The sequence below is a fragment of the Streptomyces sp. SDr-06 genome (assembly GCF_003324565.1).
GTDB lineage: Bacteria > Actinomycetota > Actinomycetes > Streptomycetales > Streptomycetaceae > Streptomyces.
The window spans coordinates 113,224-162,806 of the sequence record NZ_QOLA01000019.1; the positions used below are offsets into that span (position 1 = coordinate 113,224).

49 protein-coding genes, 1 tRNA gene and 1 pseudogene (1 of these 51 running past the window's edge) are annotated in these 49,583 nt (G+C 71.5%); 28 read left to right on the forward strand and 23 right to left on the reverse strand.

The features are described 5' to 3' along the window. Both DT019_RS29880 and DT019_RS29885 read left to right on the forward strand, forming a co-directional pair. Window positions 1–93, forward strand: the 3' portion of a protein-coding gene (locus tag DT019_RS29880; RefSeq protein ID WP_114040069.1) for an aldehyde dehydrogenase family protein. The gene continues 1,302 nt to the left of window position 1, outside the view; 93 of the gene's 1,395 nt are visible here — the last part of the coding sequence; its start codon lies off the left edge, out of view; it ends in the stop codon at window positions 91–93. A gap of 44 nt (window positions 94–137) precedes the next feature. Then, a complete protein-coding gene (locus DT019_RS29885) occupies window positions 138–1,217 on the forward strand; it encodes a Zn-dependent alcohol dehydrogenase (RefSeq protein ID WP_114040070.1) in 1,080 nt (359 codons plus the stop codon). Between the two features lie 11 nt (window positions 1,218–1,228). Here DT019_RS29885 and DT019_RS29890 read toward each other — a convergent pair whose 3' ends face one another. Together DT019_RS29890 and DT019_RS29895 are read right to left on the reverse strand one after the other, a co-directional pair. Then, window positions 1,229–2,227 carry a DMT family transporter gene (locus DT019_RS29890; protein WP_114040071.1) on the reverse strand — a complete coding sequence of 333 codons (999 nt, stop codon included), beginning with the start codon at window positions 2,225–2,227 and terminating at the stop codon, window positions 1,229–1,231. Window positions 2,228–2,267: 40 nt separating this feature from the next. Further along, on the reverse strand, window positions 2,268–2,951 hold the full coding sequence (locus DT019_RS29895) for a TetR/AcrR family transcriptional regulator (protein ID WP_223279833.1): 684 nt from the start codon (window positions 2,949–2,951) through the stop codon (window positions 2,268–2,270). 57 nt (window positions 2,952–3,008) lie between these two features. Between DT019_RS29895 and DT019_RS29900 the strand changes: the two genes are divergently transcribed. From DT019_RS29900 to DT019_RS29910, 3 genes are all read left to right on the forward strand, one after another. Then, the gene (locus DT019_RS29900) at window positions 3,009–4,166 is read left to right on the forward strand and encodes an acyl-CoA dehydrogenase family protein (RefSeq protein ID WP_114040073.1); all 1,158 of its coding nucleotides are present in this window, start codon (window positions 3,009–3,011) and stop codon (window positions 4,164–4,166) included. Between the two features lie 77 nt (window positions 4,167–4,243). After that, entirely contained in the window at window positions 4,244–4,531 is a 288-nt protein-coding gene (locus DT019_RS29905) for a YiaA/YiaB family inner membrane protein (RefSeq protein ID WP_114040119.1), read from the forward strand. A gap of 78 nt (window positions 4,532–4,609) precedes the next feature. Then, on the forward strand, window positions 4,610–5,239 hold the full coding sequence (locus DT019_RS29910) for a TetR/AcrR family transcriptional regulator (RefSeq protein WP_388983111.1): 630 nt from the start codon (window positions 4,610–4,612) through the stop codon (window positions 5,237–5,239). 59 nt (window positions 5,240–5,298) lie between these two features. Here the strand turns inward: DT019_RS29910 and DT019_RS29915 are convergent, their stop codons facing one another. Then, window positions 5,299–5,760 carry a MaoC family dehydratase gene (locus DT019_RS29915; protein WP_114040075.1) on the reverse strand — a complete coding sequence of 154 codons (462 nt, stop codon included), beginning with the start codon at window positions 5,758–5,760 and terminating at the stop codon, window positions 5,299–5,301. Between the two features lie 193 nt (window positions 5,761–5,953). Between DT019_RS29915 and soxR the strand changes: the two genes are divergently transcribed. After that, complete coding sequence (gene soxR / locus DT019_RS29920) at window positions 5,954–6,415, forward strand: redox-sensitive transcriptional activator SoxR (RefSeq protein ID WP_114040076.1); 462 nt, start codon at window positions 5,954–5,956, stop codon at window positions 6,413–6,415. Between the two features lie 15 nt (window positions 6,416–6,430). On the opposite strand, the gene DT019_RS29925 is transcribed toward soxR, so the two are convergent. Both DT019_RS29925 and DT019_RS29930 read right to left on the reverse strand, forming a co-directional pair. Further along, on the reverse strand, window positions 6,431–7,138 hold the full coding sequence (locus tag DT019_RS29925) for a 3-keto-5-aminohexanoate cleavage protein (RefSeq protein WP_114040077.1): 708 nt from the start codon (window positions 7,136–7,138) through the stop codon (window positions 6,431–6,433). Window positions 7,139–7,235: 97 nt separating this feature from the next. Further along, window positions 7,236–7,850, reverse strand: coding sequence for a hypothetical protein (locus DT019_RS29930; protein ID WP_114040078.1), 615 nt, complete (start codon window positions 7,848–7,850; stop codon window positions 7,236–7,238). Between the two features lie 541 nt (window positions 7,851–8,391). Between DT019_RS29930 and DT019_RS29935 the strand changes: the two genes are divergently transcribed. Then, a complete protein-coding gene (locus DT019_RS29935) occupies window positions 8,392–11,226 on the forward strand; it encodes a penicillin acylase family protein (protein ID WP_114040079.1) in 2,835 nt (944 codons plus the stop codon). Between the two features lie 18 nt (window positions 11,227–11,244). Here DT019_RS29935 and DT019_RS29940 read toward each other — a convergent pair whose 3' ends face one another. Then, complete coding sequence (locus DT019_RS29940; RefSeq protein WP_189390054.1) at window positions 11,245–12,549, reverse strand: serine-threonine protein kinase; 1,305 nt, start codon at window positions 12,547–12,549, stop codon at window positions 11,245–11,247. Between the two features lie 107 nt (window positions 12,550–12,656). Then, the gene (locus DT019_RS29945) at window positions 12,657–13,901 is read right to left on the reverse strand and encodes an exo-beta-N-acetylmuramidase NamZ domain-containing protein (RefSeq protein WP_114040080.1); all 1,245 of its coding nucleotides are present in this window, start codon (window positions 13,899–13,901) and stop codon (window positions 12,657–12,659) included. 443 nt (window positions 13,902–14,344) lie between these two features. Between DT019_RS29945 and DT019_RS29950 the strand changes: the two genes are divergently transcribed. From DT019_RS29950 to DT019_RS29960, 3 genes are all read left to right on the forward strand, one after another. Further along, the gene (locus DT019_RS29950; protein WP_114040081.1) at window positions 14,345–15,115 is read left to right on the forward strand and encodes an SDR family oxidoreductase; all 771 of its coding nucleotides are present in this window, start codon (window positions 14,345–14,347) and stop codon (window positions 15,113–15,115) included. Next, window positions 15,112–16,764: a class I adenylate-forming enzyme family protein gene (locus tag DT019_RS29955; RefSeq protein ID WP_114040082.1), complete on the forward strand. Its 1,653-nt coding sequence runs from the start codon at window positions 15,112–15,114 to the stop codon at window positions 16,762–16,764. The genes DT019_RS29950 and DT019_RS29955 overlap by 4 nt, the downstream gene beginning before the upstream one ends. An 87-nt stretch (window positions 16,765–16,851) precedes the next feature. Next, entirely contained in the window at window positions 16,852–17,448 is a 597-nt protein-coding gene (locus DT019_RS29960) for a TetR/AcrR family transcriptional regulator (protein ID WP_114040083.1), read from the forward strand. Window positions 17,449–17,460: 12 nt separating this feature from the next. On the opposite strand, the gene DT019_RS29965 is transcribed toward DT019_RS29960, so the two are convergent. From DT019_RS29965 to DT019_RS29990, 6 genes are all read right to left on the reverse strand, one after another. Beyond that, window positions 17,461–18,675, reverse strand: coding sequence for an acyl-CoA dehydrogenase family protein (locus DT019_RS29965; protein ID WP_114040084.1), 1,215 nt, complete (start codon window positions 18,673–18,675; stop codon window positions 17,461–17,463). 9 nt (window positions 18,676–18,684) lie between these two features. Then, window positions 18,685–19,707 (reverse strand): phosphotransferase family protein, encoded by a 1,023-nt coding sequence (locus tag DT019_RS29970; RefSeq protein ID WP_114040085.1) that lies wholly within the window; start codon window positions 19,705–19,707, stop codon window positions 18,685–18,687. 121 nt (window positions 19,708–19,828) lie between these two features. Then, window positions 19,829–20,149, reverse strand: a complete 321-nt coding sequence (locus DT019_RS29975) for a DUF202 domain-containing protein (RefSeq protein WP_114040086.1) — start codon at window positions 20,147–20,149, stop codon at window positions 19,829–19,831. After that, complete coding sequence (locus DT019_RS29980; protein ID WP_114040121.1) at window positions 20,149–20,541, reverse strand: YidH family protein; 393 nt, start codon at window positions 20,539–20,541, stop codon at window positions 20,149–20,151. The genes DT019_RS29975 and DT019_RS29980 overlap by 1 nt, the downstream gene beginning before the upstream one ends. Window positions 20,542–20,566: 25 nt before the next feature. Further along, the gene (locus DT019_RS29985; protein ID WP_114040087.1) at window positions 20,567–21,082 is read right to left on the reverse strand and encodes an NUDIX hydrolase; all 516 of its coding nucleotides are present in this window, start codon (window positions 21,080–21,082) and stop codon (window positions 20,567–20,569) included. 43 nt (window positions 21,083–21,125) lie between these two features. After that, window positions 21,126–22,022 (reverse strand): DMT family transporter, encoded by an 897-nt coding sequence (locus tag DT019_RS29990; protein WP_114040122.1) that lies wholly within the window; start codon window positions 22,020–22,022, stop codon window positions 21,126–21,128. Window positions 22,023–22,188: 166 nt separating this feature from the next. On the opposite strand from DT019_RS29990, the gene DT019_RS29995 reads away from it, so the two are divergent. Beyond that, window positions 22,189–23,844 carry an FAD-binding dehydrogenase gene (locus tag DT019_RS29995; RefSeq protein ID WP_114040088.1) on the forward strand — a complete coding sequence of 552 codons (1,656 nt, stop codon included), beginning with the start codon at window positions 22,189–22,191 and terminating at the stop codon, window positions 23,842–23,844. A gap of 25 nt (window positions 23,845–23,869) precedes the next feature. Here the strand turns inward: DT019_RS29995 and DT019_RS30000 are convergent, their stop codons facing one another. Further along, window positions 23,870–24,301 carry an ASCH domain-containing protein gene (locus tag DT019_RS30000; protein WP_114040089.1) on the reverse strand — a complete coding sequence of 144 codons (432 nt, stop codon included), beginning with the start codon at window positions 24,299–24,301 and terminating at the stop codon, window positions 23,870–23,872. A 321-nt stretch (window positions 24,302–24,622) separates the two neighbouring features. Here DT019_RS30000 and DT019_RS30005 point away from each other — a divergent pair, with 321 nt between their 5' ends. From DT019_RS30005 to DT019_RS30015, 3 genes are all read left to right on the forward strand, one after another. After that, a complete protein-coding gene (locus DT019_RS30005; RefSeq protein ID WP_114040123.1) occupies window positions 24,623–26,218 on the forward strand; it encodes an APC family permease in 1,596 nt (531 codons plus the stop codon). 83 nt (window positions 26,219–26,301) lie between these two features. Next, window positions 26,302–27,033 carry a molybdopterin-dependent oxidoreductase gene (locus tag DT019_RS30010; RefSeq protein WP_223279827.1) on the forward strand — a complete coding sequence of 244 codons (732 nt, stop codon included), beginning with the start codon at window positions 26,302–26,304 and terminating at the stop codon, window positions 27,031–27,033. After that, on the forward strand, window positions 26,975–27,640 hold the full coding sequence (locus tag DT019_RS30015) for a cytochrome b/b6 domain-containing protein (RefSeq protein WP_114040090.1): 666 nt from the start codon (window positions 26,975–26,977) through the stop codon (window positions 27,638–27,640). The genes DT019_RS30010 and DT019_RS30015 overlap by 59 nt, the downstream gene beginning before the upstream one ends. Here DT019_RS30015 and DT019_RS30020 read toward each other — a convergent pair. Both DT019_RS30020 and DT019_RS30025 read right to left on the reverse strand, forming a co-directional pair. Beyond that, a complete protein-coding gene (locus DT019_RS30020) occupies window positions 27,626–29,032 on the reverse strand; it encodes a gluconate:H+ symporter (RefSeq protein ID WP_114040091.1) in 1,407 nt (468 codons plus the stop codon). The two genes, DT019_RS30015 and DT019_RS30020, sit on opposite strands and share 15 nt — an antisense overlap. A gap of 12 nt (window positions 29,033–29,044) precedes the next feature. Next, on the reverse strand, window positions 29,045–29,554 hold the full coding sequence (locus DT019_RS30025) for a gluconokinase (RefSeq protein WP_114040092.1): 510 nt from the start codon (window positions 29,552–29,554) through the stop codon (window positions 29,045–29,047). A 138-nt stretch (window positions 29,555–29,692) separates the two neighbouring features. Between DT019_RS30025 and DT019_RS30030 the strand changes: the two genes are divergently transcribed. Both DT019_RS30030 and DT019_RS30035 read left to right on the forward strand, forming a co-directional pair. Next, window positions 29,693–30,394, forward strand: a complete 702-nt coding sequence (locus DT019_RS30030; RefSeq protein WP_114040093.1) for a FadR/GntR family transcriptional regulator — start codon at window positions 29,693–29,695, stop codon at window positions 30,392–30,394. A gap of 230 nt (window positions 30,395–30,624) precedes the next feature. Then, complete coding sequence (locus DT019_RS30035) at window positions 30,625–32,088, forward strand: amino acid permease (RefSeq protein WP_114040094.1); 1,464 nt, start codon at window positions 30,625–30,627, stop codon at window positions 32,086–32,088. A 77-nt stretch (window positions 32,089–32,165) separates the two neighbouring features. On the opposite strand, the gene DT019_RS30040 is transcribed toward DT019_RS30035, so the two are convergent. After that, window positions 32,166–32,873 carry a TetR/AcrR family transcriptional regulator gene (locus tag DT019_RS30040; protein ID WP_114040095.1) on the reverse strand — a complete coding sequence of 236 codons (708 nt, stop codon included), beginning with the start codon at window positions 32,871–32,873 and terminating at the stop codon, window positions 32,166–32,168. Between the two features lie 69 nt (window positions 32,874–32,942). Here DT019_RS30040 and DT019_RS30045 point away from each other — a divergent pair, with 69 nt between their 5' ends. Genes DT019_RS30045 through DT019_RS30060 form a run of 4 tightly spaced genes read left to right on the forward strand, consistent with a single transcriptional unit; the run spans window position 32,943 to window position 37,936 of the window. Further along, window positions 32,943–34,490: an APC family permease gene (locus DT019_RS30045; RefSeq protein WP_114040096.1), complete on the forward strand. Its 1,548-nt coding sequence runs from the start codon at window positions 32,943–32,945 to the stop codon at window positions 34,488–34,490. A 37-nt stretch (window positions 34,491–34,527) separates the two neighbouring features. Then, window positions 34,528–36,171 carry an amidohydrolase gene (locus DT019_RS30050; RefSeq protein WP_114040097.1) on the forward strand — a complete coding sequence of 548 codons (1,644 nt, stop codon included), beginning with the start codon at window positions 34,528–34,530 and terminating at the stop codon, window positions 36,169–36,171. A gap of 44 nt (window positions 36,172–36,215) precedes the next feature. Continuing rightward, entirely contained in the window at window positions 36,216–37,301 is a 1,086-nt protein-coding gene (locus DT019_RS30055) for an S-(hydroxymethyl)mycothiol dehydrogenase (protein ID WP_114040098.1), read from the forward strand. Next, window positions 37,301–37,936: an MBL fold metallo-hydrolase gene (locus tag DT019_RS30060; protein WP_114040099.1), complete on the forward strand. Its 636-nt coding sequence runs from the start codon at window positions 37,301–37,303 to the stop codon at window positions 37,934–37,936. The genes DT019_RS30055 and DT019_RS30060 overlap by 1 nt, the downstream gene beginning before the upstream one ends. A gap of 525 nt (window positions 37,937–38,461) precedes the next feature. Here the strand turns inward: DT019_RS30060 and DT019_RS30065 are convergent. From DT019_RS30065 to DT019_RS30080, 4 genes are all read right to left on the reverse strand, one after another. Then, on the reverse strand, window positions 38,462–39,325 hold the full coding sequence (locus DT019_RS30065) for an amidohydrolase family protein (protein ID WP_114040100.1): 864 nt from the start codon (window positions 39,323–39,325) through the stop codon (window positions 38,462–38,464). After that, window positions 39,322–39,633 carry an L-rhamnose mutarotase gene (locus DT019_RS30070; RefSeq protein WP_114040101.1) on the reverse strand — a complete coding sequence of 104 codons (312 nt, stop codon included), beginning with the start codon at window positions 39,631–39,633 and terminating at the stop codon, window positions 39,322–39,324. Before DT019_RS30070 ends, DT019_RS30065 begins: the two co-directional genes overlap by 4 nt. Further along, window positions 39,630–40,574, reverse strand: coding sequence for an aldo/keto reductase (locus tag DT019_RS30075; protein ID WP_114040102.1), 945 nt, complete (start codon window positions 40,572–40,574; stop codon window positions 39,630–39,632). The genes DT019_RS30070 and DT019_RS30075 overlap by 4 nt, the downstream gene beginning before the upstream one ends. 70 nt (window positions 40,575–40,644) lie before the next feature. Next, window positions 40,645–41,595, reverse strand: coding sequence for an RluA family pseudouridine synthase (locus DT019_RS30080; protein ID WP_114040103.1), 951 nt, complete (start codon window positions 41,593–41,595; stop codon window positions 40,645–40,647). A gap of 196 nt (window positions 41,596–41,791) precedes the next feature. On the opposite strand from DT019_RS30080, the gene DT019_RS30085 reads away from it, so the two are divergent. The 6 genes and pseudogenes from DT019_RS30085 to DT019_RS39850 all read left to right on the forward strand — a co-directional run bounded on the left by DT019_RS30085 (window position 41,792) and on the right by DT019_RS39850 (window position 46,155). Beyond that, entirely contained in the window at window positions 41,792–43,318 is a 1,527-nt protein-coding gene (locus DT019_RS30085; protein WP_223279829.1) for a beta-ketoacyl-[acyl-carrier-protein] synthase family protein, read from the forward strand. A gap of 572 nt (window positions 43,319–43,890) precedes the next feature. Further along, window positions 43,891–44,390: pseudogene (locus DT019_RS30090) on the forward strand (DUF6879 family protein). Continuing rightward, the gene (locus tag DT019_RS30095) at window positions 44,387–45,229 is read left to right on the forward strand and encodes a helix-turn-helix domain-containing protein (RefSeq protein ID WP_114040104.1); all 843 of its coding nucleotides are present in this window, start codon (window positions 44,387–44,389) and stop codon (window positions 45,227–45,229) included. The pseudogene DT019_RS30090 and the gene DT019_RS30095 overlap by 4 nt, the downstream one beginning before the upstream one ends. A gap of 305 nt (window positions 45,230–45,534) precedes the next feature. Beyond that, window positions 45,535–45,768, forward strand: coding sequence for a hypothetical protein (locus DT019_RS30105; protein ID WP_147267362.1), 234 nt, complete (start codon window positions 45,535–45,537; stop codon window positions 45,766–45,768). Next, complete coding sequence (locus tag DT019_RS30110) at window positions 45,765–45,980, forward strand: hypothetical protein (protein ID WP_114040107.1); 216 nt, start codon at window positions 45,765–45,767, stop codon at window positions 45,978–45,980. The genes DT019_RS30105 and DT019_RS30110 overlap by 4 nt, the downstream gene beginning before the upstream one ends. Window positions 45,981–45,999: 19 nt before the next feature. Beyond that, window positions 46,000–46,155, forward strand: a complete 156-nt coding sequence (locus tag DT019_RS39850; protein WP_189390057.1) for a hypothetical protein — start codon at window positions 46,000–46,002, stop codon at window positions 46,153–46,155. Window positions 46,156–46,533: 378 nt separating this feature from the next. Here DT019_RS39850 and DT019_RS40440 read toward each other — a convergent pair whose 3' ends face one another. Together DT019_RS40440 and DT019_RS30125 are read right to left on the reverse strand one after the other, a co-directional pair. Further along, window positions 46,534–47,049, reverse strand: coding sequence for a DUF3987 domain-containing protein (locus tag DT019_RS40440; protein ID WP_223279830.1), 516 nt, complete (start codon window positions 47,047–47,049; stop codon window positions 46,534–46,536). 286 nt (window positions 47,050–47,335) lie between these two features. Further along, window positions 47,336–47,423 (reverse strand) — tRNA-Leu (locus DT019_RS30125). 187 nt (window positions 47,424–47,610) lie between these two features. Between DT019_RS30125 and DT019_RS30130 the strand changes: the two genes are divergently transcribed. Together DT019_RS30130 and chpH are read left to right on the forward strand one after the other, a co-directional pair. After that, on the forward strand, window positions 47,611–48,942 hold the full coding sequence (locus DT019_RS30130; protein WP_114040109.1) for a M20/M25/M40 family metallo-hydrolase: 1,332 nt from the start codon (window positions 47,611–47,613) through the stop codon (window positions 48,940–48,942). Window positions 48,943–49,139: 197 nt separating this feature from the next. After that, window positions 49,140–49,373 carry a chaplin ChpH gene (chpH, locus tag DT019_RS30135; RefSeq protein ID WP_114040110.1) on the forward strand — a complete coding sequence of 78 codons (234 nt, stop codon included), beginning with the start codon at window positions 49,140–49,142 and terminating at the stop codon, window positions 49,371–49,373. Window positions 49,374–49,583 lie beyond the last annotated feature (210 nt).

Here is a 49,583-nt window from a genome sequence, read left to right on the forward strand (position 1 = left end):
CCGTTCGGCGGTTATAAGCAGTCGGGCGTCGGGCGCGAGCTCGGCGTCCACGGTCTGGCCGAATACCTCCAGACCAAGTCGCTCCAGTTCTGAGACCGTCCGCCTCCCCTTCCCACCGCTCAGGAGTAACGCCCGTCATGGTTCGCGCCGCCGTACTGACCGCCGTCGGCTCTCCGCTGGAGATCACCGACATCGACCTCCCCGAGCCGGGACCCGGCCAGGTGCGGGTCCGCCTGGCCGCCGCCGGGGTCTGCCACTCCGACCTCTCGCTCACCAACGGCACCATGCGGGTCCCGGTGCCCGCCGTGCTCGGCCACGAGGGCGCGGGGACCGTCGTCTCGGTCGGCGAGGGGGTCACCTCGGTCGCCCCCGGCGCCGAGGTCGTCCTCAACTGGGCGCCGTCCTGCGGGAGTTGCCACCCCTGCTCGCTCGGCGAGGTGTGGCTGTGCGTCAACGCGCTGAACGGCGCGGCCTCGGTGTACGCGCGCACCGCCGACGGCGCAGAGCTCCACCCGGGGCTCAACGTGGCCGCGTTCGCGGAGGAGACCGTCGTCGCGGAGAACTGCCTGATCCCGCTCCCCGACGGCGTGCCGCTCATCGAGGCCGCACTGCTCGGCTGCGCGGTCCTGACGGGGTACGGGGCGATCCACCACTCGGCGCGGGTGCGTGCGGGCGAGACGGTCGCGGTCTTCGGCGCGGGTGGGGTGGGCCTTGCCACCCTCCAGTCGGCCCGGATCGCGGGCGCCGCGCGGATCATCGCCGTCGACGTGTCCCCCGCCAAGGAGGAACTGGCCCGCGCCGCGGGCGCGACCGACTTCGTCGTCGCGTCCGAGACGACGGCCAAGGACATCCGGAGGCTCACCGGCGGTCAGGGCACCGACGTGGCCGTCGAGTGCGTGGGGCGCGCCGTGACCATCCGTACCGCCTGGGAGTCGACCCGGCGCGGCGGGCGCACCACGGTCGTCGGCATCGGCGGCAAGGACCAGCAAGTGACCTTCAACGCGCTGGAGATCTTCCACTGGGGCCGCACGCTTGCGGGCTGCGTGTACGGAAACTCCGACCCGGCGGCCGACCTTCCGGTCCTTGCCGGGCACATCCGGGCCGGGCGTCTCGACCTCGGCTCGATGGTGTCCGAGCGCATCGCCCTGGACGGCATCCCGGCCGCCTTCGACACCATGCTCGCGGGCAAGGGCGGCCGGGCTCTGGTGGTGTTCTAGCCGGAGTGGGCTCAGCCGATCCGCTCCCCGGGGCTCGGCTCGCCCGCGTCCTCGGGGGCGGGGGGCACGGCCCCGGCGGCGGGCCCGGCCGCCACGGTGACCCCGCCCGGGGAGCTCCGCCGCGGCCGGGACCGCGAAACCGCCACGCCCGCCAGGCAGATGGCGCCGCCGAGCAGCGTGAGCGCCGCCGGGACCTCGTCGAGCACCGCCCAGGACATCAGCACCACCAGGGCGGGCACCACGTAGGTCGTGGCGCCCATGCGGCTCGCCGAGGTGCGGGCCAGCGCGTAGGCCCAGGTCGTGAAGGCGAGGGCGGTCGGGAACACGCCCAGGTACACCATGTTCAGGGTCGCGGAGGCGGGCGCGTGCGAGGCGTCCGAGATCAGCCGGCCGCTGAACGGCAGGCAGGCCAGCGCTCCCACCAGGCAGCTGAAGAAGGTGACTTGGAGCGGGCTGCCGTGCCGCAGCGCGGGCTTCTGCAGGACGACTCCCGCCGCGTAGGTGGCCGCGGCGGCCAGGCACAGCAGCACGCCGAGCACCGAGGCGTGCCCGTCGCCCGACATCGAGAGCCCCACCGCGACCGCGCCCGCGAACGAGACGGCCATGCCCGCGATCAGGCGCGGCGGCAGCGCCTCGCCGAGGAAGCGGGAGGCGAGCAGCGCCATGAGGATGGGGCCGACGTTCACGATCATCGCGGCGGTGCCCGCGTCGACCTGCCGCTCGCCCCAGTTGAGGACGACCATGTAGCAGGCGAACCACAGCACGCCGGAGGCCACGATGCCCGGCCAGGCGGCCCTCGGCGGCAGTCCTTCGCGGCGTATCAGCAGCAGGAGGCCGAGCACGAGCGCCCCGGAGAGCAGGCGGCCGAGGGCGAGGGCGCCGGGGGAGTAGGCGTCGCCCGCGCTGCGGATCGCCACGAAGGCCGAGGCCCACAGCACGACGGAGACCGCCGCGGCGGCGAGGGCGAGCCGGGCGGAACGGCGCTCGGGCGAGAAGTTCGTCAGGGTCATGCGAGGACAGTAGGCGCCCGGAGGCCCGGATCCGGCCGAATTATCGAGCGGGGTCCGCCAACTCGGGGGCGGCCTGGTCGCCCAGCGCGCCGTACTGGATCGCGAGCCCGTCGAGCAGGGCCTGGAGCCCGGTCTCGAAGGCGCCCTCGTCGATCCGTTCCTGCCGCTCGGCGAGGAGGTGGGCCTGGCCCAGGTGCGGATAGTCGGCCGGGTCGTAGGCGCTCTCGTCGTCCACGAAGCCGCGCGCGAAGGAGCCGAGCGCCGAGCCCATGATGAAGTACCGCATCAGCGCGCCGATGCGGGTCGCCTGCGCGGGGGGCCACCCCGCCGCCACCATCGCGCCGAACACCGCGTCCGCGAGCCGCAGACCGGCCGGGCGCCGTCCCGGGCCCTGGGCGAGGACCGGGACGATGTTGGGGTGGCGGGTGAGGACCGCGCGGTAGGCGCGGGCCCAGTCGTGCAGCGACGTACGCCAGTCGCGGTCGTCGTCCGCGTCGAACATCGACAGGTCGACCTGCGCCGAGGTGGCGTCGGCGACGGCCTCCAGGATCTCGTCCTTGGTGCGGAAGTGGTTGTACAGCGAGGGCCCGCTGACCCCCAGCTCGGCCGCGAGGCGCCGGGTCGACACCGCGGCGAGGCCCTCCGCGTCCACGAGCGCGCTCGCCGCCGCGACGATGCGGTCGGTGCTCAGGAGGGGCTTGCGCGGTCGGGCCATGCGGCACATAGTAGGGCCTGCCAACCAAAAACTAGCAGTGGTAATTAAATCTGGGGTGCAGGGAACATGAACCTGGAGCTGAGCGAGGAGCAGGCGGCCGTCCGGCAGCTCGCCGAGGAGTTCGTCGGCCGCGAGATCACCCCGCATGTCGTCGAGTGGGACCGCTCCGAGAACGTCGACAGGTCGATCGTCAAGAAGCTGGGTTCGCTCGGCTTCCTCGGCCTCACCATCGACGAGGAGTACGGCGGCTCCGGCGGTGACCACCTCGCCTACTGCCTGGTCACCGAGGAGCTCGGCCGCGGCGACTCCTCGGTCCGCGGCATCGTGTCGGTCTCCCTCGGCCTGGTCACCAAGACGATCGCGTCCTGGGGTGACGAGGAGCAGAAGCGAGCCTGGCTGCCCCGGCTCACCTCCGGCGACGCCCTCGGCTGCTTCGGCCTCACCGAGCCGGGCACGGGCTCGGACGCCGGCAACCTCTCCACGCGGGCCGTCCGGGACGGCGCCTCGGGGGACTGGGTGATCAACGGCGCCAAGATGTTCATCACCAACGGCACCTGGGCCGATGTGGTGCTGCTCTTCGCCCGCACCAACGACACCCCGGGCCACCGGGGCGTCTCGGCGTTCCTCGTCCCCACCGACACCCCGGGGCTGACCCGCCGCACCATCCACGGCAAGCTCGGCCTGCGGGGCCAGGCGACCGCCGAGCTCGTGCTCGACGACGTGCGGGTCCCGGCGGGCGCGCTGCTCGGCCCCGAGGGCAAGGGCTTCTCCATAGCCATGTCGGCGCTCGCCAAGGGGCGGATGTCGGTCGCGGCCGGCTGCGTGGGCATCGCGCAGGCCGCCCTCGACGCGGCCGTCCGCTACGCCGGTGAGCGCGAGCAGTTCGGCAAGCCGATCGCCCACTACCAGCTCGTCCAGGAGCTGATCAGCGACATCTCGGTGGACGTGGACGCGGCCCGGCTGCTGACCTGGCGGGTGGCCGATCTCATCGACCGGGGTCAGGAGTTCGCGACCGCCGCGTCCAAGGCCAAGCTGTTCGCCTCCGAGGCCGCGGTGCGCTCGGCCAACAACGCCCTCCAGGTCTTCGGCGGCTACGGCTACATCGACGAGTACCCGGTCGGGAAGCTGCTGCGCGACGCCCGCGTGATGACCCTCTACGAGGGCACCAGTCAGATCCAGAAGCTCATCATCGGCCGTGCGGAGACCGGGGTTTCGGCGTTCTGACCCCGGCGGGCGGCTGAGTACGCCCTGAGTACGAGAGCGGATGTGGCACGCGCCACATCCGCTCCATGCTGTCCGTCATGAGTGAGACACCGGTCAAGCAGCAGAACACCGCGGCCTACTACGGACAGGCCGTCGCCGCCTTCGCGGTCGCGCTCGTCGCCACCGCCATCGGCATCCTCCGCCTCCAGGCGGACGCCTGGGTCCGCGCCTTCCTCGGCATCGCGGTCCTCTACCTCGTCACCTCCGCCTTCACGCTGGCCAAGGTGGTCCGGGACCGCCAGGAGGCCGGGCAGATCGTCAGCCGCGTCGACCAGGCCCGACTGGAAAAGCTCCTCGCCGAACACGACCCGTTCCAGAAGCTCTAAGCGCTTGCTCACCCTCGGGGTATGGTGTTCGTCCACCTGAACGCGGACGCTGACGGACGAGAGGGGCGAGCGATGGGCATGGCTGACGTGACCGAGGAGACGGCCGGCGGCGAGGAGAAGCCGTGGGGCGAGGTCACGCCCGAGGCCGCCAGGAGGCTGCTCGTCGCCGCCGTCGAGGCCTTCGCCGAGCGCGGCTACCACGCCACCACGACCCGGGACATCGCGGGCCGGGCCGGTATGAGCCCGGCCGCGCTCTACATCCACTACAAGACCAAGGAAGAGCTGCTCCACCGGATCAGCCGGATCGGCCACGACAAGGCCCTGGAGATCCTCCAGTCCGCGGCCGACGGCGAGGGGAGCGCCGCCGAGCGGCTCTCCGCCGCGGTGCGCTCCTTCGTCCGCTGGCACGCGGGGCACCACATGACGGCCCGCGTCGTCCAGTACGAACTCGACGCGCTCGGTGCGGAGCACCGCACCGAGATCGTGGAACTGCGCAGGCGCAGCGATGCCGCGGTGCGCCGCATCCTGAACGACGGTGTGGCGGCGGGCGAGTTCGACGTGCCCGACGTGCCGGGCACCACGCTCGCCGTGCTCTCGCTCTGCATCGACGTGGCCCGCTGGTTCAACACCGAGGGCCGCCGCACGCCCGACGAGGTCGGCGCGCTCTACGCCGACCTCGTGCTGCGCATGGTGGGGGTCCAGAAGTAGCGGACCCGGCCGCGCCGCGGAGGCGGGGCCGGGAGCGTGCGGAGGAGACCGGGGCGCGCTCAGAAGAAGTAGCGCGAGACCGACTCCGCCACGCACACCGGCTTCTCGCCGCCCTCGCGCTCCACGGTGACCTTCGCGGTGACCTGCACGCCGCCGCCCGCCTCCACGACGTCCGTGAGCACGGCGGTCGCGCGCAGCCGCGAGCCGACCGGCACGGGGGAGGGGAAGCGGACCTTGTCGGTGCCGTAGTTGATGCCCATCTTCATGCCCTCGACCCGCAGGACCTGCGGCACCAGGGTCGGCAGCAGCGACAGGGTGAGGTAGCCGTGCGCGATGGTCGTCCCGAAGGGTCCGGCCGCCGCCCGCTCGGGGTCGACGTGGATCCACTGGTGGTCGCCGGTGGCGTCGGCGAACAGGTCGATCCGCTTCTGGTCGATCTCCAGCCAGTCGCTGTGCCCGAGCTGCTCGCCCACCCCGGCCTTCAGCTCCTCGGCGGACGTGAAGATCCTCGGCTCTGCCATGTCCTTGGTCCCTGCCTCTCGCGACGCTCTCGCCGTCCTGGAAAAGCTCATCCGCAAGCACCTGTCCAAGCGCTTGCTCAGCTAGCTCAGCATGGTTCGGGCCGCCGGTCCTGTCAACGACGTACGGGCGGGGAGCGGACGGCCCGACGGGGGCCGGACGACGGCGCGGAGCAGGCGCACTAGGGTTCGAGGAGTGCCGCAGATTCCAGAGAAGATCCACGAGCTCACGGTCGGGCAGCTGTCCGCGCGCAGCGGGGCCGCCGTGTCCGCCCTGCACTTCTACGAGTCCAAGGGCCTGATCACCAGTCGCCGGACCTCGGGCAACCAGCGCCGCTACAGCCGGGACACCCTGCGCCGCGTGGCCTTCGTACGGGCCGCCCAGCGCGTCGGCATCCCGCTGGCCACGATCCGGGACGCCCTCGCGGAGCTGCCCGAGGAGCGCACGCCCACCAAGGAGGACTGGGCCCGGCTGTCGGAGAACTGGCGTGCCGAACTCGACCGCCGCATCGCCCAGTTGGGCAGGCTGCGCGACCACCTCTCGGACTGCATCGGCTGCGGCTGCCTGTCCCTGGACAACTGCGTCCTGTCCAACCCCGACGACGTCTTCGGCAACAGCCTGACCGGATCCCGGCTGCTCGCCGAGCGCAAGGCCTGAGCGGCCCTGCCGCGCCTACGCGCTACCCAGCGCCGCCTTCACCAACTGGGCGTTGGACGCGGCGCGTTCGCCGTCCGGCAGCACCAGCACGTCCTCCAGGCCTATGCGGGTGTCGAGCCCCAGCCGGCGCGCCAGGCGCAGCACGGGCCAGGTGCCCTCGTCCTGGCTGTGCAGGAGCACGGGCCTGCCGTGCGCGGTGCCCAGCTCGGTGAGGAGGGCGCGGGCGGCCGGCTCGGCGGCCTCGGCGGGTGCGCCCATCACCTCGGCGAGGACGCGCAACACCCGGGGCGCGTAAGGGGACGCGAGGAAGCGGCCGACGGCGGGGGTGCCGGACCAGATGCCCGCCTCGATGCCCACGCCCCGCCCCAACAGGGCGGCCGCCACCTCGTCGGCGCCCTCCTCGTGCCAGTTGACCGAGGCGTAGTCGGGCAGCACCGTCCAGGACCTTACGTGCTCCGCGCGGCGCGCCGGATCGGGCTCGGCCCAGGCGCCCGTGGTCACCCCGACCGGCACCGACACCGCGGCCCGTATCGCCTCAAGGGCCGGGCCCACCACGCGCGCTGAGAGCGAGTCGCTTCCGCAGGGGGTCTTGGGGTGGACATGGACCTCCGCCGCACCCGCGGCCACGGCCGCTGCCGCGGACCGGGCGAGGGCGGCCGGGGACAGCGGTACCGCCGCGCCGTCCTGAGCACTTCGTACACCGTTCAGGCAGACCTGGATCATGCGTCGATGGTGCCAGAGCCCACTGACACCCAGGGGACGGATGCCTGCGCGAGGGCCACCGACAACGCGGGGGAGAGTCGGCTCGCCCCCGCGCCGCTCACGCCACCGATGCCAGTTCTCCGCGCCGTGCCGCCGCCTTGGCCCGCGTCAGTGCCTCGGAGGTCAGCACCGGCCGCGGCACCAGAATCCCGCAGCCCGAGCAGACCGGCCCGAACCACGGCTCGTGGGACAGATCCTGGTTCCACACCAGCCGGCTTCCCCCGCACACCGGGCACACCGTGCCGGGTGCGGCCCGCAGCGCCGCGATCATGCGGCGGAGCACCTCGGCCAGCGGCTCGGTGGGATGCGTACGGGGATCGTCGCACCACGCCACCCCGAAACCGCCCCAGGTGCGCCGGTGCCAGTCGTCGAAGGAGCCCGGGCGGCGCAGCCCCGCGTGCTTCTCACGCTTGCGGCGCGCCGCGAACTCCACTTCATAGGCGAGCCAGACGGCCCTGGCCGCCTCCAGCTCCTCCAGTGCGGCCACCAGCCGCCCCGGATCGGGGGCCCGGTCCTCGGGCCCGATGCGGTGCCTGCCGCACAGGTGGTCCCAGGTCGCCCGATGCCCGTACGGGGCGAACCTCTCCAGACACTTGCGCAGCGAATAGCGCCGCAACGCGAGATCGTTCCTCGGGTCGCGCACCTGTCTCGCCAGACTGCGGAATCCAGCCATGGGTCTGCCACCTCCGTCGCTCGTACTTCGGCGTCGAGGAATGGACGTACCGGAAGGCGATCCGGCTCCATCGAATTTCCGATGGCGTCCATTACGGGGGATTCGCCTACCCTGTCCCAACCGTTGGAATCCGATTCTCATGAACTCCTCAGAACGTGGCGCGTATGGCCCGGTCACCCCGCCGACCTGCTGGAACGGCCGAAGTGACCCGTGACGGCCAGGTCAGGGAGCGTGCCCGGGGCAGCAGGGGAGAGGCGCGTCGGGCTCATCCGGAATCCCTTCAACCGGTATGGCCCCCATGGCCACTTGGGGCGCAGCCTCACGATCCGTATTCGCCCGCCCCACATAACCCTGCGAAGGCCGGAAGGAATACGCGTGCCGACGGAGGCCGAAAGGGCACAGCTGCCGGTGGCGTTCCGCCGTGATCGCGGAGCAGGCCGGGCGGGTGTGTGGGGATTCGGAGAAGGTGACGGCTGTTCACCTTACGGCAGGGCGTACCCCCCAGTAGCCTCCCGCGCATCGGCCCCCACTAGGAGCGCGCATGCGACGACGCACCGCAAGGCTCACAACCTCCGCCACCACCAGCAGACTTCGACGCGTGACGGGCATCGGCCGCCGCAGAGCCGCCGCCTGCGCCGCCACCGTGATCGCCCTTTCCGCGGCCCTGCTCGGCCCCGCCGTCCCGGCCGGCGCCGCCGAGCCCGCGGACGGAGACCACTGCCAGGGGCAGTGCTCCGACATCCTGCCGCCCGGCGCGAACGGCAACGCCACCCTCGTCGAGATCCTCGGCAACAAGATGTTCGGGACCCACCCCGCGCACAGCGACGACGAACTCGGCAAGTACGACGCCCTGGTGGCGGGCCAGGCCTCGCTCACCGACGACAAGCTCAACTCCTTCTTCAACGACGCCTCCTTCGGCGTGCCCGACGGTCAGGCGGAGTCGACGACCTCGCCCCGCCCCGACGTCACCATCACCCGCGACAAGGCGACCGGCGTGCCGCACATCAAGGGCAGCACCCGCTACGGCACCGAGTACGGCGCCGGGTACGCGGCCGGGCAGGACCGGCTCTGGCTGATGGACCTCTTCCGGCACATCGGACGTGGCGAGCTCACCTCCTTCGCGGGCGGCGCCCTCGCCAACCAGGGCCTGGAACAGGAGTTCTGGCCGCAGGCCCCGTACACCGAGGCCGACCTCCAGGCGCAGGTCGACCGCATCCGCACGGCCAACGGCGCCCGCGGCGAACAGGCCATGGCCGACGCCCAGGCCTACGTCGACGGCATCAACGCCTATGCCAAGCAGGCCAAGGACGGCCGCTACTTCCCCGGCGAGTACGTCCTGACCGGCAAGATCGACGCCATCACCAACGTGGGGGAGATCCAGCCCTTCAAGCTCACCGACCTGATCGCGCTCGCCTCCGTGGTGGGCGGGCTCTTCGGCGGTGGCGGGGGCGGCGAGGTGCAGGCCGCGCTCTCGCTCCAGGCCGCCCAGGCCAAGTACGGCGTCGCCGAGGGCACCAAGGTCTGGGAGTCCTTCCGCGAGCGCAACGACCCCGAGGCCGTGCTCACCGTGCACGACGGCACCAGCTTCCCGTACGCGGGCAAGCCCGCGAATCCCCAGGGCGCCGCGCTGCCCGACCCCGGCTCGGTCGTGCCCGAACAGCTCGTCTACGACCGCACCGGCTCGGCGAACACGAACGCGAAGGCCGACGTGTCGGTGCCCCCGAAGCTCGCGCCGCTGAAGGGCAGGTACGACAGCGGCGCGCTGCCCGGCATCGATCTCGGCAAGCCGCGCGGCATGTCCAACGCCCTCGTGGTGTCCGGCTCGCACACCGCGAGCGGCAACCCCGTGGCGGTGTTCGGCCCCCAGACCGGCTACTTCGCGCCGCAGCTGCTCATGCTCCAGGAGATCCAGGGCCCCGGCATCAGCGCCCGGGGCGCCTCCTTCGCCGGGGTGGGCATGTACGTCCAGCTCGGCCGCGGCCAGGACTACGCCTGGTCGGCCACCTCCGCGGGCCAGGACATCACCGACACCTACGCCGTGGAGTTGTGCCAGGACGCGACCCACTACCTCTACCGGGGCGTGTGCACCCCGATGGAGAAGCTGGAGAAGACCAACTCCTGGAAGCCGACCGTCGCCGACACCACCGCGGCCGGGTCCTACCGCATGCAGGTGTGGCGCACCAACTACGGCATCGTCACCGCCCGCGCCACCGTCGGCGGCAGGGCCGTCGCGTACACCTCACTGCGCTCCACCTACCGGCACGACGCCGACTCGATCATCGGCTTCCAGATGATGAACGACCCGTCCTACGTGAAGGATGCCGCGACCTTCCAGCAGGCGGCCCAGCATGTCGACTACACCTTCAACTGGTTCTACGCGGACTCCCGTACCGCCGCCTACTACAACAGCGGCCTGAACCCGGTCCGCGACCCGGACGTCGATCCCTCCCTCCCCGTCAAGGCGGAACAGGCCTACGAGTGGCAGGGCTTCGACCCCGCGGCCAACACGGCGGCCTACACCCCGCCCGCCCAGCACCCCCAGTCGGTCGGCCAGGACTACTACGTGTCCTGGAACAACAAGCAGGCCAAGGACTACTCCACGGCCGGATTCGGCGACGGCTCCGTGCACCGCGCCAACCTCCTCGACGGCCGGGTGAAGGCCCTGGTCGCCCAGGGCCGGGTCACCCGCTCCTCGCTCACCCGCGCCATGGCGCAGGCCGCCGTCACCGACCTGCGCGGCGAGGACGTGCTCCCCGAGCTCCTCAAGGTGCTGCGCAGCGCGCCCGTCACCGACCCGCAACTGGCCACCGCCGTAGAGCAGTTGGAGTCCTGGCAGGCGGACGGCAGCCAGCGCCGCGAGACCTCGCAGGGCTCGCACACCTACACCCACCCCGAAGCGGTGCGCCTCATGGACGCCTGGTGGCCGCTGCTGGTCGAGGCAGAATTCCGGCCCGGCCTAGGTGACCCGCTCTACAACGCCCTGACCGCCAACCTCGGCATCGACGAAGCGCCCTCGGCCGGGCACGGCCCGACCGGCTCGCACGCCGGGTCCGCCTTCCAGTACGGCTGGTGGAGCTACGCCGACAAGGACCTGCGGACGGTCCTCGGCGAGCCGGTACAGGGCCCGCTCGCCCGCGCCTACTGCGGCGACGGAAAGCTCGACGCCTGCCGCGACAGCCTGCTCGGCACGCTCAAGCAGGCCGCCGCCAAGACCCCGGCACAGGTCTACCCCGGGGACGCCGGCTGCCAGGCCGGTGACCAGTGGTGCGCCGACAGCATCGTGCAGCGCCCGCTCGGCGGCATCACCCAGTCCGCGGTCAACTGGCAGAACCGGCCGACCTATCAGCAGGTCGTCGAGTTCCCCAGTCACCGCTAGGACGGATACGACCGCGGGTCAGGTCCTGATGACCCGGCCCGCGGCCAGCACCACCCGGGCCAGCTCGCTGTGGCAGATGTCGCTGTGCGCGCCGGCGGGCGGTCCGCCGTCCTTCACCACCGCGGCCGCGTCGACGCTGACGCAGCCCGAGTCGGGCACCCCGTCGCGCAGCGCCTCGGCCAGCGTGAGCGTGGTGCAGGGGCTGACGGCCTGGATGCCGTCGTGGCCGATCGCCCACCACCGCCGGTCGAGTCCGGGCAGCTCGCTCGCGTAGTCCCCGGACAGCGCGGAGGCCAGCGGGTAGATGATGCCGAGCGCGGTGTCGAAGTGCGAGTAGCAGGAGACCACCGGACCGTCGACCCGGGCCTGCGCGTCGCTGAGCGCACCCGCCCCCGCCAGGCCGTCCGGCAGCCGCTCCGCGAAGGCGTAGTGCGAGAAGGCCCCTTCGAGCAGCGTCACCGACTTCACGTTGCGCGCGCCCTCCGGCAGCCCCCTCAGGGCGAACGCGACGACCCGGGCACCCTGGCTGTGTCCCACCAGATGAACCCGCAACTCCGGTCGCTGCGTGGCGAGTTGACCGAGCAGTGGACCGAGGCCGCGCTGGCCCACCGTGCCCGCCCGGTGCTTCATCTCGTAGTAGGTTGTCTGGCGCAGCACCTCCTTCGCGCCGTCCCAGAGGTGCTTGAGGGAGCCGCCGATCGAGAACGAGGGCGCGGGCGGCCCCGGCTGCACGGCCATGCCGGTCTCGGCCAGCGCGGCGGTGAACCTCTGGCACAGGTCCAGGGTGTCGTCCGTCAGGATCGCGGGGGAGGCACCGGGGTCGTCCTCCACCGCGAGGTCGCCGACGGATCCGCTCCCCGACGCCGTCACCAGCTGCCGGGTCAGGCGCCCGAAGTCGTTGAACGCGTCCTCGGAGTCCGGCTGTTGGGCGAGGTAGGAGGCGATGCGGTCGACGGTCGCGTCCTGTCCGGGGAAGAACCCCTTGAGCGCCGACACGGTCGCGTCGTCGAGCCCGGGGCCGCAGGGGAGCGCCGTGTGGGGATAGTCGGGGATGGTCTCGTCGGTGAAGCGGATCGACGGCCAGATGATGCCGCCGTAGCCGAGCCGGACCTGGGGCGCGTCGGCGAGCAGCGAGGGGAACGCCGCGAAGAAGGCCTGGTACAGACTCCTGGCCGCCGACGGGGTGTTGTTCCAGCCGTGGCAGAACAGGACCAGATCCGTGGCGTCCACACCACTGAGCGCGGTGCGCTCGGCGGGGTTCGGGTCGCCGTCCGCGTCGAAGGTGATCTCCCAGTACGGCTCGACTCCGATGTCCGTTGTCATGGCCCGACCTCCGGTCCGCTCGACGATGAGCGTCCCCCATCGTCCCGCCGGAGCGGGGAACCGGCCATATGCGGGACGGGGCGAGGTCCGGGTGCGCGCGGTCCGGCTCAGCGGTACATCAGGTACTTCCGGCGTACGTCCCTGAACGCCGCGAGCCCCGGCTGCCAGGCGGCCACGATCTCGTCCGGCCCGGCGCCCGCGTCGATCATCGTGCGCACCAGGGCCGAGCCGGTGAGGTGGTCGATCCAGTGGTCGGCGCGCCAGGCGAAGCCGCTCCACACCCGCTTCGCTGTCACCAGGAGGGCGATCCCGGTGCGCACCGGGTCGTAGGACTCCCGGTCGTGGACGTGCAGTTGGACCCCGCCGACGGTCTTCCCCGCGAACTTGGAGAACGTCGGGGCGAAGTACGCCTCGCGGAACCGGACGCCGGGCAGGGCGAGCGCGTCGAGCGCCGCCGCCCACCGGCCGTCGATCCCCTCCGCGCCGAGCAGTTCGAACGGCCGGGTCGTGCCCCGCCCCTCGGACAGGTTCGTACCCTCGAAGAGGCAGGTGCCGGAGTAGACCAGCGCGGTGTCCGGCGTGGGCATGTTGGGGCTCGGCGGCACCCACGGCAGACCCGTGGTGTCGAAGAACGCCGATCGCCGCCAGCCGGACATCCCGACGGTCGTCGGCCGCACCTTCCCGCCGAGGAACTCGGCGTCGAAGAGCCGGGCGAGTTCGGCCGCGGTCATGCCGTGCGCCTGCGCGATGGGCTCGCGTCCCACGAACGTCGCGAACGCGGGGTCGAGGACCGGGCCGTACGCGGCCCGCCCGGTCACCGGGTTGGGTCGGTCCAGGACGACGAACCGCTTGCCCGCGAGGGCCGCCGCCTCCATGCAGTCGTAGAGCGTCCAGATGTAGGTGTAGAAGCGCGCGCCGACGTCCTGGATGTCGAAGACCACCGTGTCCACACCCGAGGCGGTGAAGACGTCCGCGAGGGCCCGGCCGCTCTTCGTGTACGTGTCGTACACCGGGAGCCCGGTCGCCGGGTCGTCGTAGCGGCCCTCGGAGCCGCCCGCCTGGGCGGTGCCGCGGAAGCCGTGCTCCGGGCCGAAGACGGCGACGAGGCGCACCCGGTGGTCGGCGTGCATGACGTCCACGATGTGCCGTACGTCCTGGGTGACGCCGGTCGGGTTGGTGACCACGCCCACCTTCTCTCCGGCCAGGGTCGCGTAGCCGTCGGCGGCCAGGCGGGCGAAGCCGGTGCGGAGGGGGTGGGGGTGGTGGTCCTCCTCGGCGCGGGCCGGGGCCGCGGCCGTCAGGGCTCCGGCCGCCGCCGTGCCCGCGAGCAGGCTCCGTCGTGACAGGCTCATCCGTCCACCTCCGGGTGTCGTACGGGCGGTCCCCGGGCACGCACGCTAGCGGGCACGGAAGCCCAGCGGAACGAGGCGCCTCGGCTGCGCCGCGTGCCCTCCGGGGTGCCAGAACCCCTGGGGCTCCGCCCCAGACCCCGTTCGCGCCTGAACGGCGCTCGTCCTCAATCGCCGGACGGGCTGAAGATATGCCCCGACCCAGCACGGGCATCACCAGGAAGCCGCGCGGTCACCGAATCCCGCCAGGGGCGCGGGGAACTGCGCGGGCAGCCGCGCACGGTCCGCGGACGGAGAGGCGGGCGCACCGCCAGGGCCGCGGGGAACCGCGAGGGGCTCCCCGGAGGGAGGCGCGGCCGGGGCAGCCCTGGGGGGCTGGGGCCTTCCCCAGGACATACCGACTGGTTAGTCTGTGGGGGTTCGGCAGAACAGAGAGGCGGGTCGGCATGAGCACGGGACAGGTCCAGGACACCGCGGTGGTGGTCACCGGCGCGGGCGGCGGCATAGGCGCCGCGCTCGCCCGCAGATTCGCGGCGGAGGGCGCCCGCGTGGTCGTCAACGACCTGGACGCGGACAAGGCCCGCAAGACCGCCGAGGAGATCGGCGCGATCGCCGTGCCGGGCGACGCGTCCACCGTCGTCGCCGCGGCCCGCGAGGCGCTGGGCGGGACCATCGACATCTACTGCGCCAACGCGGGCCTGGGATCGGGCGGTTCGGAGTCCGCCCCCGAGGACGTGTGGGCCGCGGCCTGGGACGTCAACGTGATGGCCCACGTGAGGGCCGCCCGCGAGCTGCTGCCCGACTGGCTGGAGCGCGGCAGCGGACGCTTCGTCTCCACCGTCTCGGCCGCCGGTCTGCTCACGATGATCGGTGCGGCCCCGTACAGCGTCACCAAGCACGGCGCCCTCGCCTTCGCGGAATGGCTGTCGCTGACCTACCGGCACCGCGGCATCCAAGTCCACGCCATCTGCCCGCAGGGGGTGCGCACCGACATGCTGGCGGCCACGGGCTCGGCCGGTGACCTGGTGCTCAGGCCCACCGCGATCGAGCCGGACGAGGTCGCCGCGGCCCTCTTCGCCGCGATGGCCGACGACCGCTTCCTGGTGCTGCCCCACCCCGAGGTCGCCGACTACTACACCGCCCGCGCGGCCACCCCGGACCGCTGGCTGACCAGCATGAACCACCTCCAGCAGAAGTGGGAGACGAACGCCGGATGACCTCAATCTACGCGGCCAGGCCCTGGCTCTCCCAGCTCAGCGAGGCGCAGCGGGCGGCCGTCGACCCGCCCGAGACGGTGCTGCACTCCTTCCGCGCCGCCGTCGCCCGCGCGCCCGGACGCACCGCGCTCGCCTACTTCGACGGCCGTCTCAGCTATGCCGAGACCAATGCGCTGTCCGACTCCGTGGCCGGTCATCTCGCCGCCCGGGGCGTGGTCCGCGGCGACCGGGTCGCCCTCATGCTCCAGAACACCCCGCACTTCGTGATCGCCCTGCTCGGCGCGTGGAAGGCCGGAGCCACGGTGGTGCCGCTCAACCCGATGTACAAGTCGGGCGAGGTCGCGCACGTGCTGAAGGACTCCGAGGCCGCCGCGCTGATCTGCTCCGACCGCGCCTGGGAGGGCTATCTGCGCGACACCGCGGCGGACTCGCCGGTCCGCGTCGCGCTCACCGCGTGCGAACTGGACCTCCAGACGAGGAACGACGACCGGGTCCTCGGCTTCGAGCGGCTGCCCCGGCCCGCCGACACCGACGACCTGATCGCCGTCGCCCGGCAGGGCCTGAGCGCGCCCGCGGACCGGGAACTCTCCGCCCAGGACACGGCGTTGATCAGTTTCACCTCCGGCACCAGCGGAACCCCCAAGGGCGCGATGAACACCCATCGCGGCATCACCTACAACGCGGAGAGGCAGCGCACCGGACATCCCATAGCCGAGGGCTCGGGCTACTTCGCGCTCGCGCCGCTCTTCCACATCACCGGCATGGTCTGCGAACTCGCCGCCTGCGTGGCCAACGCGGGCACCCTGGTCCTGGCCTACCGCTTCCACCCGGGCGTCGTCCTGGACGCCTTCGCCGAGTACCGCCCCGCCTACACGGTCGGCCCCTCGACGGCCTTCATGGCGCTCGCGGCCACCCCCGGCGTCACCCGGGAGCACTTCGCCTCCTTCCAGGTGATCTCCTCGGGCGGCGCCCCGCTGCCGCCCGCGCTCGTCGAGAAGTTCCGCGAGGGCTTCGGACCGTACATCCGCAACGGCTACGGACTGACCGAGTGCACCGCGCCCTGCGCCTCGGTGCCGCCCGAGAAGGAGGCGCCCGTCGATCCGGTCTCCGGCACCCTCTCCGTCGGCGTGCCCGGCCCCGAGACGGTCGTCCGGATCGTCGACCTCGAAGGCAACGAGGTGCCCTTCGGTGAGCAGGGCGAGATCGTGGTGTCCGGGCCCCAGGTCGTGCCCGGCTACTGGCGCAGGCCCGAGGCCACCGCCGAGACGTTCCCCGGCGGCGAACTGCGCACCGGGGACATCGGCTTCATGGACCGCGACGGCTGGCTCTACGTGGTCGACCGCATGAAGGACATGATCAACGCGTCCGGGTTCAAGGTCTGGCCGCGCGAGGTCGAGGACGTCCTGTACACCCACCCGGCGGTCCGCGAGGCGGCCGTCGTGGGCATCCCCGACGCCTACCGGGGCGAGAGCGTGAAGGCGTACGTCAGCCTGCGCCCGGGCGCCGAGGCCGGCCCCGCCGAACTCGCCGCGTACTGCGAGGAACGCCTCGCCGCCTACAAGTACCCGCGCGAGGTGGAGATCCTGGCGGAGCTTCCCAAGACCACGAGTGGGAAGATCCTCAGGCGGGAACTGCGCACCCGGGCGTAGCGACCACCAGGCACGATGTACACGGCACGACCAGCACACACCGAGGGGCCCGGCCCTTCGCGCACGTACGAGAGAAAGGTGGCGGCGATGGCCAAGGCGACGGAGACGAGCGGCACCACCCCCGTCCCCCAGCGGCTGCTCGCCGCCGCCACCCGGCTCTTCGCGGAGAACGGCTACGACCGCACCTCCGTGCAGGAGATCGTCGAGGCGGCGGGCGTCACCAAGGGCGCGCTCTACCACTACTTCGGCTCCAAGGAGGACCTCCTCCAGGAGGTGTACGCCCGTGTGCTGCGCCTCCAGCAGGAGCGGCTCGACGCCTTCGCCGGCGCGGACGAGCCGATCGAGCGGCGGCTGCGCGAGGCGGCCGCCGACGTGGTGGTGACCACCATCGACAACCTCGACGACGCGGCGATCTTCTTCCGCTCGATGCACCATCTGAGCCCGGAGAAGAACAAGCAGGTCCGCGCCGAGCGCCGCCGCTACCACGAGCGCTTCCGCGCGCTGGTCGAGGAGGGCCAGGCCGCCGGGGTGTTCTCCACCGCGACCCCGGCCGACCTGGTGGTGGACTACCACTTCGGCTCGGTCCACCACCTGTCCACCTGGTACCGCCCGGACGGGCCGCTCACCCAGCAGCAGGTCGCCGACCACCTCGCCGACCTGCTGCTGCGTGCCCTGCGGCCCTGAACCGGCCGATCGCTACAGGTACTTCTTCAGCTCGCGGCGCGCCAGTGAGCGCTGGTGGACCTCGTCGGGTCCATCCGCGAGCCTCAACGTGCGTGCCGCGGCCCACAGTTCGGCCAGCGGGAAGTCCTGGCTGACGCCGCCCGCCCCGTGCAGCTGGACGGCGCGGTCGATGATGTCGACGACCGTGCGCGGCGTGGCGATCTTGATGGCCTGGATCTCGGTGTGCGCCCCGCGGTTGCCCACCGTGTCCATCAGCCAGGCGGTCTTCAGGACGAGCAGCCGGAGCTGCTCGACCGCGACCCGGGAGTCCGCGATCCACTCCTGGACCACGCCCTGCTGGGCGATGGGCCTGCCGAACGCCGTACGGGACACCGCCCGGCGGCACATCAGCTCGATCGCCCGCTCGGCCATGCCGATCAGCCGCATGCAGTGGTGGATCCGGCCGGGCCCGAGCCGGGCCTGGGCGATGGCGAAGCCGCCGCCCTCCTCGCCGATCAGGTTGCTCGCGGGCACCCGGGCGCCGTGGAAGACGACCTCGGCGTGGCCCCCGTGGTAGTGGTCCTCGTAGCCGTACACCCGCATGGCGCGGCGGATCTCCACGCCCGGGGTGTCGCGCGGGACCAGCACCATCGACTGCTGGCGGCGGACGTCCGCGCCCGCGGGATCGGTCTTGCCCATCACGATGAAGATCGCGCAGTCCGGGTTCATGGCGCCGGAGATGTACCACTTGCGCCCGGTGATGACGTAGTCGTCGCCGTCCCGTTCGATGCGGGTCTCGATGTTGGTGGCGTCCGAGGAGGCGACCTCGGGCTCGGTCATCGCGAACGCGGAGCGGATCTCCCCGGCCAGCAGCGGTTCGAGCCACCGCTTCTTCTGCTCGTCCGAGCCGAACTGGGTCAGCACCTCCATGTTCCCGGTGTCCGGGGCCGCGCAGTTGAGGGCGGTGGGCGCCAGGTGCGGGGAGCGGCCAGTGATTTCGGCCAGCGGGGCGTACTGGAGGTTGGTGAGCCCCGCGCCGTACTCCGCGTCGGGCAGGAACAGGTTCCACAGGCCCTGCCTGCGCGCCTCGGCCTTGAGGTCCTCGACCACCCGCGGGGTGTCCCACGGCGAGGCGAGCAAGGCGCGCTGCTCCTCGGCGACGGCCTCGGCGGGGTGGACGTGCCCGTCCATGAAGGCCATGAGTGTGGTCCGCAGCTCTTGGGTGCGGGCGTCGAATGCGAAGTCCATGGCGGGTGTTCAGCCTTCCTGGAGGGTGGTGAGGCCGTGCTCGATGAAGACGGGGACCAGCTCGCCGATGCGGTCGAAGCCGGCGCCCACGGTCTGGCCGAGGGTGTAGCGGTAGTGGATGCCTTCGAGGATCACGGCGAGCTTGAACCAGGCGAACGCCGTGTACCAGGCGATGGCCGAGGTGTCGCGGCCGGAGCGGGACGCATAGCGCTCGATCAGCTCGGCGGGGTCGGGGTGGCCGGCGGCGCCGGCCGTGGTGGAGACCGGCGAGTCGGGGACCTCCAGCTTCGCGCTGTACATCACGAGCAGGCCGAGGTCGGTCAACGGGTCGCCCAGCGTGGACATCTCCCAGTCGAGGACCGCCTTGATCCGGTCGTCGTCGCCGATCAGGACGTTGTCGAGGCGGTAGTCGCCGTGCACGACGGTGGGCGGGGGGGAGGTGGGCAGCTCCCGGCCCAGGGCCGCGTGCAGCTCGTCGATGCCGACCAGGTCGCGGTTGCGGGAGGCGTCGAGCTGCTTGCCCCAGCGGCGCAGCTGGCGGTCGAGGAAGCCCTCGGGCCGCCCGAAGTCGCCGAGGCCGACCGAGGCGGGGTCCACGGCGTGCAGCTCGACGAGCGTGTCGACGAGGGCGAGCACGGCCGCCCGGGTCCGCTCGGGGCCGAGCGGGGCGAGCTGCCGCGCGGTGCGGTACGGCGTGCCGACGACGTACTCCATGACGTAGAACGGCGAGCCGAGCACCGACTCGTCCTCGCAGAGCAGCACCGGCTCGGGCACCGGGACGGCCGTCGGGTGCAGGGCGCTGATGACCCGGTGCTCGCGCTGCATGTCGTGCGCGGTGGCGAGCACATGGCCCAGCGGCGGCCGCCGCACGACCCACCGGCCGGTCCCGTCGGTGACGACATACGTCAGGTTCGACCGGCCCCCCTCGATCAGCCGGGCGCTGAGCGGTCCGCTCACGAGGCCCGGACGCGCGCGGTCCAGATGGGCCCGCAGCCGCTCCGGGTCGAGGCCTGGCGGGGGGACTGTGCTCATGGTCGGCACCTCCGGAACGGGGGTCGGTCATCCTGTCCGGAGCCACGCTACCGACCAGTCGGTATGCCGTCCAGGGCGGACAGCGAATGGGACGGCGAATGTGGCGTGCCGGAGGCGGGGGTCAGAAGAGTACGGCCACGGCGAAACAGGCCAGCGCCACCGCGCAGGCGGCCGCGCCGACCGCGGTACCCACCCCGAGGACCCGCGGGCGGGCGGCGCCGCTCAGAGCCTGGATGCGGCGGTGCGCCACGACCAGGAAACCGAGCCACACCAGGCCGCTGAGCGCCACCGCGACCAGGGAGAGCGGTGAACCCCCGCGGTGCAGCGCCTGTCTGGCGGCCAGCACGGCGGCCACCGTGCAGGCCAGGGTGGTGCGCCGCCAGGCGAGCCGGGTCCGCTCCGGCTGGAGCCCCGGGTCGCGCGCGGGGACGGGCTGGGGCATCAGCCCGCCCAGCCGAAGACGACGACCACCACCATGACGACGGCGACGAACGCGACGGCGAGACCGAGCAGTGTGGGGAACCGCGACACGGGCAGGTCCTCGCCGCGCCGCATGGCCCGCTCGCAGCGCACCCAGTGGTTCACCGCCCGCAGCGCGCACAGCACGCCCGAGGCGAGCAGCGCCAGCGCGAGCGCCACCCGCACGCCCCAGCGCAGCCCGGGCAGGAACTGGTCGACCGCGAAACCGCCTCCGACCAGCGCGAGCGAGGTCCTGATCCAGGCCAGGAAGGTGCGCTCGTTGGCGAGCGAGAACCGGTAGTCGGGGGTCTCGCCCTCCTCGCCGATGCGCTGGGGCGCGAACCACAGCCGCAGGGTCTGCCCGATCGTGATCACGTCCCGCACCCTACCCGGCGGCCCTTCAGGACAGGGCGATCCCCGAGGCACGCAGCCGCTGCCAGGCCGCGAGCCCGTCCGGCACCCACTCCCACGTCCCGATCCGACGCTCCAGCTCGGCGAGCGGCAGGAAGTCGTGCCAGGCGACCTCCGCCACCTGCGGGTTCACCGGCAGCTCGCAGCGCACCTCGTACACGGACGACCACCAGCTCTGGGCGCCGTTCTCGTAGAGGAACTTGAACAGCGGCACGGGCCGCGGCAGCCCGGACACCCCGAGCTCCTCCTCGGCCTCGCGCAGCGCCGCGCCGTCGTACGACTCGCCCGCGCCGACCACCCCGCCGACGAACATGTCGTACAGGGAGGGGAAGACGAGCTTGTCAGGGGTGCGCCGGTGCACGAAGATCCGGCCCTCGGCGTCCCGGGCCAGGATGAACACGCAGCGGTGGCGGAGGTGGTGCGCGTAGGCGTCGGCGCGGCGGGCCTGTCCGATCACGGTGTCGTTCGCGTCGACGATGTCCAGGATTTCGTCAGCCGGGTTCATGGAGCCATGAAACCACCGCCCCCGCGGCCGGCCGCCGGGGCGCTCAGTGCGGCTGGAGGTCGCGGACTTCTTCCCTCGGCGCGGTGCCCGACGGCATCGCCGGGTGCAGCCCGAGCAGCACGATCCCGGCCACGATCGCCGCGAGCCCGGCCGCCTCCCAGGCGAGCGCGCCCGCGTCGGTACGCAGCCGGTCCCCGAGGAAGCCGACGCCGCAGGCGATCCCCGCGAGCGGCTGGGCGGCCGTCAGGGCGGGCAGCGACATGCGCAGCGGCGCGGTCTCGAAGGCGCTCTGCACCAGGACCAGACCGGTCACCCCGAGGGCGATCACCCCGTACGGCTGCCAGCTCGTCATCAACTCCGGCCAGCCGCCGCCCGACAGGCGCTGGCCGCTGATCCGGGTCAGCGCGTCCTGGAGCCCGTACAGCAGGCCCGCGGCGACGGCCAGCATGACCGGCGCGGCCACGCTGAGCCGGTCGTGCTTGGCGAGCCCCGCAAGGAGCAGCGCGATCCCGACCACCAGGCCCACGATGAGCCAGTGCCGCAGCGCGCCCGCCTCCGAGACGCCGCCGTGCGGCTGGCCCGCCACGATGAAGGCCGTCACCCCGCCCGCGAGCAGGGCCAGGCCCGCCCAGCCCTGGCGGCCCAGCGGCTGGCGGGTCCAGAGTCTGGACAGCCACATCGCGAAGAAGAGGTTGGTCGCCACCAGCGGCTCGACCAGCGAGACCTCGCCCCAGCCCAGTGCGAGGGCGCTGAGCACCATGCCCGCCACCATCAGGCCTATCCCGGCCAGCCAGCGCGGCATCCGCACCAGGTCGAGCAGCAGCCGCGGCGACATGAAGTCGCTCAGCGGGGCATGCTGCGCCGCGTTCTGCTGCAACACGAAGCCCGAGCCCAGACAGCACGCTGCGCTCACGGCGAGGACGAGGACCAGGACCGACACGACGTACACCTCAAGTACGGCCGGGGGGCACTGACTTGGCCGACGATAGCGCTCCGGGGGCGCGGATGCCTCCCGGGTGCCCGGACCCGGACGGTTGACGCCGGGTGGGTGCCCGCCGAAGATCTGACGCACGGGTAACGTGGCGGACGAGCGGAGTGACGGGCCCATGGCGTACGACGCCGATGTGATCGTGATCGGGGCGGGGCTCGCGGGCCTGGTGGCCACGGCCGAGCTGGCGGACGCCGGCAAGAAGGTGATCCTGCTCGACCAGGAGCCCGAGCAGTCGCTCGGCGGCCAGGCCCACTGGTCCTTCGGCGGGCTCTTCCTCGTGGACTCGCCCGAGCAGCGCCGCATGCGGATCAGGGACAGCCGGGCGCTGGCGCTCCAGGACTGGTACGGCACGGCCGGCTTCGACCGGCCGGAGGACCACTGGCCGCGCGAGTGGGCGAAGGCGTACGTCGACTTCGCCTCCGGCGAGAAGCGGGCGTGGCTGCACGCCCAGGGGGTCCGCTTCTTCCCCGTGGTGGGCTGGGCCGAGCGGGGCGGTTACGACGCCAACGGGCATGGCAACTCCGTTCCCCGCTTCCACATCACCTGGGGCACCGGGCCGGGCATCGTGGCACCGTTCGAGCGGCGGGTGCGGGAGTCCGCCGCCCGGGGGCTTGTGCGGTTCGGGTTCCGGCACCGGGTGACGGGCCTTCGACGCACCGCCGGTGCCCTCGACACCGTGACCGGCGAGGTCCTGGAGCCGTCCGGCGCCGAGCGCGGAACCGCATCCACCCGGACCGTCACCGGCTCCTTCGAGCTTACGGCGCAGGCGGTCATCGTGACCAGCGGCGGCATCGGAGGCAACCACGACCTCGTGCGGGCCCAGTGGCCCCAGCGGCTCGGCACCCCGCCGGAGCATCTGCTCTCCGGCGTGCCCGCGCATGTCGACGGCCTCATGCTCGGCATCGCGGAGGAGGCCGGCGCCCACCACATCAACCGCGACCGGATGTGGCACTACACCGAGGGCATCCAGAACTGGAACCCGATCTGGGCCCGGCACGGCATCCGCATCCTGCCCGGCCCCTCCTCGCTCTGGCTGGACGCGCGCGGCAACCGGCTGCCCGTGCCGCTCTTCCCAGGCTTCGACACCCTCGGCACGCTCGACCACATCATGAAGACCGGCCACGACCACACGTGGTTTGTGCTCGACCGGAAGATCATCGGCAAGGAGTTCGCGCTGTCGGGCTCCGAGCAGAACCCCGACCTGACCGGCAAGTCCGTGCGCGGGGTCATCGGGCGGGCGCGGGCGGACGTGCCGGGTCCGGTGAAGGCGTTCATGGACCACGGCGCCGACTTCGTCGTCGAGAAGGACCTGGCCTCGCTGGTGCGCGGCATGAACGCGCTCACCAAGGAACCCCTGCTCGACGAGGCGGCGGTGCGCCGCGAGATCGTGGCCCGCGACCGTGAGATCGCCAATCCCTTCACCAAGGACCTCCAGGTCACCGCCATCCGCGGGGCGCGCAACTACCTGGGCGACAAGCTGATCCGCACCGCGCCCCCGCACCGCATCCTGGACCCGAAGGCCGGCCCGCTGATCGCGGTCAAGCTGCACATCCTGACGCGCAAGTCGCTCGGCGGCCTGGAGACCGACCTCTCCTCCCGGGTGCTCACGGCGGGCGGCGAGCCGCTGCCGGGCCTGTACGCGGCGGGCGAGGCGGCCGGGTTCGGCGGCGGCGGCGTGCACGGCTACCGCTCCCTGGAGGGGACCTTCCTCGGCGGCTGCATCTTCTCGGGCCGCGTGGCGGGCCGGGCCGCGGCGAAGGCCGTCTCCTAGCCGCGGCGGGGTGGGCCCGCACCCCTCAGTCCCGGCCTAGGCGCTCCACCAGGCGGAACCGCGTGGCGATCACCGGGGTCTCGTCGGTGACCTCGAAATCGGGGTCGCCGAGGGCCTCCAGCATCTCGGGGCCGCGCCAGAACCCCTCGTGGTTGGCGCGCCACTGGGCCACGCTCTCGTCCCCCTCGCCCTCGTCGATCGCGTGCTGGAGGTCCACCTCGGCGAGCGGAAGGACCCGCACGCCGGTCACCTCGATCACGGCGACCGCCTCGCCCGCCGAGTCGATCACGCGGCTGCGCTCCCCGACGTACGGCAGGGGATCGCCCGCGTGCTCGTAGTCGGCGAGCAGACCGGTGGTCGAGGTCTTCGCGCCGCTGAGCACCGCCGCGACCAGTTGGTCACGCAGGGGACCCGGAAAAGCCAGCAGGAATTCGGGCAGCGTCTGTTGATCAGTCATGTGACCAGACTAGGCGGAACCCGCGTCGCTCAACTCCCCTGAGCAGGGCTCAAGTTCACCGATCTCTCAAGGGCCGAACGGCCTTGACGTGGAGCACCGCGCACCGCTTTGCTGTCGGCGACCACCGTGCACGTGTTCAGCGTTCACATGCGTGCCCGGGCGCCCTCGCCTCACACAGGAAGTACGCGGATGTCCCCGCCTCCGCCCCCGCCCGGCCGACCCCGCCGGCGGAGCGGCCGGTCCTTCGATCCGGCCCTCGACGACACCAGACTCGCCACGGTCCGGGAGCAGTTGGCGCAGGAACCGAAAGGGCAGACCCGCATGCCGAGCCAGACCGGCGAGACCGAGATCAGCACGTACCAGGGGCAGGAGGGGGCACTGCGCGCCGGCCGCCTCGGCACCCCGGGGCTGCTGCTCTCGGTGCTCGCCGCGAGCGCGCCCCTGATGGTGGTGGCCGGGGTGATGCCCACCGCGTTCGCCGCGATGGGCGTCGTCGGGCAGCCCCTGCTGTTCCTGATCCTCGGCGCGGTCCTCGCCCTGTTCAGCGTCGGGTACGCCGAGATGAGCCGCCATGTGCACAACGCGGGCGCGTTCTACGCGTACATCGCGCGGGGGCTCGGGCCGACCGCCGGGGCCTCGGCCGCCTTTGGGGCGCTCGCCGCCTACAGCGCGCTCCAGGTCGGCATCTACGGCATGTTCGGGTTCGAGGTCTCCGCGCTGCTCGACACCTACGCGCACGTCGGCATCGACTGGTGGGTGCCCGCGCTGCTCGCCGTCGCCCTGGTGGGCGCGCTCGCCTGGCTGAAGATCGACCTCAATGCCACGGTGCTCGGGGTGCTCCTGGTCGTCGAGGTCGCCCTCGTGGTCGTCTTCGACGGCACGGCGCTGGCGAAACCGGCCGCGGGCGGGCTCTCGCTGCACGCCTTCAACCCGCACACCCTGAGCGCCGGCGGCAGCGCCGGTGTCGCGCTGTGCTTCTGCGTCGCCGCGTTCACCGGGTTCGAGCAGGCGCCCGTGTACGCCGAGGAGACCCGCCGCCCGCACGCCGTCGTCCAGCGCGTCATGTTCCTCGCCGTCGGCTTCGTGGCGGTGTTCTTCGCGCTCAGCTCCTGGGCGCTCACGCTGGCGACGGGCCCGCGCGACATCGTGGACTCCGCCCAGAAGATGGGCCCGGGGCTGCTGTTCGCGCTGGCCGAGAAGAACCTCGGCAGCACGTTCACCGACGTGCTCCACGTCCTGTTCGTGACCGGCATGTTCGCGGCGCTGCTCAGCCTCCACAACGTCGTCGCCCGCTACGCCTTCGCCATGGGCCGCGAGGGGCTGCTGCCCGCCGGCTGCGGCCGCACCAGCAGCACCAGCGGGGCCCCGGCGGGCGGCTCGCTGCTCCAGACCGTGATCTCGGTCGTGGTCGTGGCGACCTTCGCGCTCACCGACCGCCGGCCGGCCGGCGACCCGACCGCGCCCGTCACGCACCTGTTCACCTGGATGGGCAACGTCGGCGCGCTCGGCGTGACCCTTCTGATGGCCACCGCCTCCTTCGCCATGATCGTCTTCTCCGTCCGCCGGGGAGCGGCCGGGGCCCAGCGGTGGCGGCTGCTCGCCGCGGGCGCCGCGGGCGTCGCGCTGCTCGGCATCGCCGCGTACACCGTCAAGCAGTTCCCTGTGCTGGTCGGCGCGGGGCCGCGCTCCGCGCTCACCTGGGTGCTGCCCGGCATCGTGGCGCTCGCGCTGGTCGTGGGCCTGGTCCACGGCCTGGTGCTGCGGTCGAGGAGGCCGCAGGCGCACGCCCGGATCGGCCTGGGCGACGGGGCCTTCCGGCTGGAGCGGGCGGCCGCCGCCGAGCGGGACGGGTGCGCCGCGGTGCCGGGCCGCCGCGAGCCCGGTCAGCGGGAGGCGGGCCGCGGCGCCGGGCGGTGAGCCGGCCGGGGGAATTCTGACGGAACGGTGACGGACGGCCGGGGCCCCTGGCAGGACCGGCCCGCGGGTGTTCGAATCGTCGGGTGAGACCAGATCCAACGCCACCGCCCGCGCGGGGCGCACCCGTCGGGCGCCGGCTCGTGCTCGGCATGCTCGGGCTCGGCGTGGCCGGCGTCGCCTCGGCGCGCTACGTCCAGAGCGGCCTGGAGTCGTTCCTCGGCGCCGCCGCCGACAAGGACCCCACCGGGCTGACCAGTCTGCTGCCCAACGGCGGCGGCTTCCGCTACTACTCGGTGGCCGCCTCCGTGCCCGACCGGAGCGCCGCCGACTACCGGCTCACCGTGGACGGCCTGGTCACCAGGCCCGCCACCTACACCCTCGACGCCCTGCGCGCGCTGCCGCAGACCCGGCTGGTGCGCGACGTGCAGTGCGTGACGGGCTGGCGGGTGCCCGGCACCCCGTTCGCCGGGGTCCAGCTGTCCCGCCTCCTCGACGCGGCGGGGGTGCGGCCGGGCGCCGGGGCGGTCCGGTTCACCTGCTTCGACGGGGCGTACAGCGAGAGCCTCACCCTCGAACAGGCGCGCCGCGACGACGTGTTGGTCGCGCTGAGCATGCAGGACAAGCCGGTCAGCCACGCCCACGGCGGCCCGGTCCGGCTGTATGTGGCGCCCATGTACTTCTACAAGTCGGCGAAGTGGCTGTCCGGGATCACCGTGACGGAGAAGGTCGAGCGGGGATTCTGGGAGGAGCGAGGCTATGACACCGACGCCTGGGTCGGCCGGTCCAACGGACGCCAGGACACCCCCACCTCCTGAACTCCCGCACCGGGTAAGCAGGTTCACCCCGGGGGAGCGGTGGGTGCACCGCGCCACGGCGTGGCTGATGGGCGCCTGTGTGGTGACCGCGGCGATCCTGTACGTCCCCCAGTTCGCCGAGGCCGTCGGCCGCCGGGAGCTGGTGGTGCGGGTGCACGAGATCTGTGGGGTGCTGCTGCCCGCGCCGGTGCTGCTCGGGCTCGCCTCCCGGGCATTCCGGGCGGACCTGGGCCGCCTCAACCGCTTCCTGCCGTACGACAGGACCTGGCTGCGCACCGCGCTGCGCAGGGAGCGGGAGCCGCGGCCGGCCGGGAAGTTCAACGCCGGTCAGAAGGTGTACGCGGGCTGGATCGCGGGGGCCGGCCTGGTGATGCTGGGCACCGGGGTGCTGATGTGGTTCACGCACCTCGCGCCCATCGAGGTGCGGATCGGCTCCACCTTCGTGCACGACTGGCTGTCGCTGGCGGTCGGGATCGTCGTCATCGGCCATGTGTGGATGGCGCTCGGCGACCCGGAGGCACGCCGTGGCATGCGCACCGGGTCGGTCGAGCGGCCCTGGGCGGAACGGGAACACCCGTTGTGGGAGCCGGAGCTAGACGACGAGTGACAGCAGCAGGACGAAGCCGAGTGCCACCACGGAGATGATCGTCTCCATCACCGACCAGGTCTTGATCGTCTGGCCGACGTTCATCCCGAAGTACTCCTTGACCAGCCAGAACCCGGCGTCGTTCACATGGCTGAAGAAGAGCGAGCCGGCCCCGACGGCCAGCACGAGCAGGGCCGCGTGCGCGGTCGACATGTCGGCCGCGAGCGGCGCCACGAGTCCGGCCGCCGAGATGGTCGCCACCGTCGCCGAGCCGGTCGCGAGCCGGATCGCCACCGCGATCAGCCAGGCGAGCAGCAGGGAGGGGATCGCCCAGTCCTTGGAGAGGTCCAGGATCATCTGGCCGACACCCGCGTCGATGAGCGTCTGCTTGAAGCCGCCGCCCGCGCCCACGATCAGCAGGATGCCCGCGATCGGCGCGAGGGACTTCTCGACGGTCGCCGAGATCCGCTCCTTGGTGAACCCGGCCGCCCGTCCCAGCGTGAAGATGGCCACGACGACGGCGGCGAGCAGCGCGATCAGCGGGGAGCCGACCACGTCGGTGACCCGCTGGACGTGGTTCTTCGGATCGTCGACGACGATGTCGACCAGGGCCTTGGCCAGCATCAGGACGACCGGGAGCAGCACGGTGACGATGGTCGCGCCGAAGCCCGGCCGCTTCTCCAGGTCCTCGGAGGGACGGCTGGGCACCATCTTGTCCGGGGCCGGGATGTCGACCCAGCGGGCCGCGTACTTGGAGAACAGCGGGCCCGCGATGATCACCGTCGGAATCGCGACGACCACGCCGAGCGCCAGCGTCACCCCGAGGTTGGCGTGGATCGCGTCGATGGCGACCAGCGGTCCCGGGTGCGGCGGGATCAGGCCGTGCATCACGGACAGACCCGCGAGCGCGGGGATGCCGATCCGCATCAGCGAGTAGTTGCCGCGCTTGGCGACGAGGAGCACCACGGGGATCAGCAGCACGATGCCGACCTCGAAGAACAGCGGCAGCCCGATGATCGAGGCGATGGCCACCATCGCCCACGGCATGGCCCGCCCGCCGGACTTCCCGGCCCTGGCCAGGATGGTGTCGACGATCTGGTCCGCGCCGCCGGAGTCGGCGAGCAGCTTGCCGAGGATGGCACCGAGCGCGATCAGCACGCCCACTCCGGCGACCGTGCTGCCGAGACCGCCGCTGAAGCTGGCGATGGCCTTGTCGAGCGGGGCGCCCGCGAAGGCGCCGAGCGCCAGCGAGCCGATGGTCAGGGCCAGGAAGGCGTGCAGCTTGAACCTGGTGATGAGCAGAACGATGACGGCGATGCCCGCGAGTACGGCAATGCCCAGCTGGGTGTTGCCGGCCGAGGTGATCGGCTCCGGGGCGCCCGCTGCCAGGAACTCGACGCTGAGTCTGGTCACGGTGGGGATTCCTTAGGTGGTGAGCGGTCGCAGAGCGGCGGCGGCCCGCTCCGCGATGTCCTCGGGGGTGCCGGAGACGTCGACCGAGACACCCGTCTCGTCGGCGCCCAGCGGCTGGAGGGTGGCGAACTGCGAATCGAGCAGCGCGGTCGGCATGAAGTGGCCCTTGCGCTCGGCCATCCGCCGCTCGATGAGCGCGCGGTCGCCGGTCAGGTGCAGGAAGACCAGGCCGGGGGCGGCCGCCCGCAGCCGGTCGCGGTAGCTCCGCTTGAGCGCGGAGCTGCTGACGACTCCGCCGAGCCCGGCGCGGCCGTGCGCCCACGCGCCGATCGCGTCGAGCCAGGGCCAGCGGTCGTCGTCGTCCAGCGGGATGCCCGCGGACATCTTGGCGACGTTGGCCTGGGGGTGGAAGTCGTCTCCCTCGGCGTAGGGGACGCCGAGCCGTTCTGCGACCAGCGGCCCGATGGTGGTCTTGCCGGTCCCGGCAACACCCATCACGACGATGGTCAGGGGGGAGTTCATGCGGGTGGTGCCTCGCTGTCTTCATCGACATCGATGTCCGTTGCGCACACTCAAACCCATTAGGTACGACATATTCAAGAGCCCGTGATGTAAAAGTCATACTTTTGAGGCCCGATGGCCGCCCCGTAGGCTTGGCCCATGACGACTCGGGCCCGGGGGCTTCACACGCATGTGCTCGACAGCCTGGGTCTGGCGATCACCGCGGGGGAGTACCCGCCGGGCAGTGTGCTGCGCACCGACGAGCTCGCCCAGCGCTTCGACGTCTCGCGCACCGTGGTCCGCGAGGTGATCCGGGTCCTCGAATCCATGTACCTGGTCGAGTCCAGGCGCCGGGTCGGCGTGACCGTCCAGCGGGCCGAGCAGTGGAACGTCTACGACCCGCAGGTCATCCGGTGGCGGCTCGCGGGCGCCGACCGGCCGCGCCAGCTGCGCTCCCTGACCGTGCTGCGCTCCGCAGTGGAGCCGGTCGCCGCCGGGCTCGCCGCGCTGCGGGCCACCCCCGCCCAGTGCGCCGACCTCACCGAGCAGGCCCTCGGCATGGTCGCCACCTCGCGCGGGCGGCAGCTGGAGGCGTACCTCGTGCACGACGTCGCCTTCCACCGGATCGTGCTCAACGCCTCCGGCAACGAGATGTTCGCCCGGCTCGGCGACGTGGTGGCCGAGGTCCTCACCGGCCGCACCCACCACCAGGTGATGTTCCCCGACCCGGATCCGGCCGCCGTCACTTTGCATGTGCGGGTGGCCGAGGCGGTGCGCGAACGCGACGCCGCGGAGGCCGAGCGGCTGACCCGGGAGATCGCGGTGGGAGCCCTCCAGGAACTGGACGTCCTCGCCCCATAGGTACCCTGGGCAACAAAAAACGCTCACGGGATGCTTTTCTGTTACCTCAGAAACACCTCAAATCTGTCTCTACGTGACATTGGACACTGCCAAACTGTGCCGACAGCCGGGACCATGGGCCGTTGGTCCGTGCCATGGTGACGACTAGTCCCAGCCAAGGTGACGACCTGCATCACCGGTTAGGCCGGTCCCGCACGACCGCATGACCCCTCACAAAGGCGAACTACTCCATGAGTGACCGCACCATGCCTGCGGCCGAGACCCAGAGTGCCCCCGCGGGGGCGACGACGGGCACCCCCCACATCGACGCCGGTGACGCCGGTTACAGCAAGGACCTCAAGTCCCGCCACATCAACATGATCGCCATCGGCGGCGCGATAGGCACCGGCCTCTTCCTCGGTGCCGGCGGCCGGATGGCGGGCGCGGGCCCCTCGCTCGCCATCGCCTACGCGGTCTGCGGCGTCTTCGCCTTCTTCGTCGTACGGGCCCTGGGTGAGCTCGTGCTCTACCGCCCCTCCTCGGGTGCCTTCGTCAGTTACGCCCGTGAGTTCATGGGGGAGAAGGGCGCCTACACGGCGGGCTGGCTGTACTTCCTGAACTGGTCGACCACCGCCGTCGCCGACATCACCGCGGCCGCGACCTATGCCCACTTCTGGGCCATGTTCAGCAGCGTTCCGCAGTGGGTCTGCGCCCTGGTCGCGCTCGCCGTCGTCCTCACCGCCAACCTCATCTCGGTGAAGTACTTCGGCGAGATGGAATTCTGGTTCGCGATCATCAAGGTCGTCGCCCTGGTCGCGTTCATGCTCGTCGGCATCTACCTCGTGGTCACCCAGCACGACGTGGACGGCGCCACCCCGGGCCTCGCCAACATCACCAGCCACGGCGGCATCTTCCCGATGGGCATGCTGCCCATGCTGCTCGTCATCCAGGGCGTCGTCTTCGCCTACGCCTCGGTCGAGCTGTGCGGCGTCGCCGCCGGCGAGACGGAGAACCCGCACAAGATCCTGCCCAAGGCGATCAACTCGATCATGTGGCGCGTCGGCATCTTCTACGTCGGCTCGGTCGTGCTGCTCGCGCTGCTCCTCCCGTACACCGAGTACTCCGAGAACCAGAGCCCGTTCGTCACCGTCCTGGACAAGATCGGGGTACCCGGCGCGGCCGGCGTGATGAACCTGGTGGTCCTCACCGCCGCCCTCTCCAGCCTCAACTCGGGCCTGTACTCCACCGGCCGCATCCTGCGCTCGATGTCGCTCGCGGGCTCCGCGCCCAAGTTCGTCGGCGTGATGAACAAGGGCAAGGTCCCCTACGGCGGCGTGCTCTTCACCGCGTTCTTCGGCGTCCTCGGCGTCGCCCTCAACGGCTTCGTGCCCGACGACGCCTTCGAGATCGTGCTGAACTTCGCCTCCATCGGCATCCTCGGCACCTGGGCGATGATCATGATCTGCTCGCTGCTGTTCTGGCGCCGCGCACAGGAGGGCCGCCTCCAGCGCCCCTCCTACCAGCTGCCCTGGGCCCCGTACACGCAGATCGTGACCCTGGTCTTCCTCGCCGCCGTGGCGTTCTTGATGTGGTACGGCGGGGGAGTGGGCCGCACCACGATCTACTGCCTGCCGATCATCGCGGCGCTGCTCGTCGGCGGCTGGTACGTCGTCCGCAAGCGGGTCGGCGCGATCGCCTCGGCCTTGGAGAAGTAGTCCCACCCAGGCCTGCCGAGAGGGCGGCACCCCGGTTCGCCGGGGTGCCGCCCTCTTCGCATGCGCGGCGGGAGGCCTCAGGCCCGCACGTGCCCCAGCCGGGCCGCGGCCGCCGCGAGCATCATCTCCAGGGCCGCCGGATAGGCGCTGCGGCCCATCTCCGCCACCAGCGTCGGCGCGGTCGCCGCCACATGCGGATGGGAGCGGGCCGGAAGCCGCGCGTACTTCTCCCGCCAGGCCCGCTCCTCCTGGGCCCGGGAGCGCGTCGGCAGCGTGAGCACGGCCGCGTCGAGCGCCGCGAAGGACAGGGCCTGGTCGACGAAGACGTGGTAGATCCGCACCGCCTCCGCGTCCGGGAACCCGGCGCCGCGCAGGATCCCGAGGATCATCTCCACCGACCGCATCTCGTTGACCCGCCCGGTCACCCGGGTGCAGGTCAGCAGCGCCGCCTGCGGATGGGCCTGGTAGTCGGCGTGGATGCGCAGGCCGAGCGAGCGCAGGTCGGCCCGCCACTCGCCGGTCGGCCGCCAGGAGCGCAGGGTGCGGCCGATGAGCTCGTCGGCCACCGCGAGCAGCAGGTCGTCGGTGTCGTGGAAGTACCGGTAGAGCGCGCTCGGATCCGCGCCCAGGGCCGTACCCAGCCGGCGCACGGTCAGCGCCGCCGCACCGTGCTCGCCGATCAGCCGCAGCGCCGTCTCGACGATCAGCTCCTCGGACAGCACCGTGCCCCGCTTGGTGGGCCGACGGCGCCGCCGCTCCCCGTCCGCCACGACTCGCTCGCTCATGCGCCGCACCCTACGAACCGCCGCCCATTATGACAACAGCGTTGACGCAACGGTCCGGCGGCGAGTTCGATGTGCCGCCATCGGGGCCGACGAGCGCCCCTTCGCGAAGGAGCGTCCGTGAGCACTCCCTACGGCAGTGACCCGCCCGTTCTGCGCAAGAGCCTCGGCGTCCTCGACGGCGTCGCGATAGCCGCCTCCTCCACGGCGGCCACCACCAGCATCGGCATCGGACTCGGCGTCACGGCCGGCGCGGTGGGCCTGCACCTCCCGATCGTCATGCTGCTCGCGTTCGTGCCGATCCTCGGCATCGCGAGCGCCTACACGCGGCTCAACAAGGTCGAGCCCAACATGGGCAGCGGCTATGTGTGGGTGGGCCGCTCGCTCAACCCCTGGCTGGGCTTCCTCACCGGCTGGATCGGCATCGTCTCGACGGTCGTCTTCCTCTCCTACACCACCGCCGTCACCGGCTCCGCCCTCATCCAACTGGCGGGCGAGAGCGGTCTGCACGAGGTCGGCGGGCTGCGCCTGGACCCCGACTCCACCGCCCAGTCCACCGCGCTGGGCATCGTGGTCCTGGTCGCCGTCACCTTCACCGCGGTCGTGGGCACCCGCTCGGCGGCCACCCTGCAGAAGTGGCTCCTGGTCTTCGAGTACGCCGTGCTGCTCGGCTTCTGCGGCGACGGCCTGCTCAGGGGCCCGCACCCCTTCAGCCTCGACTGGCTCAACCCCTTCACCATCCCCTCCGGTCAGGCCCTCGCCCAGGGACTGCTGCTCTCCGTCTTCTGCTACTGGGGGTTCGAGTCGACCTTCAGCGTGAACGAGGAGATCCGGAACCCCGAGGACGCCTCCAAGGCCGGACTCATCACCCTGTTCACCATGCTCGGCCTGTTCCTCCTCGGCTCCTTCTCCTTCCAACGGGTACTCTCCGCCGACGAGCTGGTGGGACACGGCGCCCAGGGCCTCACCTTCTTCGGCGACCGGCTCGCCGGTCAGCCGCTCGCCGCCCTCCCCCTGGTGGCCCTGACCTTCTCGGCCGTCGCCTCGCTCCAGTCCGGCGTCATCCCCACCGTGCGCGGCATGTTCGCGATGAGCCGCGACCGCACGCTGGGCCCGCTGTGGCTCAAGGTCAGCCCCCGGTACGGGACCCCGGCGGCGGGCACCGTCGCCATCGGCTCCGTGGCGGCGGCCATCGCCGTCCTCTCGCTGCTCATCCCCAAGATCGGCGACCTGATCCTGGCGTCCGTCAACGCCATCGGGATCGTGGTGTCCCTCTACTACGCGCTGACCGCCCTGGCCGCGGCGAGCCGATTCCGCGGCGCCCTGAAGGAGAGCGCCGGCGAGGCGGTGCGCGCCGTCGTCATCCCGGTCCTCAGCGCCCTGTTCCTGCTCGGCCTCGGCGGCTACCTCGGCTGGACCTTCTACACCTCCGCCGACCACTTCGAAGTCAGCCCCGACAACGGCTGGTTCATGCTCCTGTGCCCCGCGGTGATGGTGCTCAGCGGGGTGGCCGCGGCCGCCTGGGCCAAGTGGGTGAGGAAATCACCGTACTTCGTCACCGGCCGCTCGACCATGGAGGACGACCCGCCGCCCCTGGGCGCCTCCCCCGAAACCGTCTGACCCCTTCGCACCACCTCCGCACAGAATGGATCCGCGCATGCGCCACACCCCCGCCGACCTCGTCTTCACCGGCGGTCCGGTCCTCACCCTGGACGCCGCCCGCTCCCGCGCCACCACGGTGGCCGTCACCGGGGACCGGATCACCGCCGTCGGCCACGACGAGGTGCGCGAACTGATCGGCCCGAGGACCGAAGTCGTCGACCTCGCGGGCAAGTTGCTGATCCCCGGCTTCCAGGACGCCCACGTCCACCCGGTGTCGGCGGGCATAGAACTGGCGCGCTGCGACCTCACCGGCCTGCGCACGGCGGCCGACACCCTCGCGGCCGTACGGGCCTACGCCGACGCCCACCCCGACCAGGAGTGGATCACCGGCGGCGGCTGGTCCATGGAAGCCTTCGAGGGCGGCAGCCCCACCCGCGACCTCCTCGACCGCGTCGTGCCCGACCGCCCCGTCTACCTCCCCAACCGGGACCACCACGGCGCCTGGGTCAACACCCCCGCCCTCACGCTCGCCCACATCACCCGGGACACCCCCGACCCCGCCGACGGCCGTATCGAGCGCGACGCGTCCGGCGAGCCCACCGGGCTGCTCCAGGAAGGGGCCATGGACCTGGTCGGCCGGTTCACCCCCCGCTCCACCCCCGCCGAACGGCTCGCGGCCCTGCTGCGCGCCCAGGCCCACCTCCACTCGTACGGGATCACCGCTTGGCAGGACGCGATCGTGGGCCGCTTCGGCTCCATGGACGACCCCGCGGACGCCTATGTGAGGGCCGCCCGCGACGGCTCGCTCACCGCCCGGGTGGCCGGAGCGCTGTGGTGGGACCGCGAGCGCGGCGCCGAGCAGATCGCCGAACTCGTCGAGCGACGGCGGGAGTTGGGCCACGGCAGGTTCCGGGCCGGATCGGTGAAGATCATGCTGGACGGGGTGGCCGAGACCGGCACCGCGGCCCTGCTCGGTCCCTACCTCGACGCCTGCGGCTGCGCCACCGCCAACACCGGCACCAGCTTCGTCGACCCCGCCGAACTGCGCGCCTACGTGACGCGGCTGGACGCGCTCGGCTTCCAGGCCCACTTCCACGCGCTCGGCGACCGCGCCGTACGCGAGGCGCTCGACGCGGTGCGGGCGGCCCGTGAGGCCAACGGGTGGAGCGACACCCGCCCGCACCTCGCCCACCTCCAGATCGTGCACCCCGACGACATCGGCCGCTTCCGCGAGCTCGGCGCGACCGCCAACATCCAGCCCCTGTGGGCCTCGCACGAACCCCAGATGGACGAGCTGACCATCCCCTTCCTCGGCGCGGAACGGGCCGGGTGGCAGTACCCGTTCGCGGCGCTGCTCCGCTCCGGGGCGACCGTGGCGGCGGGCTCCGACTGGCCGGTCAGCAGCCCCGACCCGATGGAGGGCATCCACACGGCGGTGAACCGGATCGCGCCCGGCGAGCAGGGCCCGGTGTTCCTGCCCGACCAGCGCATCACCCTGACCGCCGCGTTCGCCGCGTACACCGCGGGAACCGCCTATGTGAACCACCTCGACGACACCGGCTCGATCCGCGCGGGCGCCCTCGCCGACCTGGCGGTGCTCGACCGCGACCCGTACGCGGGGCCGCCGCAGGAGATCGGCGCGACCCGGGTGCTCGCGACCTACGTCGGCGGCGAGCGGGTGCACGAGGCCACCTCATAGGGTGTTCCCGATACACCCGACGGCACGGAACAGGGAGTGGCGGCATGTCGCAGCAGGTCCAAGGGGTCATCGCACCGGGGAAGAACCAGCCCGTACGGGTCGAGACCATCGTGGTGCCGGACCCGGGCCCCGGTGAGGCGGTGGTGCGGATCCAGGCCTGCGGCGTCTGCCACACCGACCTGCACTACAAGCAGGGCGGCATCAACGACGACTTCCCGTTCCTGCTCGGCCACGAGGCGTCCGGGATCGTGGAGTCGGTGGGCGAGGGCGTCACCGACGTCGCGCCCGGCGACTTCGTGATCCTCAACTGGCGTGCGGTGTGCGGGAGCTGCCGCGCCTGCCTGCGCGGTCGCCCGCAGTACTGCTTCAACACCCACAACGCCCGGCAGCGGATGACCCTGCTCGACGGCACCGAGCTCTCGCCCGCGCTCGGCATCGGCGCGTTCGCCGAGAAGACCCTGGTCGCGGCGGGCCAGTGCACCAAGGTCGACCCCGCCGTCTCGCCGGCGGTGGCGGGCCTGCTCGGCTGCGGAGTCATGGCCGGCATCGGCGCGGCCATCAACACCGGCAACGTCGGCCGGGGCGACTCGGTCGCCGTCATCGGCTGTGGCGGAGTCGGCGACGCGGCGATCGTCGGAGCCCGGCTCGCGGGCGCGGCCAGGATCATCGCCGTCGACATCGACGACCGCAAGCTCGCGACGGCCGAGACCATGGGCGCCACGCACACGGTCAACTCCCGTACGCGGGACGCCGTCGAGGCGATCCGGGAGCTGACCGGCGGCAACGGGGCGGACGTCGTCATCGAGGCGGTCGGCCACCCCGAGACGTACAAGCAGGCGTTCTACGCCCGCGACCTGGCGGGCACGGTCGTCCTGGTCGGCGTGCCGACCCCCGAGATGACCCTGGAGCTCCCGCTCCTGGACGTATTCGGCCGCGGCGGCGCCCTGAAGTCCTCCTGGTACGGCGACTGCCTGCCCTCGCGCGACTTCCCGATGCTGATCGACCTGCACCAGCAGGGGCGGATCGACCTCGGGGCGTTCGTCACCGAGACGATCGCGCTGGACGAGGTCGAGAAGGCCTTCGAGCGGATGCACGAAGGCGATGTGCTGCGCTCGGTGGTGGAGTTCTGATGACTGTTCGCACGCGTATCGATCATCTGGTCACGTCCGGCACGTTCGCTCTGGACGGCGGCACCTGGGACGTCGACAACAACGTGTGGATCGTCGGCGACGACGAGGAGGCCGTGGTCATCGACGCGGCCCACGACGCGGAGGCGATCCTGGCGGCACTGGGCGGGCGCAGGCTCAAGGCGATCCTCTGCACGCACGCCCACAACGACCACATCGACGCGGCCCCCGCCCTCTCGGACGCGACGGGCGCGCCGGTCCTGCTGCACCCCGCCGACCTCCCGCTCTGGAAGCAGACCCACCCCTCGCGCCTCCCGGACGGCGAACTGTCGGACGGGGAGAGCCTGTCGGTCGCCGATGTGGCCCTTGAGGTGCTCCACACCCCGGGCCACGCCCCGGGCGCGGTCTGCCTGTACGCCCCGGCGCTGGGCACGGTCTTCACCGGCGACACCCTGTTCGCCGGCGGCCCCGGCGCGACGGGCCGCTCGTTCTCGGACTTCCCGACGATCATCGACTCGATCCGGAACCGGCTGCTGTCCCTGCCGCCCGGGACGGCGGTCCGTACGGGGCACGGGGACGGCACGACGGTCGGGGCGGAGGCCCCGCACCTGGAGGAGTGGCTCACCCGAGGCCACTGACCCCGTGCCCCCGGGGGGGGTGCGCTCCGCCCCGGGGCGCGCCCCGGCCCCCTGTCGCCCTTCGGCCCGCGGACCGTAACCGGCTGGTCGCGCAGTTCCCCGCGCCCCTGAACCCGCCTTCGTGCGCGGGCCGTGCGTGGTCGCTCGCGCAGTTCCCCGCGCCCCTGGCGGTGCTGGTGCTGGGCGGTATTTTCAGCCTGTCATGGGGGTCCCCCCTGGCCCTTGAGGCCTTGGGGGAGTTTGAGGACGAGCGCCGTTCAGGCGCGATCGGGGTCTGGGGCGGAGCCCCGGGGGTTCTGGTCAGCCCCTGAACCCGCCTTCGGCCTGCGGGCCGTGGCCGGCTGGTCGCGCAGTTCCCCGCGCCCCTGGCGGTGCTGGTGCTGGCCAGTGTGGGCATCTTTAGCCTGTCCGGCGTTTGAGGACGAGCGCCCTTTAGGCGCGATCGGGGTCTGGGGCGGAGCCCCAGGAGTCTCCGTCAGCCCACACACCCCCGGAGGGTCTCGGGGAGGGGCGGGGCGGGGAGAGTCACCCCACGGGTCCCAACCCGTAGGCGCCCCGCGCCGTCCCCCCGAACACCGCCCCCCACTCACCCGTACTCAACCCCCCGACAAGCTCCCGAGCCACCCCCACCACACCCCCGTACGACGTGGCCAGCCCACACACCGGCCAGTCCGAGCCCCACATCACCCGCCCCGCTCCGAACGCGTCGAGCACCACCTCCGCGTACGGCCGGAGGTCCGCCACGGTCCAGGTCGCCCAGTCCGCCTCCGTCACCATCCCCGACAGCTTGCACACGGTGTTCGCATGCGCCGCCAGGGCGCGCACGTCCGATGCCCAGGGTTCCAGGGCGCCCGAGGCGATGGGTGGCTTGCCCAAGTGGTCCAGTACGAAGGTGAGTTCGGGATGCCGGGCCGCCACGCCGGTGCACGCGGGCAACTGGTCCGCGCGGACCACCAGGTCGTACACGAGCCCGGCACCCGCGACCGCCTCCAGACCCCGCCGTACGTCGTCGCGCGCCAGCCAGCCCGGGTCCTGCTCGGACTGCACCTGGTGCCGGATGCCCACCAGCCGCCCGCCCCCGGGCAGCCGGCGCAGCCGGGCCAGCTCGTCGGCGACGCCGGGCGCGGTGAGGTCGGTCCAGCCGACCACCCCGGCCACGAGGTCGCTGCCGTCCGCGAGGGCCAGCAGCTCCGGGGTCTCCTCGGCCACGGTGACCGTCTGGACCACCACCGTCGCCGTGACCCCGACGGCCTCGGCCTCGTCGCGCAGGTCGTCGACGGTGAAGTTCCGCCGCAGGGGGGCGAGTCGGGGCCCGGCGATCCAGTCCTGGTCGCGGACGCCGAGATCCCACACATGATGATGGGCGTCGACGAAGCCCGCCCCGCTCACAGCTCCCACACCACCGGAAGCCCCGCATCCGCCCCTTCGGCCCCGTAGTCGTGCGCGACGTCGAGCAGTTCGCCCATCCGCTCCTGCCACGCGACATTGACCGGCAACGTCGCCAACTCGCTCAGCAGACGCGCGTAATCCGCGCATTCGATCACATGGAACAGCTCGGTGCCGCTGCGCCAGATCGTCCAGGACGTGGCACCGGCCGCGGAGATGGCGGCCGTGAGTTCCGGCGGCACCTCGCGGTGTGCGGACTCGTACTCCTCGATCCGGTCGGCCCGGACCCGGGTGTGCAGCGCGACCCTCATAGGCCCAGCTCCTCCCAGAGCGCGTCCGGTACGGGCGTCGTGAACATGGCGGCGGTGTCGGCGACTTCGGCAGCCGAGCGCGCTCCCACCAGTACGCTCGCCACCGCCGGATCACGCAGCGGGAAGGCGAGGGCCGCGGCCCGCAGGGGGACGCCGTGGTCCGCGCAGACCGCCTTGATCCTCAGGGCGCGTTCGACGAGTTCCGGGGGAGCGGCGGCGTAGTCGTAGGTCGCCCCGGGGCGCGGATCGGCGAGCAGCCCGGAGTTGAAGACACCGCCGACCACCACGTGTCTGCCGCGGGCGGCGGCCTCAGGCAGAAGCTCGCGGGCGGCGCCCTGGTCGAGGAGCGAGTAGCGTCCGGCGCAGAGCACGGCGTCGACGTCCGTCTCGCGCAGGAACCGGACCAGCAGCCCGGTCCGGTTCATCCCGACGCCTATGGCCCCCACGACGCCCTGGGCGCGCAGCCGTTCCAGGGCCGGGTACGCCTCGCGGAGCGCCTGGTCGCCGTGGTCGTCGGGATCGTGCAGATAGGCGATGTCGATCCGGTCGAGCCCGAGCCGTTCCAGACTGGTCTCCAGGCTGCGGCGCACTCCGTCCGCGCTGAAGTCCCAGCGCCGCCGATGGGTGGCGGGCACCGCGAAGCCCGCCGCGAGATCGTCCCCGCCGCCCTCCCGGGGCTCCAGAATCCTGCCGACCTTCGTGGAGAGCGTGTACGCGTCGCGCGGGCGGCACCGCAGCGCCGCCCCCAACCGGCGCTCGGAGAGGCCGAGTCCATAGTGCGGGGCGGTGTCGAAGTAGCGGATGCCCGCGTCCCAGGCGGCGTCGACCGCGCCCCGGGCCGTGTCGTCGGTCAGCGGCGAGAAGAGGTTGCCGAGGGCGGCGCCGCCCAAGGACAGGGGGGTCACCCGGCAGGACCCCGCACCCAACGAGGTAGCACGCATGCCCGCATATTTATCAGACCTCTGTGGGGTTCAGGCACCCCTGAAGCCCCAATTTCCGTACAGCTGGGCCCTATTGGTCCGATGTCTTGCCGTCCGGCCACCTCTCCAGCCGGAGTCGGCTCTCAAACCTCAGGGCCCGCCCGTCCACCGGATCGGTGAACTCCAGCACCTTGGCCAGCAGTTGCAGCGGCGCGGCGAAGTCGTCCGGCGCGGGCTCCGGCAGGACCACCGGGTAGACCGGGTCGTTGAGGATCGGCAGACCGAGCCCGTGCATGTGGACCCGGAGCTGGTGGGTGCGGCCGGTCGCGGGCAGCAGGCGGTAGCGGCCGAGCCCGCCGCGCCGCTCCACCAGCTCGACGCGGCTCTCGGCGTTGGGCTCGCCCGCCTCCTCGTGGGCGGCGATGACCCCGCGCTCTTTCACGATCCGGCTCCGCACGGTCACGGGCAGGGCCACACTTGGGTCGTACGCCGCCACCGCTTCGTACTCCTTGCGGACCCGGCGCCCGCCGAACAGGTTCTGGTACGCGCCCCGGTCCTCGGGGCGTACGACGAACAGGGCGAGGCCCGCCGTCAGCCGGTCGAGCCGATGGGCGGGCTGGAGCGCGGGCAGGCCAAGGTCGCGCCGCAGCCGGGCCACCGCCGTCTCGGTGATGTGCCGCCCCCGCGGCGTGGTGGCCAGGAAGTGCGGCTTGTCCGCGATCACGATCCGCTCGTCCCGGTGGACGACGCCCACCTCGAACGGCACCGGCACCTCCGGCGCGAAATCCCGGTGGAACCACACGTACATCCCGGGCCGGTACGCCTCCGCCCCGCTCAGCGGGCCGTCCGCCCCGACGAACCGCCCCTCGCCGAGCATCGCGGCGACCCGTCCGGCGCCGACCGCGCCCGCGAACCGGCCGACCAGATGCTCACCGACCGTCGCCCAGGCGCCCTCGGGGTCGGCGGGCAGGCGCACACGTACCGGATCGATGCCGTCGCGCTGCGCGAGCGGGGCGGCCGGGGTCCTTGATCTGCGGGTCACGGGACCAGAGAACCTCACCGGACCCCGCAGAGGCAACAGAACCCCAGGTCAGGAAGGCGGGCCGACTCCTCGGCAGGTGGGGAGGCGCGGGCGGCGGCTCTCCCTGGCCTGCCTTCTTCCCGTCGGGGAGGCATGCTGCCAGAGGGGACTGTGCCCGGAACACCCTGATTCCGCCGTGAATGAGGTAAAGGGAACGATGAGCGAAGAGTCGGTCATGGGCGGCAAGTGCTGGCTGCTCACCACGAGCGAGCTGGTGCCCGGCGACGTCATCGCGACCGACCCGGACGGCCCCTGGCTCGTCGTGGTGCGCACCGCGCCCGCGACCGAGACGAGGACCAGGCTGTATCTGCGCCCCCTCACAGGCGGCCCGGACCTGGAGCGCGTGCTCCCGCGCTACGAGCGCCAGGTCGTCCGCACCACGCGGGTGGACCCCGCCGACCTGCCGGACCCCGAGCAGTGGACGGCGCCCCGGCGCCGCCGGGTCGTGGTGACCGGCCTGGGCGCCGTCAGCCCGCTCGGCGGCGACGTGCCGGGGCTGTGGCAGGGACTGCTCGAAGGGCGCTGCGGCGTCACGGCCGTCACGGGTCCGGGCTTCGACGGCCTGCCCGTACGGCTCGCGGCCCGGGCCGCCGTGGACCCCGCCGACCTGCTGCCGAGGCCGGTCTCACGGCGGATGAACCGTTCCGCCCAGTTCGCGCTGCTCGCCGCCCGCGAGGCCTGGAGCGACGCCGGGCTCGACCCCGCCGGCACCGTGGCCGCCGGCCTGCGCCCGGAGCGCGCCGGAGTGTCGATGGGCACGATCATCGGCGGGGCGCCCGTGATGGTCGAGAGCCGGCTCATCCTCGACGAGCGCGGCCCGAGGGCGGTCTCCCCGTACACCACACCCATGATCGTGCCCTCCGCCTCGGCCGCCCAGATCTCCAAGGACCTCGACATCCGGGGCGAGGCCAGGACCTTCGTGTCCGCGTGCGCGTCCGGTACGGAGGCGATCGGGCAGGCGATCGACGCCATCCGCGCCGGACGGGTCGACCTCGTGGCCGCGGGCGGCACCGAGGCCGTGATCACCCCGGAGATCCTCGCCGCGTTCGCCGCGATGCGGGCGGTCTCGACGCGCAACGACCAACCGGGCCGGGCGTCGAGGCCGTTCGACGAGGCCCGCGACGGATTCGTCCTGGGCGAGGGCGCGGGCGTCCTGATCCTGGAGGACGAGGAGCACGCCCGGGCCCGCGGTGCCCGCGTCTACTGCGAGGCGGCCGGCTGGGGCCTGTCGGCGGACGCCTTCCACATGGCGGCTCCCGAGCCGCACGGCCGCGGCGTCGAGGCCGCGCTGCGCTCCGCCCTCGCCGACGCCGGGGCCACCCCCGAGGACGTCGCGCACATCAACGCGCACGCCACGGCGACCGTCGACGGCGACCGCACCGAGGCCCGCGCGCTGTGCCGGCTGTTCGGCAGCCAGACCCGCGACATCCCGGTCACCGCCAACAAGGGTGCCCTGGGCCATCTCCAGGGCGGCGCGGGCGCGGTGGAGGCCATCGTCGCGGTCCTCACGCTGCGGGACGGCCTGATCCCCCCGACCGTCGGCTGCGACCACCCCGAGGAGGGCCTGGGCCTGGACATAGTCCGCGGCACCGCGCGCCCCCTGCCGCCGTGCGGCGACGTGGTCCTGAGCAATTCGTTCGGCTTCGGCGGCCACAACGCGGTCCTGGCCCTCCGCCGCGCCTGACCCCCAGGCGACAGGGCCCCGGAACGCGAAAGAACCCCACCGAAGTGGGGTTCTTTCCTGCTGGTGTCCGAGGGGGGACTTGAACTCTCCACTCGGGCACCAGCTCACTCATGTGTTGACCTGCGGAAACGCACCCTAGAGCGCCCTGTACTGACTCCGGCGTTGGTCATTCTCACCTGCTGTTTCTGCCTGTTTCGGACCGCTGTTGGTCATGCGTTGGCCACGTGACCAACTGTCCCCGTCGCCCCTCTGGCAGACGAGTGAGGGGACTTCTTTATGCCAAGACGTGCATAGTCGCGTTCTTGCATAGACGCTCCGCCCGCCCCGCTCGTACCGTCGAACCGAGCGGCCCGCACGGGGCCGGGACGAGGGGGTTCACACCATGGCTCGTGAGGAACTGACCCGACTGACAGGCAACGGAAACGGCAAGTGCGGGCAGGGTGACTGCCCAAACGTTTACCGCACCGAACGAGGCACGTTCGTAGTTCAGGGCGACCTCTCGGCGGCATTCACCCCGCCCACGGGTTAAGGGCTGGTGGAGATCCCTGAGGAGACGCTGAGGGAGGCCGTTCGTGCTCTTGGATGGTGAGGAGTGGGCGGCCAGGTTCCGCGACTTCCGACAGGAAGCTTGGCGGCTTGAGACCCTGCCCCAGTACCTCGTACCGCAGGAAGCGGAAGATTCGCAGCGTTCAAGGCAGGGGCCCGGTTCCCTGGTCCGTACGAGGATTCGTGGATCGAGATGGTGCGCACTCGCAAGGTAGGACGTGTGCACGTCGTCCGACAGCCGCTCAGCGACTATCTGCGGTTCGAATTTGATCGGTACTACCAACACCAAGCACCCGCCGGAGAAGACATCCGCATCCTCGACGTGACGGACCGCCCTAATCCCCTGCCGGACCACGTGGGCGACTTCTGGATGTTCGACCGCACCACGATCGTGCTCATGCACTATCAGCCGGACGGTAAGCAGATCAGCCGCGAACTGTACGAGGGCGACCCTGCCCCGTTCATTGAGTACCAGAAGACAGCCCTAGAGGCTTCTCTGCCGTTCCTGGAGTACATCGCCGGGTGAGTGTCGAGCCTGAAGAGCTGGGCCAGTCCAGCGAGGAACTGGCGGCCCTTCTGAAAGCGGTACGCAAGCGGTCCGGGCTTTCCGGAGTCCGGGTCGCTGCCCGCTGCAACATGTCTCAGTCGAAGGTCAGCCGACTTGAGAGCGGACGTGTTCGCGCTTCCATCGTGGACGTAGAACAGATCTTCCGAGCCTGTGAAGCACCTTCGGAGTTGCTTGCCCAAGCCATGGCATTGGCCCGGCTCGCAGCGACCGAGTGGCAGGGCGCGCGCGGGCTACGCCGGAAAGGCCTGGACAAGAAACAGCTTGAGCTAGCCGGACTGGAGAAGACCTCCACAGAGTTCCGGTTTTTCCTGCTCTCGATGATTACGGGGCTTCTCTCCACCCCTGAGTACATCCGTGCCAGCCTGGCGCACATCCCTGGTGATCATTCCCGGACCGTGGCCAAAAAGCTGGACAGGCAACAGGTCCTGTACGACCGCTCCAAGCGGTTCACGTTCCTTCTGACCGAGCAGGCCATTCGCTGGCCTCTCGTTCGGTCCGACGCGCTAGCCGTACAGATCGACCACCTTGCCTCGCTGACCCATTTGCCGAACGTCAGATTGGGCGTGATCCCGCTGGATAGCCAGGTGGGCCCCGCGCCACTCAACACGTTCACGGTCTACGACGAGCGTATAGCGACAGTGGAGATCTCCACAGGAGTCATGGTGTTCAGAGACCCCAGGGACGTTGCATCCCATCTCCAAGAGTTCGCAACCTACGAGGCGCGAGCCCAATTCGGGCAGTCTGCCCGGGGATTGCTGCAAGACCTCGCGGACCGGCTTAGAACCTCATCGGAATGATCTTTAGTCCAACACAGGCATAAAACTACGGGGGTTGCCGCTACGCAGAAGACACTTGTCGGGCGCCGAAGACGCCGACGAGAGGAAGCCATGACTAGTCCGCTCAAGTACCCGCAACCGCCAGTGGAGTTGGCGGGAGCGGTAGAGGCGTACCTGTACGACTGCACTCCGGTACCGGGTTGCGGAGTCTGTGCGGCACTCGTGAGGGAGTTGGAAGAGGCCAAGACGACCAAGCGGTGGAGTGAAGCCTACGACGCTGCGGCGGAGGTGCGAAACCACCCGCACGCCGAGCGGAGGCAGCGGTGATGGACATGCAGGAATGGCGCGCGGCGTGGGATCGCGCTCAGGACGCCACAGACGCTCTCAGAACCGCTCTGTCTGACATGGGGGCAGGACAGACGCAGGTGTCCCACTTGCGGCCCGCGGTTTCCCGCAAGGGAACGGCGTGGGTCGATGTGGGTCAGTTGCCTGCGTCCGTGGCGGAAAGACTCGCCGAAGTCATCCGGGTCGGCAGCCTCGACACCATCGACCGCTCATGAGCCAGGACGCGACGTACACAGCCCAGGAGCTGAGTCCGGACGAAGCACTCGCCTCGTTGTACCGGTTGGCCATGAGCGTGGCTGCGGAGAACGGGGCGATCATCACAACCGGCGCCCGTGGGCTTGGCCCCTACGCCTTTATGGCCGAGGTCCGGCGCCGGGGAATTGTCATCCGTTTCCTCGACGCCGCGACCAGTGACCGAGTGGATTGATCCGCGCTACGCGGACATCGTGGAGTTGTTCGATAAGGCGTACATCGGGGGCTCCCTGCACTGCCCGAAGTGCTATGGCGTCCGCAACTGCGTGATCATCGACATGGAGAACGGTGGCGCGGGGGACTACTGGACGTGCCCATGCATCCCTGACGCCTTCTGGGGCGTCCACTGATACTCCCGCTCCTTCCATGATCGCGGCGGCGCGATGTGGCAGGAGCGGGCCTTCTTCAGGATCCCTTGGGGCGGGACGTCCGCACACTGACCAACAAAGGAACACCCCCACCGGATCGGCGGGGGTGTTCTTTGGTTTGTTCGAGCGGTTCAGATCAGCGCCAAGAAGGGGTTGCCACTCGTGGACAGTTCCGCGCGCTTTGATCCGGGCGCATCCACCGGGGCAAGTTGCACGACCATGGCGCAGTTCTCTTCACTCTCCGCGCTGGCCGGCTGCGGCGCAGCGTGACGGGAGGCGTCTCGGTTCTGGGCGCGGCCGGGATCGGCCGGCGTCGGTGTCAGAGAATGGGAGGCCGGTTCCTCGGGGCTGCTGGGACTGTCACCGCGCAGCGTGAAAACGGTCGCTGGTCGGCCCGTCTTCCCCGCCCGTTCCACGGTGGCGACGATTTCGGGCAGTGCCTTGACCTCCTCGGCCGTTGCCCCGACGTAAAGGCAACACCTGGGAGGAGGTAGCGGCGCCGCCGTTCATCTCGATCCGGGCCCGGACCTTGTCCGTGAGACTGGCCGGTTGTCGCTTCACCTTCGGCGAATCGGCTCCCTTGCTGATCCGGACGGCGTCCTGGACGGAGCAGCGTACGAGGGAGAACGCGGCTCCCAGCATCTCGTTCGTGATGGCCTCGGAGCATTCGGCGGCGGCCAGGCAGCCCGCGACTCTGAGGGTCTGTTCTGCGGTGCGCTCGATGAACACGGACTGAGCTTCGGGCAGGGTCTCGCCGAGGATGCGAGCGTACCGACGCACGATCCGCCACAGCGGCCGGGCGTCCTCGGAGAGCGTGACCACGCGGGGGCGGACGGTGGCCCACGCGTAGGCGTCGGACAGGTCGGAGCCGTCCACCTTCGGCAGGCTCACCCGGTCATCGTCCAGCATCGGGACCGCCCCGAGCAGGAACGGGAGGATGCGGTTGTCGCCGCGAACGTCCGGCCCAACTCACCGGGCTACACGATGGCTCGGTACGGCCACTCGCGTAAGGACGGGGCGCGGAAGCTCGCCGCCTCCGGTGCGGGCCGACTCGGCCTGTCATCCCTGGTCTGACCAGGCAACTCTCTGGGCTGTTGGTCACGTGGTTGGTCACGCCGCACCCCAGAAAAGCAAAAAACCCCAGATCAACTGGGGTTCTCGCTGGTGTCCGAGGGGGGACTTGAACCCCCACGCCCGATAAAGGGCACTAGCACCTCAAGCTAGCGCGTCTGCCATTCCGCCACCCGGACAAGGTGTCTGTCTCGCGGGCCGTGCCCGTTCCGACGTGGAAAACAATAGCAAACATCCGGGGGTGCTCGATCACCCCCCTGGCCTGCGTGAACACGGGATGTCGACGGGAGGCCGCCCTTGGGTGGCGAGGGGGAGCGGGGGGAGGATGGGGGCGGACCACACGGAGCGACAGCGGGAGGAAGCAGCGTGAGCGAGTCGAGCACGACCCGGACCGGCGGCGTGACCGGTGAGGACGAGGTCGTCGACCTCTGTCGCGATCTGATCAGGATCGACACCAGCAACTACGGCGACCACTCCGGACCCGGTGAGCGCGCGGCCGCGGAGTACGTCGCGGAGAAGCTCGCCGAGGTCGGCCTGGACCCCAAGATCTTCGAGTCGCACAAGGGCCGCGCCTCCACGGTGGCCCGGATCGCGGGCGAGGACCCGTCGCGGCCCGCGCTGCTCATCCACGGCCACACCGACGTCGTTCCGGCCAACGCCGACGACTGGACCCACGACCCCTTCGCCGGCGAGATCGCCGACGGCTGCGTGTGGGGCCGCGGCGCGGTCGACATGAAGGACATGGACGCCATGACCCTCGCGGTCGTACGGGACCGGCTGAGGAGCGGCCGCAAGCCCCCGCGCGACATCGTCCTGGCCTTCCTCGCCGACGAGGAGGCGGGCGGCACGTACGGGGCGCGCTTCCTCGTGGACAAGCACCCCGAGCTCTTCGAGGGCGTCACCGAGGCCATCAGCGAGGTCGGCGGGTTCTCGTTCACGGTCAACGAGAAGCTGCGGCTCTACCTGGTGGAGACGGCGCAGAAGGGCATGCACTGGATGAAGCTGACCGTGGACGGCACCGCCGGGCACGGCTCGATGATCCACAAGGACAACGCCATCACGGAGCTGTCCGAAGCCGTGGCGCGGCTGGGCCGGCACAAGTTCCCGGTGCGCGTGACCAAGACGCTGCGGCACTTCCTCGATGAGCTCTCGGACGCGCTGGGCACCGAGCTCGACCCGGAGAACATGGACGAGACGCTCGCCAAGCTCGGCGGCATCGCCAAGCTCATCGGCGCCTCGCTGCAGAACACCGCCAACCCGACACAGCTGGGCGCCGGTTACAAGGTCAACGTCATTCCCGGGCAGGCGACCGCGCACGTCGACGGGCGCTTCCTGCCGGGGTACGAGGAGGAGTTCCTCGCCGACCTCGACCGGATCCTGGGGCCGCGGGTCAGGCGCGAGGACGTCCACGCGGACAAGGCGCTGGAGACCACCTTCGACGGCGCCCTGGTCGACGCGATGCAGACCGCGCTCCAGGCCGAGGACCCGATCGCCCGCGCCGTGCCGTACATGCTCTCGGCGGGCACCGACGCCAAGTCCTTCGACGACCTCGGCATCCGCGGCTTCGGTTTCGCGCCGCTGAAGCTGCCGCCGGAGCTGGACTTCGCCGGGATGTTCCACGGAGTGGACGAGCGGGTCCCGGTCGACGGCCTGAAGTTCGGCGTACGGGTCCTCGACCGGTTCATCGACGCCTCCTGAGGCGGCGCGCAAGGGGCCCCTCCCGGGACCCCTGGCACCGGTTACGTGCTGAAACGACACTCCATTAATCGTTTGAACGTACGTGTCCGACTGAAAAGAGTGAATGCACTCATATGCTCGTAGCCCCATAACTTCCGCCTCGTTACAGGGTGTGCGGTCCGCGGCTGGGATCGCACATTGCCAACAAGGAGGAAGTAATGATCAAGAAGGTCGTCGCTGCTGCGGCTGTCACTGGTGGTCTGGTTCTCGCGGGTGCGGGCCTGGCTGTCGCCGATGCCGGTGCCCAGGGTGCCGCTGTGCACTCCCCGGGTGTCGCGTCCGGCAATGTCATCCAGGTTCCCGTGCACGTGCCGGTGAACGTGTGCGGCAACACGGTCTCCGTGATCGGGCTGCTGAACCCCGCCTTCGGCAACACCTGCATCAACAAGTGACGTTGTGCCTCAACCCGTGAGGGTCTGAGCCGGGCGGCCCCGGAGTGCGCGCCATGCACTCCGGGGCCGCCCGGCATTTCAGCCCGGGCGCAACGGCGCATCCGGGCTTTCCGGAAGGCAGAAGGCAGGGAACGAGACTATGCGACAGGTCACCCGCAAGGGACTGATCACCATGGCGGCCGCGACCGGCGTCATCGCCATGGGCAGCGG

What these genes read in the sequence shown, in the direction of transcription:
- DT019_RS29935 (WP_114040079.1), top strand. Translation starts at nt 8,392, where the DNA reads ATGCGACGACGCACCGCAAGGCTCACAACCTCCGCCACCACCAGCAGA.
- DT019_RS30060 (WP_114040099.1), top strand. Translation starts at nt 37,301, where the DNA reads ATGACTGTTCGCACGCGTATCGATCATCTGGTCACGTCCGGCACGTTC.
- DT019_RS29900 (WP_114040073.1), top strand. Translation starts at nt 3,009, where the DNA reads ATGAACCTGGAGCTGAGCGAGGAGCAGGCGGCCGTCCGGCAGCTCGCC.
- DT019_RS30105 (WP_147267362.1), top strand. Translation starts at nt 45,535, where the DNA reads ATGGACATGCAGGAATGGCGCGCGGCGTGGGATCGCGCTCAGGACGCC.
- DT019_RS29960 (WP_114040083.1), top strand. Translation starts at nt 16,852, where the DNA reads ATGGCCAAGGCGACGGAGACGAGCGGCACCACCCCCGTCCCCCAGCGG.
- chpH (WP_114040110.1), top strand. Translation starts at nt 49,140, where the DNA reads ATGATCAAGAAGGTCGTCGCTGCTGCGGCTGTCACTGGTGGTCTGGTT.
- DT019_RS29930 (WP_114040078.1), bottom strand. Translation starts at nt 7,850, where the DNA reads ATGGCTGGATTCCGCAGTCTGGCGAGACAGGTGCGCGACCCGAGGAAC.
- DT019_RS30040 (WP_114040095.1), bottom strand. Translation starts at nt 32,873, where the DNA reads ATGAGCGAGCGAGTCGTGGCGGACGGGGAGCGGCGGCGCCGTCGGCCC.
- DT019_RS30110 (WP_114040107.1), top strand. Translation starts at nt 45,765, where the DNA reads ATGAGCCAGGACGCGACGTACACAGCCCAGGAGCTGAGTCCGGACGAA.
- DT019_RS29910 (WP_388983111.1), top strand. Translation starts at nt 4,610, where the DNA reads ATGGCTGACGTGACCGAGGAGACGGCCGGCGGCGAGGAGAAGCCGTGG.
- DT019_RS29970 (WP_114040085.1), bottom strand. Translation starts at nt 19,707, where the DNA reads ATGAGCACAGTCCCCCCGCCAGGCCTCGACCCGGAGCGGCTGCGGGCC.
- DT019_RS30085 (WP_223279829.1), top strand. Translation starts at nt 41,792, where the DNA reads ATGAGCGAAGAGTCGGTCATGGGCGGCAAGTGCTGGCTGCTCACCACG.
- DT019_RS29975 (WP_114040086.1), bottom strand. Translation starts at nt 20,149, where the DNA reads ATGCCCCAGCCCGTCCCCGCGCGCGACCCGGGGCTCCAGCCGGAGCGG.
- DT019_RS29965 (WP_114040084.1), bottom strand. Translation starts at nt 18,675, where the DNA reads ATGGACTTCGCATTCGACGCCCGCACCCAAGAGCTGCGGACCACACTC.
- DT019_RS30030 (WP_114040093.1), top strand. Translation starts at nt 29,693, where the DNA reads ATGACGACTCGGGCCCGGGGGCTTCACACGCATGTGCTCGACAGCCTG.
- DT019_RS29940 (WP_189390054.1), bottom strand. Translation starts at nt 12,549, where the DNA reads ATGACAACGGACATCGGAGTCGAGCCGTACTGGGAGATCACCTTCGAC.
- DT019_RS29925 (WP_114040077.1), bottom strand. Translation starts at nt 7,138, where the DNA reads ATGATCCAGGTCTGCCTGAACGGTGTACGAAGTGCTCAGGACGGCGCG.
- DT019_RS29945 (WP_114040080.1), bottom strand. Translation starts at nt 13,901, where the DNA reads ATGAGCCTGTCACGACGGAGCCTGCTCGCGGGCACGGCGGCGGCCGGA.
- DT019_RS30005 (WP_114040123.1), top strand. Translation starts at nt 24,623, where the DNA reads ATGCCGAGCCAGACCGGCGAGACCGAGATCAGCACGTACCAGGGGCAG.
- DT019_RS30015 (WP_114040090.1), top strand. Translation starts at nt 26,975, where the DNA reads ATGACACCGACGCCTGGGTCGGCCGGTCCAACGGACGCCAGGACACCC.
- DT019_RS29885 (WP_114040070.1), top strand. Translation starts at nt 138, where the DNA reads ATGGTTCGCGCCGCCGTACTGACCGCCGTCGGCTCTCCGCTGGAGATC.
- DT019_RS30045 (WP_114040096.1), top strand. Translation starts at nt 32,943, where the DNA reads ATGTGCCGCCATCGGGGCCGACGAGCGCCCCTTCGCGAAGGAGCGTCC.
- DT019_RS30000 (WP_114040089.1), bottom strand. Translation starts at nt 24,301, where the DNA reads ATGACTGATCAACAGACGCTGCCCGAATTCCTGCTGGCTTTTCCGGGT.
- DT019_RS30070 (WP_114040101.1), bottom strand. Translation starts at nt 39,633, where the DNA reads ATGAGGGTCGCGCTGCACACCCGGGTCCGGGCCGACCGGATCGAGGAG.
- DT019_RS29915 (WP_114040075.1), bottom strand. Translation starts at nt 5,760, where the DNA reads ATGGCAGAGCCGAGGATCTTCACGTCCGCCGAGGAGCTGAAGGCCGGG.
- DT019_RS29890 (WP_114040071.1), bottom strand. Translation starts at nt 2,227, where the DNA reads ATGACCCTGACGAACTTCTCGCCCGAGCGCCGTTCCGCCCGGCTCGCC.
- DT019_RS29950 (WP_114040081.1), top strand. Translation starts at nt 14,345, where the DNA reads ATGAGCACGGGACAGGTCCAGGACACCGCGGTGGTGGTCACCGGCGCG.
- DT019_RS30025 (WP_114040092.1), bottom strand. Translation starts at nt 29,554, where the DNA reads ATGAACTCCCCCCTGACCATCGTCGTGATGGGTGTTGCCGGGACCGGC.
- DT019_RS30035 (WP_114040094.1), top strand. Translation starts at nt 30,625, where the DNA reads ATGAGTGACCGCACCATGCCTGCGGCCGAGACCCAGAGTGCCCCCGCG.
- DT019_RS29905 (WP_114040119.1), top strand. Translation starts at nt 4,244, where the DNA reads ATGAGTGAGACACCGGTCAAGCAGCAGAACACCGCGGCCTACTACGGA.
- DT019_RS30075 (WP_114040102.1), bottom strand. Translation starts at nt 40,574, where the DNA reads ATGCGTGCTACCTCGTTGGGTGCGGGGTCCTGCCGGGTGACCCCCCTG.
- DT019_RS29995 (WP_114040088.1), top strand. Translation starts at nt 22,189, where the DNA reads ATGGCGTACGACGCCGATGTGATCGTGATCGGGGCGGGGCTCGCGGGC.
- DT019_RS29895 (WP_223279833.1), bottom strand. Translation starts at nt 2,951, where the DNA reads ATGTGCCGCATGGCCCGACCGCGCAAGCCCCTCCTGAGCACCGACCGC.
- DT019_RS29985 (WP_114040087.1), bottom strand. Translation starts at nt 21,082, where the DNA reads ATGAACCCGGCTGACGAAATCCTGGACATCGTCGACGCGAACGACACC.
- DT019_RS30050 (WP_114040097.1), top strand. Translation starts at nt 34,528, where the DNA reads ATGCGCCACACCCCCGCCGACCTCGTCTTCACCGGCGGTCCGGTCCTC.
- DT019_RS30055 (WP_114040098.1), top strand. Translation starts at nt 36,216, where the DNA reads ATGTCGCAGCAGGTCCAAGGGGTCATCGCACCGGGGAAGAACCAGCCC.
- DT019_RS29955 (WP_114040082.1), top strand. Translation starts at nt 15,112, where the DNA reads ATGACCTCAATCTACGCGGCCAGGCCCTGGCTCTCCCAGCTCAGCGAG.